Genomic DNA, 57,671 nt, shown 5'->3' with positions numbered 1-57,671 from the left:
CTAACGTTTGTCCCCGCCCCTTCGGTGTTTTGCAACACTATCATCACTTGAAATAAAGGGTTATGGCTGAGGCTGCGTTCTGGTTGTAACTGTTCTACCAAATACTCAAAGGGAATATCTTGATGGGAGTATGCATCTAAGCAAGTTTGGCGTGTTTGCTGGAGTAACTCGTTAAATCCTTGCTCTGGCTTGATTTTGCTCCGTAACACTAAGGTATTGACAAAAAAGCCAATTAATGATTCTGTATAACTATGGGTGCGGTTAGCGATCGCAGAACCAACACATAAATCTTCTTGACGGCTGTAACGCGATAGCAAGATATTAAAAGCCGTCAACAAGGTCATAAACAAACTAACCCCGTATTTTTGACTCAATATTTTGAGTTTCTGAGTCAGTTCATGACTCAAACGATATTCCTCACGTCCACCTTGGTAACTTTGTTGGGCTGGACGAGGATAATCGGTAGGTAAATCCAGCAATTGGGGAGCATCGTCTAGTTGTTGTTTCCAGTAATTTTCCTGACTTTCTAAAATCTCCCCTTGCAACCAACTGCGCTGCCAAGCAGCATAATCACTATATTGAATCGGCAATGGTGACAAATTCGGAGTTTCCCCCGCAGTAAAAGCCGAATAAGCCTGTTCCCATTCGCGTTTAAATACCCCCATTGACCAGCCATCACTGATAATATGGTGCATATTCAGCAGCAAGACATTTTTCTGTTCGCTTAATTGCAGTAGTTTTGCTTTGAAAAGAGGGCCAGTATTTAAATCAAAGGGTTCTTGAGCGTGGTTATCTGATAAGCTTTGTACGGTTTCTGCTTGAGTCTGAGGATCGAGTGACTGTAAATCTGCGATCGTCAGCACTTCAATATCTTCTAGATTTTGGACAACTACTTGCGCCTCTCCCTCCAAGGCTGGAAAATAAGTACGGAGAATGGCATGGCGATCGAGGAGATAATTAAAACTTGCTTGCAACGCCTCTATATTTAACTTGCCATCAAGCTGCAAAGCCGTTGACATATTATAAGTAGTCGAGGTTCCAGTGCCTTCAAGTTGGGCTAAAAACCAGAGTCTTGATTGAGCAAAAGAAAGAGTTTTGGGAGCATTTTCCGGCTGTGGTGTAATGGGAGGTAAAGCGATTCCTGAAGATGCTTTATCAATTTCTGTTGCCAACTCAGACAAAATACTTTGCTCAAATACCTTGCGTACAGGTATTTCCACACCAAAACTTTCACGAATGCGGGTAACTAATTGAGTCGCCAATAGGGAATGTCCACCCAGTTCAAAAAAGTTGTCTCGACGACCAACAAACTTAGTTTTTAAAAGACTCTGCCATAAAATAGCCAGAAGTTCTTCTGTTGGCGTAACAAGGATTTCAAAGTCATTGGAAGCGGTTAAATCTGGTGCTGGTAGTGCTTTTCGATCTAGTTTACTGTTAGGTGTAAGTAGCAGCTTATGTAATACCATAATCTGGCTAGGAACCATATAATTTGGCAGGCGAGTTTTCAGATAATCTTTGAGTTGATGAGCTAAATTGCTAGATTTATCTGCTGCCGTGATATATGCTACCAATCTGGGATTACTATCAGTTTCATATAAAATAACAACTGCTTCTTTCACTGAAGTGTGTTGTAATAATAGCGATTCAATTTCACCAAGTTCAATCCGAAAGCCGCGTAATTTAATCTGCTCGTCAATGCGACCAAGATACTCAAGATTACCATCAGAATTCCATTTCGCTAAATCGCCAGTTTTGTAAATTCGCTCAGTTTTACCGAATAAATTAACTTGAATAAAATTTTCGGCGGTTAAATCAGGGCGATTCAAATAGCCTCGTGCTAAACCTACTCCTGCAATGCACAATTCCCCCGGTATTCCTGGGGCTAATGGTTGATTGTGAGCATCTAAAATGTAGATGCGGATATTAGATAATGGTTGCCCGATGGAAGGTTTTTTACCATTCGGTTCACAATTAGCAATAGTGGCGATAACCGTCGATTCAGTCGGCCCGTAGCAATTGAAAAAACATCTTCCTCTGCTCCATTGTGTCACCAATTCGGCTGGGCAAGCTTCACCACCAACAATTATGGCTTGTAAATCAGGTAATATAGCTTGCGGTAATACAGATAAAGCAGAAGGAGGTAATGCAAAATGGGAAATTTTATAATCAGCCAACAAGTCAATTAAAGCTTGACTAGGTAACAAAGTTTCTTTCTGGGCTAAATACAAACAAGCACCTGCTCCCAAAGCAGTAGCAATTTCACCAATAGATAAATCAAAACTAAAAGAACCAAACTGAAGCCAACGACTTTGGGGTTGAACTTGAAAAGTTTTTGTCCAAGCTAAAGCGAGATTGACAATTGCTTGATGCTCAATCATCACCCCTTTGGGTCGTCCCGTAGAACCAGAAGTATAGATTATATAAGCTAAATTATCAGCCGTAATTTTCCGATTGGGATTATCTGTTGATGCCGAACTAAAAGTATCTTCATCTAAACAAATTACCTGGTGTTCTAGTTCAACCAGATGTAATTGTTTTTGAAGAAAACTTTGGGTGAGCAATACCGATGTTCCACAATCTTGTAACATAAACCCAATACGCTCTTGTGGATAATTGGGGTCAATCGGCATATAAGCAGCACCCGCTTTCAGGATACCGAGTACGCCAATAATCATTTCCAAAGACCGTTCAACGCAGATACCAATTAAGGTGTCTGGTTGAATTTGAGAATTTTCAATTAGATAATGAGCGAGTTGGTTAGCTTTTTGATTAAGTTGTTGATAAGTTAGGCTTTGGGATTCAAATACTAAAGCAAGATTATTAGGATTTTTCGCAACTTGAGCCTCAAACAGATCAACCAGCGTTTGATTGAGAGGATAATTGGTTTCCGTTTGATTCCAATGTTGTAGTTGTTGACGTTCAACTTGTGTGAGTAACGGTAGAGTATTAATTGGTTGTTGAGGATTATCAACAATTCCTTGAATCAAGACTGCAAAATTTCCTACCATCCGTTGAATAGTTGTAGCTGTAAACAAATCGGTGGCATATTCCCATTCTCCTGTTAATCCTTGGTCAGTTTCTCGAACCATTAGGGACAAATCAAACAGTGTTGTTGTGTTTTCCCATTTAAAGGGATTTAGGGTTAATCCAGGGGTTTCTAGTGTCTCTTGCGTTTCATTTTGCAAGCTAAAAGCTACTTGAAATAGGGGATGATAGGAGAGCGATCGCTCTAAACCCAATTCATCAACTAGTTTTTCAAAGGGTAAATCCTGATGGTCGTAGGCATCTAGGGTTACTTGCCTCACTCGTTCAAGTAATTCTAAGAAGGTTGGATTGCCTTGTAAGTTGGTACGCAAAGCCAATGTATTGACAAAAAAGCCAATTAATGATTCTGTTTCTCGACGGTTACGATTAGCGATCGCAGAACCAACAACAATATCCTCCTGTCCACTGTAGCGCGAAATTAACAGCACAAATGCTGTCAGTAAGGTCATAAACAGAGTTGTTCCTGACTCCTGACTCAAACGCTTTAACTTCTGAGTTAAATCCTGATTGAGTGTGCCAAACTCGCTACGCCCCCGATAGGTTTGAGTTGACGGGCGGGGTTGATTTGTGGGTAATTCTAAAAGTGGCGGGATTCCGGCTAATTGTTTTTGCCAGTAATTGAGTTGCTTTTGGAGTACCTCTCCCTGTAAGTATTGTCTTTGCCAGTGAGCAAAATCGGCATATTGCAGCGATAATTCTGGTAAAGGAGAAGGTTTCCCAGCACAGAAGGCGGTATAAAGTGCGAATAATTCCCGGCGGAATATCTGCATTGACCAGCCATCACAAACGATATGATGAATAACTAGCAACAGCAGATAAGATTGCTTACTCAATTGCAACAACTTTACCCGCAGCAAAGGTGGGTTTGATAAATTAAAGGGTTGTTGTAATTCTTCTATTGCTAACTGCTGCGCTTTCTCTAATTGCTCTGCTTCCGCCAGTTGTCGCCAGTCTATCAGTTGCATCATTAACTTATGATTGGCATGAATTACCTGTATCGGCGAACCATCGACAACACAAAAACTAGAACGTAATACTTCATGACGTTGAACAATTGCTGTAATAGCTTGTTCTAATGCTGCTATCTGAAGACATCCGCTAATTTGCAAGAAAAATGGCACATTGTATACACAATTTTCGCCTTCTAGTTGGTCGATAAACCATAATCTTTGTTGAGCAAAAGAGAGGGGAAGCGGTTGTTGGCGCGAAACAGAAATTAAGTTGTTGTTATTTTGTATAGATTGTTTTTTCAGCTTTTGTAAGATTAATTCTCGCTTTTCAGGTGAAAGGGTTTCAAGACGTTTTAGGATATCGCTCATAATACTTGTTGTTAAAAATTATTTAAATCGAACCACAGAGACAAGGCAGCGCGGTCTTGGGGGTTTCCCCCATGACCGACTGTCGCGCAGAGAACACAGAGAGATAAGAAGTACAATATTTCATTAATCTCTCGTCAATTCTCTATATAAATACTCTACGTACCTTTGCGTTTAAAAATACTCATAATAATTGCCGCCTCACTTCTACCTCTGATAATTTTTCCACTTCGGCTAAAATCTCTGCTATAGCATCATCTTCTGCTTGTTCAAGTTGTTGAGCAATTACTTTTTGAGATAGTTCAGCAATAGTTGGATTTTCAAACAAATAACGCAGAGGAAAATCTATAGAAAAGGCTTCTCTTAATCGGGAAATTACTTGAGTCGCCAGTAAAGAATGTCCTCCCAACTCGAAGAAGTTATCGTGAATCCCAATTTGTTTTAATCGCAGAATTTCAGCCCAAATCGTGGCTAATTCTTGTTCTGTTGGTGTGCAAGGAGCAACAAAATCAACTTCTACACTTCTTTGGGAAGTATCTGGAATAGGTAAAGCACGGCGATTTATCTTAGCATTAGGCGTTAAAGGTAATGCTTCCATAAATACGAATGCGATGGGAATCATGTAATCGGGCAGCTTTGTCTTGAGGAAGTTTCGCAGGGTAGTAGGCGTTGGTTGATTGTCTTTAGTAACTAGATAAGCTACTAAATACTTTTTACCAGGTTCATCTTCCCGCATCATGACAACGGTTTGTTTAATATCAGAATGTTGATTCAAAACTGCTTCAATCTCTGATAATTCAATGCGAAAACCGCGAATTTTTACCTGTGTATCAATTCTTCCCAGAAATTCCAGATTCCCATCAGGGAGACGGCGGACTAAATCTCCAGTTTTGTAAAGTGTATCTCCCTCAATAAAAGGATTAGCGATAAAATTTTCACTGGTTAATATTGGTTGATTTAAGTAACCTCTAGCAACACTCGCCCCACCTACATAAAGTTCTCCATGAACCCCAATCGGAACCCGGTGTAAATCTCTATCTAGTAAGTAAACTTTTCTATCGCCGACGGGTTTACCAATGGGAATTGAATGGACATTTTGAGCAAGTTGTTGAGGAATCGGATAACAAGAGGTAAATACTGTACATTCTGAAGGGCCATAAGCATGAATAAGTTGCGTTTCTGATAATAATTCTAAGGCGCGACGAACATGAGGTACAGAAATAGACTCTCCCCCAAACAGCAGTTGTTTAACTCCTAACAATCCTTCTGGGATGGTGTCAATCATCAGATTGAAAAGGGCGGTAGTTAGAAACAGGATGTTAACCTTCTGTTCTTGGATAATTTTGCTTAATTTCTCAGGTGTGGGGATTTTGTCTGGGTAAAGCACACAACGCCCACCATAAAGCAAAGGCGGCCAAAGTTCTAGAGTTGATGCATCCCATGAAATTGATGAATGTTGCAGCCAAATTTGCTTTGCATCAAGATGAATGTAATCAACCCCAAACATAAAACCAATGAAGCTACGATGGGGAACTTCTGTTCCTTTTGGTGTACCCGTTGAGCCAGAGGTATAAATTATATAAGCTAAGTTTTCTGGATTAACTTGACTTGACAAATTATCTTTTTTGTATGTAGCAATTGTTGGCCAATCTAAGTCTAGATTAACCACAATTTGGTTATGGATAGGAAGGCGATCGCACAAATGAGTTTGTGTTAGTAAGATGGGAATCTGCACATCTTCCATCATGAATGCCAGTCTTTCTGAAGGATAGGCAGGATCTAGCGGTACATAAGCCCCACCCGCCTTAAGGATAGCCAGTATCCCTATCACCATTAAAAGCGATCGCTCGACACAAATTCCCACTCGTACTTCTGGTTTAACTCCCAGCGTTTGTAAATAATGGGCTAATTGATTGGCGCGGTTATTCAACTCCCGATAAGTTAAATGTTCTTTTTCATATACAACTGCGACTGCATCAGGATTTTTTTCTACCTGTTCTTCAAATAAAATATGAAGACATTTATATTCAATAGAATCTATATTTTGATGATTTTCTTGCAGCACTAATTCTTGATCTTCTGCTGCACTGAGCAAGGATATTTGAGAAATGTTTTGTTGTAAATTAACTGCCATCCCTGCTAACAGTGTTTGAAAATGTCCAATCATCCGGGCAATTGTCTGTTGCTCAAAATGCTTGGTATCATAAACAATCCTTCCAGACAATTGTGATTGAGGATTCACAACCACCGTTAGAGGGTAATTCGTCCGTTCAAAACAGCAGATATCACTAATTTCTAAAGCTTTTTTCGTTTTTTCTTCAGCAGAATCTAGCGGATAATTTTCAAAGACTAGAATACTTTCAAATAATGGCATTCCGGCAGGAACATCACTTATTTTTTGAATTTCTGCTAGGGAAAAATAAGCATACTGTTCCTGTTCAAATTGTTGAGTTTGTAACTGCTTCAGCCAGGACAATAATTCTGTTTTTCCATCGACTTGTAAGCGGATGGGGAGAGTGTTGATAAATAACCCCACCATCGAGTCTACATTTTCAAAAGTCGGTGGACGGCCGGATACAGTTGCACCAAAAACCACATCACTTTCTCCACTGTAGCGGGAAAGCAATAATGCCCAAGCACCTTGCACCAAATTATTCAAAGTTAAATGGTGTATTCGAGCAGTATATTGCAACTTTTCAGTTACCGTTTGAGATAACTGGAAACGTTCCTCATTATATGTTTGCTGTCCCCTATTCTCTATTCCCTGTTCCCTATTTCCAATTAAGATAGGAACCTCAAACCCCTGAAGAGTTTGTTGCCAAAAGTTTTTTGCTTGAGCAATATCCTGTTCTTGCAACCAATGAATATAATCTCGATAAGGACGAGAAGGTTTAAGGCGTAAAGATTCACCTCGACGATCAGCCTCATAAAAAGCTAAAACTTCTTTCAAGATAATCTGCATCGACCAACCATCAAAAAGGATATGATGATGACTCCAAATAAATTGATAAGTCTGCTTCCCTAGATAAATCAGAGTGAAGCGCATTAAGGGAGATTCAGCAAGATCCAATCCTTTTTTGCGATCGCATTTCAGAAAATCCGCTAGATGTTGTTGTTGTTCATCGGCTGGGAAATTGCGCCAATCCAGTACTTCCCACGGGAGATCCACCTGCTTACTCACCATTTGCAAGGGCTTTTCTATCTCTTCCCAATAAAAAGAAGTTCGTAAAACTGGATGTCTTGCCACAACCTGCTTCCAAGCTTGCTGGAACGCAGAAAAATTTAACTCTCCAGAGAGAGTACAAACCAACTGCTCAAAATAAACTTCCGATTCTGGCGCATAAAGGGTATGAAACAGCATCCCCTGCTGCATAGGCGAAAGTTCATAAAGATCATCGATATTGTTCATGGGGATTGGGGATTGGGATTGGGGAATGGGGAATGGGGACTGGGAAGAAATAATCAATGACTAATGACTATTTCGTTTTATTCTTATTCTTATTGACTTTAGCTAAGAATTTATCAAGCTGTTTCTGATTGAGTTTAGCAGCCGAAAAGTCTGAAGGTGTATAGTCTTGAGACTCTTTTAATCGACAATGAACAATCAGATTTTTTAATGCTTCAATAAACCCAAAAGCCAAACGTTCAATCGTGGCTTTTTGATGAACTCGATCGCTATAAGCCCAAGTCATATCTAGCTTACCGGCGCGAATGAATCCGCTTATTCCTAATAGATGGCTGCGCTTACCAATTGCACTTTGTTGCGCTTTCATTTCTTTAACTAAACCCAATGCCTCGGAAGCTTCAAGCACCCGATCAAACTGCCCAAGGTAGTTAAAACTAACTTGTGCTCTCTTGGAAAGTTGCTCCTCTTGGGTAGAACCCAAGACCGCACTTTCCGCTTGAGGTAGCGTTTGTAATTTCACATCATCCTGCCGCAAATAACGCAACACGCCATAACCAATACCTCGATTGGGAATGCGCCGCAGTTGTTCTTTGACTAACTTTAAAGTCTCTCCAGGATTGTCAATTTCTTCTAGCTGTAACCGAACTGGGAATAAAGTGGTAAACCAGCCAACGGTACGCGATAAATCCACATCTTCAAATAAATCTTCCCTTCCATGACCTTCCAAGTCAATCAGTAGTGAATTTTCCCCCGTCCATTGGGCAAAGCTTTGCAATAAAGCTGTCAGCAACACATCATTAATTTGAGTGTTGTAGGCAGAGGGGACATCCTGCAAAAGGACGCGGGTTTCTTCTTCAGTTAAAGCAAGGGATACAGAAGCGGCTGAAGCGATTGTGTTGTCGTCAGAAGCGGGATAGTCTTCTGGTAGTGGAGTAACTTGAAAATTAGACTCACTCAGCCAGTAATCTAACTCCGCAGCGATCGCATCTGATTGGGCATATTCTACCAAGCGATCGCTCCAATATTGAAACGAAGTTGTCTTCCCTGGTAATCTAATCGCTTCACCACGGCTAATTTGTTGGTAAGCCGTAGCAAAATCTTCTAGCAAAATCCGCCACGAAATACCATCTACCGCTAAATGATGGATGATAAATAGTAAGCAATCAGGTCGATCGTTGCCTAATTGAAATAGCGTTACTTGTGCGATCGCTCCAGTAGATAAATTCAGACTAGCTTGGAGTTCAGCATCGGCAGCTTTCATTGCTGTTTGCTGTTCTGCTGCTGAGAGGTGTGACAAATTGATCACGCTAAATGGCACACTTTCCTGGGGGGCGATGTTAAACTGCTGCCAATTTTTCCTTTTTTGCACAAACCTCGATTCTCCCAGGGGGAGACGTGCAAAGCGCGATTCTCCCAAAGGGAGACGTGCAAAGCACGAACGCAAAGCATCATGATGCAGTAACAATTGTTGCACAACTTTCTGTAATAACCCTGGTTGCAAGTTTGGCGACACTTCCAGCAACACTGACTGGTTAAAGTAATGAGGTTCCGGCAATTTCTGCTCGAAAAACCAATGTTGGATCGGTGTCAGCGCCACTTTGCCAGTAACTAATCCTTGTTCAGCTTTAACTTGGCGAGTCATACCCGCCACAGCAGCTAACTCAGCAATAGTTTGGTATTTAAATAGCTGTTTGGGAGCAATTTGAATTCCCGCTTGCTGCGCACGAGAAATTACCTGAATGCTGAGAATCGAATCTCCACCCAGTTCAAAGAAGTTATCATGGATGCCAACTTCCTCTAGTCGCAAAATTTCTGACCAAATCGCCGCTAATCTATTTTCTATCAAGGTTTGGGGAGCAACAAAGTTATCTTTATCTTCTGCATTTCGAGAAAGATCGGGGACTGGTAGGGCGCGGTAGTCTACTTTGCGGTTGGGTGTCATCGGCAGCGCCTCTAGCAGCACAAAAGCCGAGGGAACCATATAATTCGGCAGTTTCTCCTTAAGGAAATGGCGCAGTTCATCGTTAGTTGCTGGCGGCTGGTGGGGTACAATATAAGCCACAAGGCGCTTTTGTCCAGGGATATCTTCACGGGCAATCACGACAGTCTGAAACACCTGTGGATGTTGGCGTAACACTGTCTCAATCTCTCCTAACTCGATGCGGAAACCGCGAATCTTTACCTGATCGTCAACTCGACCGAGATATTCTAGGTTGCCATCTGCGCGAAATCGTGCTAAGTCGCCAGTTTTATATAATTTTGGATTTTGGATTTTGGATTTTGGATTGTAAAATGGATTCTCAATAAATTTCTCAGATGTGAGTTCTGGGCGTTGCCAATATCCTCTAGCTAAACCTGCTCCGCCAATGTGCAGTTCTCCAGGAACTCCGATCGGCAATGGTTGCAGATATTGATCTAAAACATAAACCTGAGCATTGCTGATCGGTCGTCCGATCGCAACCCAGTCAGAATCTGAGGAGTTTAAGCGGTGTAAAGTGGTTACAACTGTTGCTTCCGTTGGCCCGTAACTATTAAATAATTGCGGTGGCTGAGAAGAATGAGCAATACTACTGTGCCAATGCTTCACTTTTTCTAGTTGAGCTTCTTCTCCCCCAATAATCACAACCCTGAGACTTTCAGGAATTCGGGAGTCTTCACAGGTAAGTTCCGCTACTAATTGATGCCAGTACGCTGTGGGAAGATCCAAAACAGTCAACTGCCATTCTCGGCAACATCGCCAAAACTCATTGCTGGAGTGCAATATCTCTTCGGTACGTAGTACTAATGTTGCACCGATCAAAAGACAAGGAAAGATTTCTTCGATAGATGTATCAAAGCAAATAGACGCAAATTGGAGAATATTATCGCCTGCATTAATTCCATATTCATGAGTGGCGGTGATGACGAAATTTATTAGCGATCGCTGTTCAACCATCACGCCCTTGGGTTTTCCCGTAGAACCAGAGGTATAAATAATGTAGACGAGGTTGTTAAGTTGAACCTCACAAATTGGATTGCTTGTATTTTGTTGAGCAATTATTGCCCAGTCGTTATCTAAACAGATCGTTTTTCCGCCATAATCTGCTAATTTATCCTGAAATCTTTCTTGAGTCAGCAAAATACCTAATTGCGTATCTTCAAGAATGTCAGCTAATCGCTCTTTGGGATAGGCAGGATCGAGGGGAACGTAAGCACCCCCGGCTTTGAGAATAGCAAGTAAGCCCACAATCCTCTCTAGGAAACAATCAACGCAGATACCTACCAGCGTTTCTGCTTTGACTCCCAAACTTTGGAGATAGTGGGCTAATTGATTGGCGCGATCGCTCAATTGGCGGTAAGTTAATTGTTGACCTGCTTGCTGAATCGCTACAGCATCGGGAGTTAACTCCACTTGGGCTGCAAATAACTCATGCACACATTTAGCTGCGGAATACTCTCGGTGAGTTTGATTCCATTCCACCAATAATTGCTGCTGAGTCTGCGTTAGTAATGGTAATTCGGAAATTCGCTGCTCTGGATTCGCAACAATTCCTTTTAGTAATATTTGATACTGCTCTAGCATTTGTTGGATTGTGGCAGCATCAAAAAGATCGCTATTGTATTCTAAGACTAGGGTGATTCCTTTTGCTCCCGTTCTAGAACCGTTCTGTACGCTTTGTTCAAAACGCGGTATGACGAGGAAATCTAGATCGAACTTTGCAGATTTATTACTGAGTGGTTCATGCAAGCTGATGTCCAAACCTGGGAGACTCAAATCTGGCATGGCGGAATCATGGAAGCTGAACATCACTTGAAACAGGGGGTTGTAACTCAAGTTGCGTATTGGCTTGAGAACATCTACCACTTTATCAAAGGGTAAGTCCTCATTCGCGTAAGCTTCGAGTGTCACTTGCCGCACCCGATCGAGTAATTCCCGAAATGTGGGATTACCTGACAAATTGGTGCGTAACACCAAGTTATTGACAATCATGCCAATTAACTTTTCAATCTCCTGCATTCGGCGATTGGCAACCGCAGTGCCGATGCTAATATCATCTTGTTGGGTGTATCTGTGCAAGATAACTAGAAAAGCTCCCAGCATCGTCATAAATAAAGTTGCACCGACTTGACGGCTGAGAACTCTCAGGGATTCGCACAAATCGCTGGGAAGTTCCATTCTGACTTGATCACCATTGTAAGTTTGCTCTGTCGGTCGTGGGCGATCATAAGGTAATTCCAACAGAGGCGAACTACCTGATAATTTTTGTTGCCAATAGGTTAATTGGGCTTTGGCTTCTGCGGTATTCACCCATTCACGCTGCCAATGGGCAAAGTCTGCAAATTGCAAGTATGGTTCAGTTAGTGGGGAAGGTTTACCCGCACAGAAGGCTGGATAAAGTTCTAGCAACTCACCCAAAAACACATTGAATGACCAACCATCATGAGCTATATGATGCTCAATATGGATCAATTGATGTTCTTGATCGCTCAACTTTAATAAAACCCACCTCACCAAGGGTAGTTGATTCATATCGAAGGGCTGTTGCAATTCTGCCTCACATAGCTTCTGAGCCTCGGTTTCTTGCTCAGATTCCGGGAATGCCTGGAGGTCAATTACTTTAAAACTAATTGGTTGGTGTGGGTTAATGACCTGAAATAGTCTACCATTTACCGCCGGATAAGTCGTGCGGAAGATTTCATGACGCTGCACAATTTCATCCAGACACTGATGTAAAACTGTGACATCAAGCCGACCTTGAAATCGGATCTTTGCCTGGAATTGGTAAGCACTATTTTCCGGCGCTAATTGCTGGATGAAGTACACTCGCTCTTGAGCAAAGGAAACTGGCAATAATCCTTCATGGGGAATTCGTTCTATGGCTAGACGTTGCCTCTGTTGTTCTGTGTTACCTTGGGTGAGCAATTGAGCTAAACTTGCGATCGTGGGGTTTTCAAAGATTTGCCCAAAGGATAACTCGACGGGGAAAACTTCGCGCACACGAGAAATCATCTGAGTTGCAATTAGCGAATGACCACCCAGGTAGAAAAAATTATCATTGACTCCAATAAGATCGAGCCTTAGTAATTCAGCCCAAATCGCAGCTAACTTTTCTTCAATTGGGTTACGGGGTGCGACAAAGCTTTCTTCGAGATTGGGGCGGGTGCGATCGCAAGCTGGAAGATTCCGCCGATCCACTTTACCATTGGGAGTAAGGGGCAAGGAGTCGAGAATCACAAAGACTGCTGGCATCATGTAGTGGGGCAGTTTTTCTTGAAGAAAGCCTTTGAGGGTAGTGACGCTCAAATCGACTTTTTGGTTAGGAACAATATAGGCAACAAGGCGCTTATCGCCAGGGATGTCTTCACGGGCAATTACCACAGCCTGCTGTACATCCGAATGTTGACTCAAAAGCGCCTCAATTTCTCCTAATTCAATGCGGAAGCCGCGAATCTTCACCTGATTATCAATTCGCCCAATAAACTCAATATTGCCATCTGGTAAGAACCGGGCTAAATCGCCAGTCTTGTATAACCTGCTGCCCCCTTCCCCCTGCATCCCATCCTCTACCTCCTCAAACGGATTAGAGATAAATTTTTCCTCGGTTAATTCTGGACGGTTTAGGTAGCCTCGTGCCAAACCGTCACCACCAATATACAATTCACCAGCATTACCAACTGGAACTGGTTGAAGTTTAGAGTCTAGTATATAGATTTGTGTATTGGAAATTGGGCGACCAATCGGTACATTTGTAGCTCCTTCTGGAATATCTTGCACTAAATAACAACAAGCAAATGTTGTACTCTCAGTAGGGCCATAAGCATTTAACAATCGCTGTGGCGGCCCATTTCTAAGAACTGCTTTAACAGACTTAGGATCGAGAGTATCGCCTCCAATAAGTAAGTGATCCAGGTCTTTAAATGCTTCAGGGACAATGCTAGCTAACTGATTAAATAAAGCTGGGGTCAAAAATAATATACTAATCTTTTGTTCACAAATGTATGTTGCAAAGTTCTGCGGCGAAAGCACAACATCTTGAGGAATTATCACCAGCCTAGCCCCGTGCAGGAGAGATCCCCAGATTTCAAATGTAGCTGCGTCAAATGAAGTATTTGAGGCTTGAGCAACGCTAATACCGCCGTAGGCATCGCAATTCCTAAACTGCACGTAGTTGGTGTTGCATACTAGCCGATTGACAGCCCGATGCGGTACAGCTACTCCTTTTGGTGTTCCTGTAGAGCCAGAGGTGTAGATGACATAAGCTAGATTTTCAGCCGTGGCGTTGTTAGTAAGATTTTCTTGACTTTGGCAGTTAATTAATTCCCAGTCACTATCTAGACGAACTAACTTTACCCCGCTTGTAGCCAACCCTTCAACGAATTTGTCTTGGGTTAACAACACCTGCACTTGCGAATCTGCAAGCATGAACGATAGCCGCTCTTTGGGATATGTTGGATCTAGGGGTACATAAGCTCCACCTGCCTTGAGGATGCCCAATAATCCTACAATCATTTCTAGCGATCGCTCAACGCAAATCCCAACCAGTACCTCTGGTCTTACACCCAAACTTTGGAGATAATGTGCTATTTTATTGGCTCGGTGGTTCAATTCTTGATAAGTTAGTTGTTGCTCTTTGAAAACAACAGCAATATTCTCTGGAGTTTTTTCTACCTCTGCTTCAAATAATTCATGTATGCACAGATGTTTGGAGTAATCTATTCTAGTATCATTCCATTCAACTAATATTTTGTGTAGTTCCTGCTCAGTTAAACCAGAGTTATTATTAATAGATTGAGTAGAGTTGATGATAATCTTTTCCATAAAATTATTATATAGGTTACGATATTTAACTAATAATATATTTAAATTATTTTGGATATGTCATTTTAGCGTTTAATCCGTTTTAATTGAACTCCAAGAGGATGTTTGAAAAGTCTACGATTGTATTCAGATCCCCCCTTAAAAAAGGGGAAATAACCTTTTCAAAGTCCTCCTTTTTAAGGAGGATTTAGGATGATCTCAAGTTTTAGATACTTCAGTAACCACTTTTCAAACAACCTCTAAGACCATCTAATACAGTTCGGTTACAATCGCCCCGTCTATGGAAAACCACTTTAAAAGTGGGTAAAACAGGTTTGCAAGCCCCATTGTTCAGGGAGGCTAGAGGAGATATTCTAAAATCTTAACCGAACCGTATTGAGAGGTCATATTCTTTAATTCACACGAATTAAGTGTTAGAGGATGTTTGAAAAGTCCTCTTGTCGGTATCAAAAGTTTTAGATCCCCCTAAATCCACGCCACGTGCTTCAAGTCCGCAGAGCCGCCCAACGCAGTGGCTCCCCTTAAAAAGGGGGACTTTAACTCCGGTTCCCCCCTTTTGAAGGGGGGTTAGGGGGGATCTAAAGTGCCTAAAGTCACAGCGAAACACTTGTTCATTCAACCTCTTAGGATTTACGCAAAACTACATGCGGTAGGGGCAGTTCATGAATTCCCCTACCGGAAACTCAAGGTTTGGGCTATTTTTGGCGTAAGTCCTGAGTGTTTAGCAAATCTGTCGTCATTGGGAAATAATCCCTGAAATTAGTGCCATTCAATCAGGCATTTTACCGAATGTAACAGTGAAATTATTCATCAACAATTTCAACTGTTTTTGGTTGGTTATACTCTTCGGTGTCAATAATGACCTCTGGGCTAAGTTGATTTTTCAATTTCAGTTTTAGCTCCTCTGAAATGGGTAAATCTTTAATTTCTTTGAGGAGGTATCTCACTGATTCGGTTTTGCTCCGTTCTGTATAAATGGCCTTAAGAATAGCTTCAATTCCATATCCCGCTACAGTATCTCCTATAACGGTTATTAAACCAAGCAATCCTATACCTCCGACGATGCCAAAAGGCCCTCCCAAGGCTGTGATGGCAGCTGCAACAGCCGCAGAACTACCTCCTGATGCGACTGTTAGAACCACGAGAATTACACCAGGAAGACCCAGACCGGCCAACTTTTTAACGATTTCGTCCATTGTAATTACCTAAAATCCTTATACTGTTGGTTAATACATGACTAAGGGTACAAGATAGAGTCTTTGTAAATAAAGAAACCTATCTCAGAATCTAGACTAAGCTAGATAAGAGTCATTGGCGATCGCATTGGGTTAATATTTTTTGAATTTACCCCGATCTCAAAGTTCAGTCTTTAATTCAAGCGATCGCTAATTTTTCCATTAACAGCAGAGATAGCAACTGTTCTAGGTGAGGCTAAATAATTTTTGCCCGTTGGATCGCCACTGCGTCCTTTAAAATTGCGATTGGTTGCATAAATACCTGTTTCTTCTTTTGCCAAAACTCCCAATCCAGAATTGATACAAGCCCCACAACCTGTCTTAAGAATCTGCGCCCCTGCTTGTTCAAAAATATCGAGATAGCCCAACTCTTGGGCTTGTTCTCGAATTTCAAGGGTTGCAGGTACAATAAACAAGCTTACACCGTCTGCCAGTTGGCGACCGTTCAAAACTTCCGCAGCCTGAGCCAAATCATAGAGTTTTCCACCGGTACAAGAGCCAATAAAGGCTTTGGTAATGGGAATATCCTCTAATTGACTAATACCCACTACCCGATCGGGTTTTGGGGGACGTGCAACTTGCGGTTCTAAATCGCTGAGGTCAAATTCATAAATCCTTTCATACTCAGCATCAGCATCCCCACTAATTTCTTCAAATTCTTGGGAACTACGATTTTTTACATATTCACGTGTCACCTCATCAGGAACGATTAAACCACATATTGCCCCACACTCAACTGCCATATTAGCGAGAGTCAACCGTTCATCAAATGGTAGTTGAGTGAGGATTGAACCTCTAAATTCCATTACCTTACTGGTAGCGCCAGCACAGCCGATTTGTCCTAAGATAAATAAAATAATATCCTTGGCACTGATTTGAGAAGGTAAGGTTCCAGACAACTCAAATACTAAGGTTTGGGGAACGCGAATCCACATATCTCCTGTGGCATAAATATTCGCCATATCTGTCGTACCTACACCCGTAGAGAAGGCCCCTAATGCCCCGTAGGTGCAGGTATGAGAATCTGTACCAGCAATCACCATTCCCGGCCGGACAAATCCTTTTTCTGGGAGTAAAACGTGGCAAATACCTGCTGCTTCACCTGGGGAAACCATATCAAATAAGTGGCATCCTTGGTCTTGAGCAAACTTAATCATCTGTTCGTACATCAGATGAGCTTTGTTATCAGGGCGGATGTCGTTAACTTGGATAAAGTGATCTGCTACTAAAACCACCCGTTGGGAGTCCCATAACTTTGCCTCTTCTCCAAAGTGTTTATAAAATGTTTTAGCTACAGGGCCGGCTACAGCATCATGGGATAAAGCTAAATCGATTTGGGCAAAAACCACCTCTCCCGGCTTGATGTAGGAATTACCGGAGGCTTTTGCTAAGAGTTTTTCTACTAAAGTCATCGGTCTAGTAGATGTCAGGCTGCGAGGAATGGTAATCTGACCATGACGACGCATTTGATTAAAAGCCATCAACCCGCCTGCTGCTGCGATCGCATCAACTACTGGATTCTGCTCTTTTTCCCCAAAAATCTCAAGGGAAAGTCCAATATTTATACTATTCCTATAAAAAATCTCTGCAAAGGATCGCGCCCGAATTTTCTTAACTCCCGCAGCTTGGATGGCAATGGGGGCAACTTCTCGACTGGAACCACACCCAAAATTTTCTCCAGCTTCAATTACATCGTATTTTTGCAGTTCACCTTCACCAATCAGGTGTTCTAAAGCATACTGTTTTAAATATTCAGGGTCATCTGTTGTGGCACGATTGGCGGGAATAATATCATCAGTATTAATATCATCTCCCAAGTGCAAAACTTTATTTGCGTTACTCATGCATAGATAGCTCCTAATTCCGAATATTGCCCAACCGAAATTTCTTCTAGTAAAAGGTTAACCAAGGTTTCAGTATTGACCACAATTTCTTCTCCTTGAGGAGACAAATCGGCTGTGCGGTATCCTTTGGCTAAAATTCGGTCTTGTGCTTGAATAATCCGTTGGGCAGCCTGCACTTCGCCCCATTGCTGAAGCATTAAAACACAGGCTCCGAGAGTTCCCAAAGGATTAGCAATTCCTAAACCTGCAATGTCTGGGGCTGTACCATGAATGGCTTCGTATAGACCAAATCCGTCAGCATTCAGACTGGCCGATGCTAATAAGCCGATGGAGCCAACTAATGCACCACCAATATCACTGAGGATATCTCCAAAGAGATTTCCCGCCAAAATCACATCAAACCGTTGCGGATTGAAAACCATTTGCATGGCTAAGTTATCCACCAGCATTGGTTCAATCACAACATCGGGAAACTGTGCGGCTTCTTCTTGTACTAAACGAGTCCAGGGCAAATGGGGCAAGGCATTTTCTTTGTGGGCTACGGTGAGTAATCCTCGGCGGTTTTGGGCTTGCTGTAATGCTTTACGAGCGATCCGACGAATTTCTTCATCGTAATAGCGCATCGTATGATACCCGTAAGTTCCCTGGTCATCTGAAGCTCGTCCAGATGGGCCAAAATAGATGCCACTAACTAGTTCTCGAACGATCAAGATATCAAGTCCTTGAACTTTTTCTGGTCGGAGGCTAGATTTATGCAGGAGACTTTTAACGCTACGGATGGGGCGAAGATTGCAAAAAAAGTCGAAGTGTTTTCGTAGTTCTAGTAATCCCCCTTGACTAACAGCACCAAATACAATCCCATCGGCTCCATCGCATAGTTGAGCGGTGACTTGGGGGAAGTAACTACCAAACTGCTCTAAGGCAGTTGCACCAAGCCAACCATAATCTAGCTGTAAGGTAAATCCTTCAATTTGAGCGACACGTTGGAGAATTTTTAAGGAAGCTTCCACAACTTCTGGCCCAATCCCTTCCCCAGGAATACCAACAATCCGATAGGATGGCTTACTTAAAGACCCCATTTTCCCATAACTCCAATACTTCATTGGCTGTAAAATAGCGTTCTTGCTCAACAGCAAGAGATTTGATTACTGAGCGCATTTTCTCGTATTGCGTTCTGGGTTGAGGATTTTGCATTTGCTTTTCAAACAGATATTGGAAATTACTAACTCCACTCCATTTACCAAATACAACGTCTATACTGCCGTAAGGAAAAATTGCAAAGCTGTTGGGGTCTGAAAATAAACAATTGACATGAGTCCCAGTTTCATGCCATTGAGAAGTTTGAGAGTAAGGGGGGGCTGGGCGAACTCCTAATTTTTCAATGTAATCAGTCACAGGAGCGATCGCTTCATAGTTGATACCTTGAGCTTCAATTCCAAAGCGGACTCGTAACCCATTCAATACCTGCTCGATGGGAATATTTCCCGCACGTTCCCCAATGCCGCAAAACGTACCCGATACTAAAGTCGCTCCAGCCATGAGAGATTGGAGGGTATTTTCGAGAGCCATGCCCATATCATTGTGGTAGTGTACCCCGAAAGCTACCCCTGTGGTGGATTGGAGCAGGTCGCTAACCCAGATATAGCTCTTTTCTGGACTGAGAATCCCCACCGTATCACAGAGAATAAAGTTTTCAATATAAGGACTGCATGAGCGGATACATTGCACTAAAAAGTCAAAATCGGCTCTAGAAGCATCCTCTGCGGCGAAGTCTACTCTCAATCCGGCGATCGCAGTTGCATAATGCAAATTTTCGACAATTAAATCGATCGCATTTTGACGAATTTGCTCGATTACATAAGCGGGAATCTCGTCATCAATGGTTTTGCCTTTAAACTCTTTCACCTGCCGGATTTGAGGATCTCGTAAAAATAGTAGGCGATCGGAAACTGCATGAAAAAGGATGATCCGCTTAACTCCGCAGTCTTTGGCTAAGTCAATAAACTGCTTGTTCATTAAGGTAGCCGACAAAATCTGACTGTCCAATCCTTCTGATACTAATGTTTTAACTAGTTCAGCTTCCTGTTCACAGACACAGGGCATAGTGTCAATTCCATGAACTCCCGTTTGAGAAATTAAATGGGCAAGTTTTTGTTTGTTTGGGTAAGAGAAAAATAGACCTGCTTGTTGTTCTCCATCTCGCAATGTGTCGTCGTAAATCTTGATGGGGAGGGTTTCCATTTTTTTACTTTCTCATATTAAGATTTATTTTGATAAAATCTCACATAACTCATCGATTTCTTGATTTTTTTCTTGAATCAGGATGTTACCTAAAAGTTGTAACTGCCGCAGATTTTCTAGCTTGGCATTATCTATTGCTTCGAGTTCACTTTTTAAGAATGTTTGGAACCGATAATAAGAAGATTTATTACCTTTGTTGCTAGACTCAAACAATCTTTCTAATTCTCCTGCGACTACTTCACTTCCACCATCAAGCACAATATTTAGGAGTGGGTTTGCCCATTGTAATAGTCCCCATTTTTTCACTTCGTCATAGGGGTAAACACTTGTTAGAGAACCAGCACCCAATGATACTAATAAGATATCCTCTATATTCAAAACTTGTTTGCTTTCTTGTCTACTAATTTGCGCTTCTAAAATAGCCAAATTAGCTGGATTGTTAGCGATTATTCCGCCATCGACTAAAGTATAGAAGCCGTTGGGATTATGAGAACTAGAAACACGATAGGGAGCAAAATAAGTCGGAGTTGCAGTAGTTGCTAATGCCGCATCTGTGAGCGTAAAACCTGCACATAACTTGCGAAACTTTTTCGATTCTGTCTGTTGTTTTTCTAGCTTGTTGGTAAAGAATATCGGAATTCGCTGCTCGATATCGTAGCTAGTTACAAAAACTTCTTTGAGATTATTTTCTAGAGAAGTATCACCAAAATATTGCCTAATAATTTCTTCTCTCCCCTCTGAAGAATATTTTGGTTGAACGAATATATCTTCTATCTGACCGAGTACTTTTTCCCAGAATGGCTCGTAAAAGATTTCAGCCCCATACTCAAGATATATTTGTAGGAGATCCTCAGCACTATATTGGGCGGTGGGTGGGCTATCAGGTACGTCTAAATTTAATTTTGGTTTAGTTAATCCAAGTGCCAGAATTCCGCCGCTAGAAGTGCCAGAGATTAAATCGAACAAACTAAAAATTGGCTTTTGTGTCCGCCTTTCAATTTCTGCCAGGATCATTGTGGGGATAATGCCGCGAATACCGCCTCCATCAATGGCAAGTATTTTGTATTTGGGATTGGCTTTAGTATTCATAGTTTTTTGCGATCGCTCCTGAGTTGATGTTTGTGGTTGTTGTTGCTGTTGAATATTGACTGCAACTTCGCTTTCCCCAGTTTGGTCTGTTTCAGCTTTTTTCTGTGCTATTGCAGGGACTATTGGGGATGAAATGTTGGTAGATTTTTCGCTTTGTCTCTTTGTACCTTTTTTTGCTTTTCTTTCTTCTGCCGGAGACACTGCGCTAGCTTCTACAGCAGGAAGCTCAAGGGATGCTGAATTAGCAATTGCTTCAACAGAAATAACCTCTGTGACTGGTAGACTAGTTGTTTCTACTTCAACAGGAACAAACTCTGTGACTGGCAGACTAGTTGTTTCTACTTCAACGGGAACAACTTCTGTAACCGACTGAGTTGTTGCTTCTAAACTACTAGTTTCACTATTGGATAATTGTGGAGTTCCCAATGGAATTTCTACTAAATCCCAGCGAGGATTGCCACGCAAGGTTCCATTATGGGCATTTACTGTCTGGTCTTGTATAGTCGGCCCTTGTCTTTCATTTAATCTCCAATAAGCTACTAATCCTGGTTCATTCCCAACTAGAGGCTGATAGCTATGCGTCTGGATTTCCACTGGGGGACAGGGGTAATTCCAGACGCTAATGTTAGCTAATTGACCTGTGAAATATATGTGATTGTGTAAAGTCGCGCCCAGAGTTACAGAACTAGTTGCTTTATTTAGAGAATCACCTGTAAGATAGCCAAAATACTCATGCTCATCAAGATATACGCTCAATTGACCTTTGTTAAAAACAATGGCAAAAAAGTGCCATTGTCCAACAGTTAATTCTCCATTGCCAAAGGTTTTGATAACATTGTCAATCTTCTCATCAATGTATATATCTAGATTTCCTAACTCACTAATACCGAATTCAAAATTATCACTATATCTATCTGAAGAACGCGCAAGAAAAACATTCCGTGTTCCATAAGTAGTAGCTTTATTTGTTAGCTGATGAGGATTTACCCATCCCGAAATCGTAAAAGCTGAACTTCCCTCAGCAAAAACACCACCAAAATCATTTTTACCAAAATCTATGTAATCATCTTTACCGTCAAATGTAATCACTGATTGACTATATACATCATTTGCCACGATATTTTAATCTCCACAAATTAATTAAATCTAATCTCGGATAAATACTAATAAGACAATCAATCTTAGATTTTACTATTTTAGAGTGTAAGCTTTTTAAGCTTGTAAACTAATGATTTTAATTTTTGAAACTTCCAGGATGTAAAATTAATTAGCTCTTTTTACTTAAGGTATATAAGCTAGCCTTACAAATAGTCTCAGATTTATCAAAAAAATGCAATAGCAGCTAAAAGTAGATAATTCAATAATTAAGTAGACAGTTAAGACAGTTAAGACAGTTAAGACGGTTAAGATAGTTAAAAGTTAAGACAGTTAAGACAGTTAAGACAGTTAAGTGGGTTATTAAAATATTTAAAAAAGTTAAGAAATAATAATGAGAATCTGTAAATTTTTTGCAGCTAAGTTCGGTAATTCTTTTTATGACTGGAGTTTGCACTACTTGCCGGTTTAAAACTCCAAACCTGTACAGCAGAGCTATTTCATTTTAAACGTAGACATCTGAATCGTGTAATGCAGCATTCTATTCTGGTCAACGCATCAACTCTCCTATGTCAAATCGCAATTATACAAGCCAATTGACTTGCATAGACAAGAGTATATATAGGATTCCTATTTTATTTTTGAAAAAATCCAGCTTCAAACCGATTCTTGCGATTCTCGATCTTCCATCTTGACTCGTCCTTGGTACTTTCAGCCCTTTGTGTACGCCTTAGCCGATGAAGGCAGAGGAATGGAAGTGAGGTTTTCCAAATTCAGCGAGCGGGAAATTTATTTTCCTCTGTGCATAAGATTACAGCTATTTTCACGTAACAGATCAGTAATGTTTTTGATCTGTACTTGAGTGAATAGCTTTGTTCAAATCCCGGAGCAAGTCTTCTTCGGCATCGCGTTCTTGCTTGAGTTCTCTAATCATTTCCTGACTAGAACCAATCAGCAAACCAGTAACTGCACCCACAAGGGCGTATTTTTGCTCCAAATTTTGATACATTTGACTCGTGTAGGGGCAAGGAAATAAACCAGCAGCAATAAAACCTATTCCTGCACCCACAAATGCTGTCACAAAGCCAGAGAAAGCGATCAGTCTAGCATTCATTTGCTTTGCTCCAATGCTTATAACTTTGGTGAATTATAGGAATCCGGTTTGATTTCTGAAAAGATTCGTAGGGGAGCCACTCGTGTGGGCGGGTTTCCCGACTTGAGCGTTAGCGACGCAGGAGCTTCACTAGCGTTGTTTTACCACGGACAGTACAGCACCAAAACCTTGATAATGGTGCGTTACGAATTTCGTTCTAACACAATGCCAGTTGCGACAACGGAGGGAACCTCCGTTCGGGTTCACCAGTCGCCTACGGCGGGAAACCCACCTACAGTAATGGCTCCCCTACAATACCTAATTTTGTTCAAAAATCAAATACGAGTCCTATATGTATATTCTCTCAGTGGTTCCCAAAGTTGCAACTTAATCTTTACCTCTTGTAATAGTATGCACAATTGCATAGAGTAGTACCCTACTCATTCCAATGAACATCGCTAGATGCTGCAACTTGTTTTTCGGCTGGCTGCAAATCTGCGATCGCAGTTTGTAAATTATTTCTAGCAAGGTGTAACTCTTGTCTAGCTAAAGCTCCTTCTCTAACTAATTGGTAGATATCAAAGGTTTTTGAGGCTGATATAGCCAGGAAAAACGACGAACGCGAGTGCGTTTACTAGAGAAATAATCTCAACTAGCGATACGCCTCTTTGATTCCGCTTACCCTGATGGGGAAGCAAGGTACGCGATCGCTAACGGTGATTTTGAATTGCTGGCTATAATTTTATTTTGGGAATCGACCCTTCAATTCCCTCAACATACCAATCCATCGCCAGTTGTCCGCGATCGTCCAACACCTTACCCTGTGGTACTCGCACTACCCCTTTTTGGTCTTTTACTGGGCCATCAAAAGGATGTGCAGTACCCTGAATAAATTCATCGCGCTTTGCATTCACCAGTTGTTGCACATCCGCAGGAATCGCTTGATTCATCGAGGAAATATCCACCATCCCTTCAGCAATCCCATCCCAAACACTTTGAGATTTCCAACTATTATTCATTACAGCCAAGGCTTTATCTGTATAAAATTTGCCCCATTTGTTAATCACTGATGTCAAGTGGGTTATTTGACCAAACTTACTCATATCACTGTTATAGCCAAAAGCATAAATGCCTTTTTCCTCAGCTAATTGGACAACAGCACCAGAGTCGGTATGCTGCGTTAGTACATCTGCACCTGAATTAATTAAAGCTTGAGCCGCTTCTCTTTCTTTAGCTAGATGGTGCCAACTTTGTACCCAAAGTACCTTAACTTTTGCTTGGGGATTTGTTGAGCGCATTCCTTGAGTAAATGCATTGATTCCCCGAATTACTTCTGGAATTGGGTATGCACCAATAAAACCAACTACATTTGATTTTGTCATCTTGCCAGCAATCATGCCGGTTAAGTAACGTGGTTCTTCAAAGCGTCCTAGATAATTGCCAACATTAGCAGCAAGTTTGTATCCTGCACAGGTTTCAAAAATAACATCACCAAAGTCTTTAGCAACTTTAATTGTTGGATTCATGTACTCAAAGGAAGTTGTAAAAATCAACTTGTTACCATCTAATGCCAGTTGACGAATAACCCTTTCAGCGTCAACACCTTCGTTGACATTTTCAACAAAGGTAGTTTTTACCTTATCGTTAAGATTGGCTTCCATATCTCTGCGTCCTAAATCATGGGCATAAGTCCAACCAAAATCACCCACAGTATCCAGATAAACAAATCCCACTTTAAGAGGTTCATTTACTGTCACAGGTGACGCTGAGGGAAGCATCTCACCCTGTAATTTGGAATTTTTGCCTTGAGCGCAACTCGTTAAGGCAAAACTAGATCCTGCTAAAGTGACATACTTTAGAAAATTCCGACGATCCATATTTTATTGATGGGGTTTAGTTGCTGAAAAATATTTTTCTAATTTCTACTAGTGACAGACACACTATTGACTTAATTTTAGCTCTTGTTCTTTACCGTCAACTGACTAACAAAAGAAAGCAAATAATGGTTGATATTATACAAAAGCAGAATAGTTTTTTTATAAAGAAGGAATTGGGAATGGGGAATGCCTAATTTTACTAATCTGGAGGTTTTGAATGAATTTATTTGAGCTTTTAGCAGGGGAAGACAATCATTTGGCCCTCGTTACACCTGGGGGGCGATCGCTAACCTATAAACAATTGCGCGATAATGTTGTTGGCTTAGTATCCCAACTCAACAGCTTTGGATTGAAACGGGGCGAACGCATTGCCATTGCTATGACTAATGGTTCACCAATGGCTATCACCTTTTTGGCTGCCGCCTTGTGTGGCACTGCTGCACCCTTAAATCCCAAATACAAGCAAGAAGAATTTGCTTTCTACTACGAAGATACCCAAGCAAATGCACTGATTACCTTGTCTGGGGAACCAGAACCAGCTATTGCGGCGATCGCACCCAATATGACGCTGATTAATGCCAAGGTAAACACTGATGGCACTTTAAGCTTTGAATTAGTCAAAGAGAAACTTCCCCCCTGCCCCCTGCCCCCTGCTCCCTTGCCTCAGTCTGACGATCTAGCGATGATTCTCCACACTAGCGGCACTACCAGCCGTCCAAAACGTGTACCGATTCGTCATCGCAATTTAATCGCCTCAGCCAACAACATTATTGGTGCTTACTCACTCACAGCAGCTGACACTACACTTTGCTTAATGCCCCTGTTCCACATTCACGGATTGGTGGGCTGTTTGCTGGCAACTCTCGCATCGGGCGGCACATTAATTTGTCCCAATGGTTTTAATGCCCTGGAGTTTTGGAAACTGGTAGATACCTACAAACCTAGCTGGTACTCCGCAGCGCCAACCATGCATCAGACAATTTTGGCTCGCGCTAGCCGCAACACAGAAATTGTCAAAGCTAATCGCTTTCGTTTCATTCGCTCTAGTAGTGCTTCCTTGCCTCCAATTATTATTGAACAGCTAGAGGCAACTCTTAATGCTCCTGTGGTGGAATCTTACAGCATGACTGAAGCATCCCACTTAATGACTACCAACCCCCTACCACCAAAAGTCAGAAAACCAGGTAGTGTAGGTTATGGCTTTGGTGTGGAAGTTGGCATTATGGACTCCGAAGACAAGCTATTATCTCAGGGAAGTTTGGGCGAGGTGGTGGTAAAAGCACCCAATGTCATTGATGGTTACGAAAACAACCCAGAAGCTAACGCCACAGCTTTTGTAAATGGTTGGTTCCGCACAGGAGATCAGGGTACTCTGGATGCAGACGGCTATCTCCATTTGACTGGACGGATTAAAGAATTGATTAACCGAGGTGGAGAAAAAATTTCTCCTTTAGAAGTGGATGATGTTTTGCTGCGTCATCCCGCCGTCGCTGAAGCTTTAGCTTTTGCTGTTCCCCACAAATCTTTAGGTGAAGATATCCACGCTGCTGTTGTCCTCAAGGGAGAAGCTAGCGAAAAAGAACTTTTAGCTCACTGTTCAACTATGTTGGCAGACTTCAAAGTTCCAAAGCAAATTTATATTTTAGAGCAATTACCTCGTGGTGCTACCGGGAAACTGCAACGGTTAGCGATCGCGAAATTGCTTAACATCGGCTAAATCAACGATACACTAAGGAAAATTCCTTGAGGAAGCATCAATGGCACGGCCAAACGGGGTTCAAACTGAAATATCTGCACAGGAATTGCCTACAATATCAGATGAAGAGACAGTGACAATTGAAGATTTGCCGGAACAAGTAGAGGATGTGCAAGATATTGACGACATCTTGAACTCACTCAAAACCTTGCTGAGTAGCCTAGAAAAGCTCCAAAAAGTCCGGCAGGAAGTGGGGGATATCAAACCGTTAATTGGGCGGATGCTGGATGGGGAACTGGTTGCTGGTGAAGAACTTGAGCAACTAAAGACAGGTGTGAGCAGTCTTTCTCGCCTTGTTCGGGCTTATAATGACCATCAAATAGCGTTGGCTAAAGCCCAACCTGCGAGAAATTTGCTAGATCAAGTCCTCAAAGAGCGGAAAGCTAATTGAGATAAGAAGCAAGCGATGTCTACGACGGGCTACACCTACGCATTTTTTAATTTCAGGAAATGCGATCGCACCCCTAATTACCCAAATGTCTAAACCCACATCGGTTTGTCACTATAGATAGCTGTAAACTGAAGGTGTAACTCAAACTTGAGTCCATCCAATGAAGTCTTTACAAGACTACACTACTGTTATGCGTCCTGATAACAATGGTACATTTGTCGCTTATGTACCAGCGATTTCCGGTTGTCATGCTTGGGGAAAAACGCCAGATGAAGCCCAGACTGAACTTGTCTATGTTTTTGAAATGATTCAGGAAGAATACGAAGAACAAGGGCGTTCTCTACCCCAAGACGTTGAACTGATAATTGCAAATGCCAGCTAAAGCCAGTGAATTAGAACGAGTGGCGCGGAAAGTTGGTTTTGAAAAAGTGCGACAGAAAGGCAGTCATGCTCGTTGGCAACATCCAGATGGACGAGCAGCCACAATTCCAATACATGGTAATGCTGAAATTGGTAAGTGGTTATTTTATGAAATTTTAAAGCAGTTGGGTATTACAGAGGAAGATTTTAACCTGCTAAAGTAATTAGCGCGTAGGCGTTCGCGTAGCGTCTCGTAGGCATAGCCCGTCGTAGACATCGCACCCCTAATTCCCTCAAAAATGCGTAGGCATAGCCCGTCGTAGACATCGCCTTTACGTATGCCTACACGATCGTTATAGTAACTTCGCTATTTTACTCTACTTACTACTGATATTTTTCTCAACAATTGGCGAATAACCTAAAATAGGTTAAAATCACAAAAGTCTAGTATTACTTGCAAGGTAGGTATCGTAATGGAGATTAATAGAGAGAATCTACCCTTAGATCGGATTCTCCTAGAGGATAGCTTACAACTGCTCAGGAATCTGCCAGATCAATGCGTTGACTTAGTTGTATCCTCCCCACCTTATAATCTAGGCAAAGAATACGAATCAAGGCAGGCTCTTGAGATTTATTTGAAAGAACAAACAGCCGTTCTGCTTGAATGTAGCCGGATTCTTAAAAATACAGGTTCGTTATTTTGGCAAGTTGGTGCTTTTTCTGACCGAGGAATGCTGATTCCTCTGGATATTCGCTTTTTTCCGATTTTGGAGTCATGCAGATTAATTCCTCGCAACCGAATTATATGGTCTAGGCAACATGGTCTTCATGCTCAGAAAAAGTTTTCTTGTAGACATGAAACTATTCTTTGGTTTACTAAATCGGATAACTATAAATTTAATCTAGATCCTATTAGAGTTCCCCAAAAGTATCAAAATAAAAAACATTATCGAGGAAATCGTAAAGGGGAACTTTCATGCAATCCAGAAGGGAAAAATCCTGGTGATATTTGGCTATTTCGGAATGTTAAACACAACCATGAAGAACAAACTATACATCCCTGCCAATTTCCAGAAGATTTGGTAGCTAGAATTATCTTAGCTACAACTCACAAAAATGATATTGTTTTAGATCCATTTATGGGATCTGGTACTGCGGCAGTGGTTGCCAGAGATCATGAACGCCATTTTATCGGGTCAGAAATTGAACCAAAATATCATCAAGTTGCCTTGCGTCGTCTCAGTGGCAATCCAGATAAAAATGGTTGTTTTCCCAATTTAAAAACATTGCGCGATTATGTTGAAAAAACTGGTCAATCTATTGATAAATTTAAGTTTGACGTGCAAGTAGGAAATAAAGCTTCAGAACGCAGCAAAGCAAAAATTTATCCAGAAGAGTATCACTTGCAAGAAATGGAAGATAGATTAATCTATGAAGAATCTGCTTTTGCAGCTAATTTAAGAGGTGAAGAGATTCCAGTAGATCCAAAGCTTAATGGTAATGGTAATGGTAAAAAGACCTCTTTGCAAAATCCAATAGTAAAAAAAGTAGAAGAAGTAGAACAAACTGAACTGAGATTATGGAGTTAATAGATAAATTTTTACAATAAGCGAAGCAGACACGACTACGGGCTGAACGTCCAGCAATTATTTCGCATTGGCGACTAACTCTAGTATTCACAGTTCTAGAATATCTTTTAAATAAATACTCAGTCCAGATGATGGGTACTATTGTATTTTGTTGTTCAAATAATCCAACTAGTCTGATTGGTACATCAAAAACTTGGTTTTTAGCCAAAGCTGTTAACTGATTAATAGCTTGCTCATAATAAAGAGTGCTATTAGAAGCAGGAAACATTAGAGCCTTTGTCACTATAATTACCAAATTAGTCGGGTATCCAACAAATTCAGTTTTAGCTTTGAAGAACAATTCCGAGCGTAAAGTGTTATTGAGTAAAAAGGGATAGTTAGAAAATTGAATTTCAATGATGATGCCAGCTTTTGCAAAATCAACGTCTGTACCTAAAAATCTATAAGGTGCTGGTATAGGTATATTTGATTGCCAAGCATCATGAATAAAGGCTCCTTTAATATATTCGTTCGTACCTACTGGATCGAATATTGCATTACCTTGAATTCCAGCTTGATCTGAAGCCTTAATGTGCAAAGGCATTCTAGTGAGAATAGTACTAATCTCATGCCATTCGTCCTTATATTGGGTATTAATGATTGTATCTGCTGCGTTAAAGTCAACATATTGAATAATGATTGTTATATCTCCTTTTGATATTTAAGTAGTTCTTCGATAAAAGCAAGCGGATCTATTTCTAGGACTTGGGCAACTTGTAAAAATTCAATCACGTCAAGGCGACGTTCTCCACGTTCATACTTTGATACATAAGATTGTGGAAGCTCTAGCTTTGCCGACAACTCTGCTTGAGTGAGCTTCGCAGCTTTGCGGGCTTCGATAAGTAGCTGGCGAAACCGATTGTACTCTTCGCTGAAAACTGATTTAGGCACTTTCGCTTGCCTTTTTCTGGCGATGATTTATTCGATCTCAAAGAGAGTTAGTACATAATTCCTAAACTCTGTTAAATTCTAAAACCTAATATGGGATAAACCCAAAATAGGTTTTAGAACTCTAATGTGAATACAGCCCGCGCACTCTGAATTACCCAACCTTGTAAACGGGAAGTCTGTTTATGACTAAATCTGTGGTTTCATTTTAAGGATATCGACTTTTTTAAGATATTTATATAAAAGAAGTTTTATGATGATGAACGTTGCACCCGCCATTGTAGTACTAGGTCAAAATAGCGTGACAGTAGCACGCAAAATAATCACTGTCCTACCAGGGGCGACATTATACGGTTTAGAGGGTCGCACATCGGGAGTTGATGTCAGCTTTACTAATTTTGGTGAGACGCTGCGCGAGTTATTTGCCCAAGGAACGCCGCTAATTGGCATTTGTGCCGCCGGCATTTTAATTAGGACACTAGCTCCCTTACTCTCGGATAAACAACAGGAACCACCGGTGTTAGCTGTGGCTGAAGATGGTAGTGCTGTTGTTCCCCTTTTGGGCGGACTTGGTGGAGTAAACGATTTGGCCCGTCGCATTGCTGAAGCCCTTGATGTCAAGCCTGCAATTACGACCACAGGCGATTTACGTTTGGGTACAACGTTGCTGTCTCCTCCCCCCGGATACCATTTAGCAAACCCAGACGATGCTAAGAAATTTATCTCAGATGTGCTAGCTGGGACGCAAATCAAACTCGAAGGAATAGCACCTTGGTTGAGCGATAGTAAACTGCCCATAGATCCTAAGGGAGATTTGACCATTCAAGTTACCGAACGTTTGGTGACTCCTACAGCCAACTGTCTTGTATATCACCCAGCAACGATCGCGATCGCAATTAATGACACCATTGATGATGCAATCCCTTTAGTACAGCAGCTACTAGCTGATGCCAAACTAGAAAAAACATCAGTCGCCGGGATATTTGCACCCATGACCGCCGCCGCCAATCCCGCAATCCACGCCGTAGCTAGCGCCTTGGGAGTACCTGCCCGCTTTTTTACCCCAAATCAGCTAGAAAGTCTGTTATCACAAGGCTATAGCCCCGCTCAAGCAGCAGCGATCGCAGCTACAGGTACATCTCCCTTATCTTCCTCATCTGCTGACGTGGCGATCGCCATTGCTCCTCAACCAATTGACCCCAACACCATCGGTCAGCCACGCGGACGATTAGCGATTATTGGCACTGGCCCCGGTGGATCGCAATGGATGTCTCCCGAAGTGAAGGAGATACTCAAGTCCGCAACTGACCTAGTGGGTTATAAAACTTACTTAGATTTAATCGGTTCTCTGGCTGATGGTAAGCAACGCCATGAGTCTGACAACCGCGAAGAAGAAGCACGAGCAAAAATGGCTCTTGATTTGGCAGCATCTGGGCGATATGTAGCTGTAGTTTCATCTGGCGACCCTGGTATCTATGCAATGGCAACAGCAGTTTTTGAAGTGTGCGATCGCTATGCCAAACCTGAATGGGATAGTATCGATATTCATGTAGCACCAGGCATTTCGGCTATGCAAGCAGCAGCAGCAGCCATTGGTGCGCCCCTTGGACATGACTTCTGTGCTATTTCCCTGTCTGATATCTTGAAGCCTTGGTCTGCGATCGCCCAACGAATTGCGGCTGCTGCCGAGGCTGATTTCGTAATCGCCTTTTACAATCCTGTTTCTAAAGAGCGTACCTGGCAACTAGCAGAAGCGAGAAATATTTTGCTGAGACATAGAACACCGGATACGCCAGTAGTATTGGCGCGGAATCTCGGTAGACCAGGACAAACGGTGAAAGCGATCGCACTTGACCAATTATCACCCGCAAGCGCTGATATGCGGACAATTATTCTCATTGGTTCCACAAAAACCCGAACCATCAAGCACCGTGATGGTAATATCTGGGTTTATACGCCGCGCCGCTATACCGAACAGTAAGTACGACATTAAAGCCATCCTAGCTGCTTTAGCAAGGACAGCTTTCTCATGGATATATCGCTTCCTATCTGCTAGCAGGTAATGTACTTGTGACTATTAGACCTCTAGGTGCGATCGCAGATCATCCAGTGGAGATTTCGAGTTAGTAGGAATCACTGGTTTTGTTGATGTTGGCTTGTCAGGAATAAACTCAAAGCGAATTCGGATTTTACCTTTTTGCCAGCCGCCACCCTGAGCTAGTAAAAGCTTACAGTTTACGCCATTGGCAGCCCAGGCTGAAGCCTTATCTTCTTGTAAGGAAGTGTTCCTATATACCAAAGACTCCAGACATTCCATTAATTCTTCACCTGTCGATGTTGAAGCCTCCACAAAATTAGCATCCTGAGCCATAGAAACAACATCCTCATCAGACAGAAAAATTTGATTGCTCATTTAGATTTTCTTTTTCGTTAACACAACATGACAGATCAAGCGCCAACTCGATCCGCCTTCCCTAAGTTTTCCCATTGGCTACCAATTACTAAGAAATAAAAACGGCGATCGTGACTATTACATTAATTTCACTCCTGCTATCTAAGAAAGTGCGATCGCGGCTTATTATTAATAAGTGTAAAGTTATGTTACACTTGATTGCGAGTCAGGAATCGATCGCAACTGACATCTGACACCAAGCTAATTTATCAAACATTCCCACAGAACTTACAAAATGACTCTATCGATTCGTCCCGATCTAATTTCTGCCGATCAGGTACTGTCATCTTTAGCTACTGGCCAAAAGCAAACTGTCACAGAAGCCCAAATGATGGAGGCTGTGCGTACTTTGTTGATTGGCTTAGGAGAAGATCCAGATCGAGAAGGACTAAAAGATACTCCGAAAAGGGTGATGAAAGCTTTACAGTTTCTTACCAAAGGATATGATGAATCTTTGGATGAACTGCTAAATGGAGCAGTATTTACAGAAGAAGCCAATGAAATGGTATTAGTACGGGATATCGATATTTTCAGTTCCTGCGAACATCATATTTTGCCAATTATTGGTCGCGCTCATGTTGCTTACATTCCTAATGGCAAAGTAATCGGATTATCTAAGATTGCTCGTATTTGCGATATGTATGCACGACGTTTACAAGTTCAAGAACGTTTGACGGTGCAAATTGCTGATGCTTTACAAAGATTACTCAAACCCCAAGGCGTTGCAGTGGTAATAGAAGCGACTCACATGTGTATGGTAATGCGTGGTGTGCAGAAACCCGGTTCTTGGACTGTGACTAGTGCAATGCGCGGTGTTTTTGCAGAAAATGTGTGGACTCGTGAGGAATTTATGAATTTGATCCGGCACAATTCTAATTTTCGTTAAATAGCTTTATTTAAAGTAAATTTAGAGATTTGACTATCACTAGTTTTTGAACTGGGATTTTAACTAGCGTTTGCCCCTCAAAACTGTTTAGCTTTTGAGGAGCAAATTTTTGGCTTTTCAGGCTAAAATTTGATGATTTCTCAGCCTGCTGTAGTTTGAGTTCTACTCATTGACCTACTTACCGAATAGGAAGATAAACCATCAATAGATAGAGAGAAGATGGTGGTGTTAAGCGCAGTGATGTTACCCCAGTCCAGGCGAAGGCAATTTTTGAGGAAATTGACGCTATGCCCATGCGTCAGCAAGAAATAAATACAAGAGCGAGGCAGAAACTAAAACGGGAAGTCGCCAGTGATTACCGATGGTACGTTGACCTTGGTCGAATCCGGTGCGATCGCTGACAGCACACCGCATATACTATATTCAAAATAATGATGCTGATTTTTCCACTCGCAAACCAAAGTAGCGTAGCATCACTTTTTTATTGATTTCGGGATTGGGAGAAACAGACTCTTTTGGCAAGTCTTTCAGAGAATTGGTAATCATTCGGGTCTTAAATCGTTAGATAATTCTACAATACCCCTAGATCCATCAATTCTTACCCGTTGACCATCTTGCAAAAGCCATGTAGCGCCACGAACATCCATCACAGCAGGAATACCATATTCACGAGCCACGATCGCACCGTGAGAAAGCCGTCCACCGGCTTCGGCAATTAGCCCTCCAGCCCTTAATAGTAAAGGGGCCCAGCCGGAATCTGTATAAGGCACTACCAGAATTGTATCTCGGTCAATCTCCGGCACATCTTGTAAATTTCGCAACACCTTTACTCGTCCTTCAGCTTGCCCGTGACTGGCTCCAATACCTTGTAAGATATGGTCAGAGTACAGCGCAGAGGGAGCTAAGGGGTGAGGAGGTGTATTGCCGTAGACTAAAAGTGGTATTTGAATGAACTCGCTATCTTGGACGAATTGCGATCGCCTCGATTTTACTAACTTATCTAACTCCTCAATTAACTTAGAATCGTCACTGACAATTAAACGCTGCACTTCCTCAAATTTGAGAAAAAAGATATCTCCAGTTTTCTGGAGTAAGCCGGATTTTAACCATATCTTCTCTAAAGCGACAAAACTCCAACGCAATTCACCCAAAAGCCGTGAATAAACTTCGGTAACTCTCCCCTTGATATCCACCCGCCGTTGCACAAATCCCCGTTTGCGCTTACCAGCAAAGATGCTATTAATCGCGTCTTTAGCGCCTGATTGGGGTTCGTTCCCCTGCATTAACTGCACAAACATCTGCTTAATCATCTGAGGATTTTCCCGCCAAGTGGGAACGGAGATATCAGTCCCCACTTCACTTAAATAGCCATAATCCTGAAGCAATTCATCAAATGCTTGGAGGATTTTTTCACCCTCTGGGGTTTGCTTTAACTGCTCAAATACCTGCTGTGGTTCAAACTCAACTAATATCTGCTTGGCATCTGTAGCTATTGCACTGAGCGATCGCAATGCCGCTATCTCTGGAGTAACGCTATTATCAATTTGGCCATCCTTCACCCGAAAAATCGCCTGCCGCAGAGCAGCACTTAAGGGAGCTAAAATGCTGTAATATGTTCCATGGCGTAGCAAATCCAGAATAAACTCAATTCTGATTAGCAGCTTGGCTGGTTCCAAACTATCTGCATTTTCTTGTGCTAACTGCGATAACCCAGGAATAAACCGTTGGTGATAATCTCGCTTGAAGTCTTTTTCTAAATTTAATTCCCGCTTCAGCAACTTCCCTAGTCCTGGCAAATTCTCCCAGGTTGACTGTAAGGAAGGTTTACTTAATTTTGCTCCTCTGGTTAAAAATTCCAGACTTTCCGGCGGCAATCCCATGCGAAGAAAGATATTTCCTAAGAGGGATGCGTTAAAATAAGCTCTGGAATAATGCAGAGTTGCCGTTTCATTAAAATCTAACCCCAAAGCGCGTTCGCCCAAAACTATAGTAAAAAATTCTCCCCAAACTCCACAAGTTAAAGGACGATTAATTGACCATGTTAATGGGTGAATTACTCCAGGAATTACTTCGGCGGCGATTTTGCGCGTCCAAATTGGTAGTAGAGTGGTGATCGGTCGAGATTGTAACACCCAAAGCGTTTGCCCGTCGTAACTCCATTCGATATCTTGAGGAGTGCCATGATAACGTTTTTCGAGCCGATAAGCTAAGTATGCAACTTGCTTGATTAATGCTGGTGGAACTCGTCCAGTCCCCTCTAATTGCACAGAGGGAGATTTTTCTGTTTCAACGACAAAAGCGCGATATTGCTCTGGGGTGACTTTTCCTGAAACGATTTGTGTCGGGCTACCTGGAAGGGCTTCAATGATGATTGCATCACCTTGTTGAGTAATGGGATCGCGGCTGAAAGCAACGCCAGAATATACACTTTGGACTTGTTGTTGAATTAACACAGCCATTGCTGTATCATTTGAACCGCGATCGCGTCGATATTGCACAGCAGAAGGATGATTGTAAGAAGCTTGAACTTGAGCGATCGCTTGCTGTAATGCCTCTGGGCTAGTAACATTTAAAACTGTTTCATACTGCCCAGCCGCAGAAGCCTGTTCTGAGTCTTCGCCAATGGCGGAGGAACGCACCACCAAGGGAGATAATTCGGATGGCTGGAGAAATTCCGTCAACACTTCAGGATCGTCAACTGGAGCTAGTACCCACCCCTTTGGGACTGGATAACCCCAGCGCTTAATTTGGGATAATGTAGCCGCTTTTTCTCCGACAATGGCAGCATCCAACTCTTCATCTAAAGAAACCATAGCGCGTTGGCGTAGCCCGTCGTAGACATCGCCCCGGAAAAATTCCAACATCGCTTGCGATTCTGTTTGCGCCTGTTGAACTGGTAAATTCATATCATCAGGAATTTTTGTATAAATCCATGCCATTAAACCAGCTAAGGCGGCAGCAGCAAGCATTCTGGGGATATCGTTAATGTGCAAAATTGCTACAAACAACGGAAAGAGAAGTAAAACCCCAAATTGGACTATCTTTTTTGATTGCAGAATTGTAAAACTAATACCTGCCAAGAAACAGACAAATATTGCCACAAGTGGATCGTGTACGATAAATCCCCAAACAACATTTGTCGTACCTGCGCCTTTGCCTATCCAATATCTCCCAATTACCAAAGCGATGAGGGCTATCAATTCCCAAAACGATCCCTCTGGAAAGAAAATGCGGGTTAGGAAAACTGCCGCAATTCCTTTCAAAGCTTCTGATAAGACTGCCAGAATTCCGACAAACTTACCGCCGTGGTAAAAAGCAGCTGATACACTAATGTTACGTGTACCAATTTGTGATAATTGCTTACCCGTGAGCGCGTAAGTAATCCAGGCAATCAGGGGTAATCCGCCCAAGAGGGGGCAGATAATTAAAATAGCTAAGACACCCCAAGGTTCAAACATTCTGAATTTTGGATTTTAGATTTAAATTTTCCATCTAAAACCTCAAATCTAAAATCTAAAGTTTTGCTGAAATTTTTAATGGTAATTAGGGCGCTTTTATTTATTAGTTGCAGAATGGACACTTGGCTACCACGGAAACCGTTTAAGACAAGTGTCCTTCTAGACTACTAATGGTTTTAGTTTAGCGCATAAGCAGCTTGCAGCGCCCAGATAATCAGAGCAGCGATCGATCCCAGAAGCAGCACGGTAGAGATAGTGACTACTTTTGGTGAATCTGCACCCTCAAATTTCATAATTCCTCGGTTTAAATCGGACATAGCTTTGTAATCCTCTCTTTATTGGAGCATGAAACATTTGTCCGTTTTGATTGTAGTCCCTCTATTTACGGATGATGTTAAATTCCTAATATTATTTTGTTTAAGCCTCGCAATTTTTCCAACCCCACAAATACTTATTTCTTCAGAGGTAGCAGTCTTAATTTATAAATGGCAAGGAGGGAGTTAGGAGAGACGCGAAAAATCTTTGTCTGTACAAGAATTAGGATTATAAGAATTCTTTCCCCAATGCCCAATTCCCAATTCCCAATATCGAGCAATATGTACTAAAATCAATGACTTGAGTCATAAAGAGAGCAATCATGGCATCCATCCGCGAGTTGCACCAACAGCTAGTTAAAAAAGAACGTTCCGCCGTTGAAATTACCCAAGAAGCTTTAGAGCGCATTCAAGCCTTAGAGCCGAAATTGCACAGCTTCTTATGTGTGACAGCAGAAAAGGCATTAGAGCAGGCGGCGGCTGTGGATGCAAAAATTGCTGCCGGAGAAGAAATTGGGCTGCTAGCAGGCATTCCTGTTGGGATTAAGGACAATTTATGTACCAAGGGAATCCCTACCACTTGCGCCTCCCGAATTTTGGAAAATTTCGTGCCGCCTTATGAATCAACGGCGACGCAAAAACTAGCAGATGCTGGGGCGGTAATGGTAGGCAAAACCAATTTAGATGAGTTTGCAATGGGTAGTTCCACAGAAAACTCTGCCTATCAAGTGACGGCTAATCCGTGGGATTTGTCACGAGTTCCAGGTGGTTCTTCGGGGGGTTCTGCGGCGGCGGTGTCGTCTGAAGAATGTGTAGTTGCTCTTGGTTCTGATACTGGTGGTTCGATTCGCCAACCTGCATCTTTTTGCGGTGTTGTGGGGATGAAACCAACTTATGGTTTGGTTTCGCGTTATGGTTTGGTGGCTTACGCTTCGTCTTTGGATCAAATTGGGCCATTTGCAAACACGGTAGAAGATGCGGCAATATTATTAAGTGCGATCGCAGGTCACGATCCTAAAGACTCTACCAGCCTGAAAGTTGCCATTCCCAACTACGCCGGCAGCTTCAAACCAGACTTCAAACCCAGAGGTCAACTAAGAATTGGTATTATTAAAGAAACTTTTGGTGAAGGTTTAGATTCTGTAGTGGAACAAGCTGTTACCAAAGCACTAGATGTATTACAAAGTTTGGGAGCGGAGATTCATATAGTTTCTTGTCCACGCTTTCGTTATGGCTTACCCACCTACTACATCATCGCCCCATGCGAAGCATCAGCAAACCTGGCTCGTTACGATGGCGTTAAATATGGCTACCGCGCTCCTGATGCCGATAATCTGCTATCTATGTACACTCGGACACGTGCAACTGGTTTTGGTACAGAAGTTAAACGCCGAATTATGATCGGCACTTATGCACTTTCGGCTGGTTATTACGATGCTTATTACCTGAAAGCGCAAAAAGTTCGCACCCTAATTAAGCAAGACTTTGAAAAGGCTTTTGGCGTGGTTGATGTGTTAGTTTGTCCTACATCTCCCACAACAGCATTTAAAGCAGGGGAAAAAACTACTGACCCCTTGAGTATGTATTTAACTGACTTGATGACTATTCCTGTGAATCTTGCTGGTTTACCTAGTTTAAGTTTGCCATGCGGTTTTGACGATCGCGGTTTACCAATAGGGTTACAGCTAATTGGCAATGTGCTGCGAGAAGACCAATTGTTTCAGGTAGCTTACGCTTATGAGCAATCTACTACTTGGCATTTACGGAAACCGCAAATATCTTGAAAATGGGCATTGGGCATTGGGCATTGGGCATTGAGTAATAATTAATAGTTCTTCTCTCCCTGCTCCCTGCTCCCTGCTCCCTGCCTCCTGCCTTATCCTGATTATAAATATTCACACCGACTTACTTATTAGTGACTATTGACTGTTGACCAATGACTTGTGGAGTCGGGGATTCAGATGTCATTTGTGGCGGATTCAGTATATGTAAAAGACCAGCACATGCAGCTACTAATAAGAGAATGTAGGTGAGAACAAGAGGAATATATGTATTTGGTTTGTTATCTGAATTCTTGTAATCATTCTTGGAGTCTTGGCGGACTACATTGTTGATAAGATTATGTGATAAAGCATTTCCATCCAGCCCTAAAGCATCTCCATAGCGACGGATGAATCCTTGAAGAAAAATAGGCTCAGGCAATTCTTCAAATCGTTCTTCTTCTAAAGCATGCAAAACACCTGCTCGAATAAGGGTTTGAGCAGCTATTTCTTCTATGCGTATGGATTTTTCTTGTCTTACTTGTCGCAAGTGTGTGCTTATTTCCTTTAGCTGCTCTACTTGAGCTTGATTTAAGAGCGTCACAGTCTTATCCTGTATGGGCTAATTCTACTATTAGTGAGAAGACTTAAAATTGCATACGTATTTTCACTGAATAATTTATTTTAGTCCATTTTTTAATCTATAGCTAAAGTCTAGATTTTAATGCTATTCATACGTGTATTTATTGTTAAAATAAATACTTTATGTGTAATAGATTTTGCATAGAATTTAAAATGCTACAATTTATAATATAAGTATTTTCCGAACTGCTAATCTAGGCTGGGATCGTTAGAGCGATCGCTATAACCACACTCAAAATTCTTCATTCCTATAGCTGTGCGCAACTCTATGCTAAATATTTGTTTTTTTTAACCTCTCCCTAGCTGTTTCTTAACATTACTAAGATAGTTTTAGTTTAGTAAGTATGGATTAATACTATTAGTTTATGTAACCTTTTTTACTAGAATAATCCATTTTTTTATGGTGATATTGCGATCGCTCTAGCTGTGAAGTGCATCTTTGCAGTTCACTTATTGTAATGCTTAGTAAAAATACGATGGCGCGAAGCGATCGCTAATTGTTTAACTTTATAGCCACCATAATTTGCTGATTTATCACTAATTTAGATGGATATTAAATAATCGCACCTGTATAAAAATTATCAAAAAAATGCGGTTTTACTACGGTTGTAAATTATTCATGAATACTAGATTTTTAGGCAATTTTCAAACAATATAAAACTCTTTAGTAGTACTTCCACTACTAGGGGTTTCAAGTTAGATAAAACTCAAAATAAATTGAAGGAGACGTTATTAATGGCTTTGACACAAGGCGATATTGCTTTTATCTCTTTCAATGCCGATGAAGATGGCTGGTCTATTGTCACCTTTGTAGACATAGATCCGAATACCATAATTTACTTTACTGATAATGAAGCTACTAGCCTTACAGCCTTTAACACTGGTGAATCTTATTTTCAGTGGAACTCAGGAGCTAATAAAATTACTGCTGGCACTGTAATTCGCTTCAGTGCAATTGACAATGCTACTAATTTAGCAGCGTCAATCGGTGCATTTAATCGGGTTAGCGTTTCTGGTAGTAGTAATTATGGTCTGAGCGCGACTAATGAGACTATTTATGCTTATCTCGGTTCGAGTGCTGATAGTCCTAGTGTATTCTTGTCAGGTATATCAAATGATACTAATGCACAAGGAACTACTGATTTAACTACTGCGGGTTTAACTATTGGCACTAATTCAATTTTGCTCAATAGTAGTGCTGATTACGGTGTATATAATGGCGCACGCAGTGGAGAGTCGAGTTTTGCAAACTATAAACTTTCTGTTAACAACGTCAGCAATTGGACGGTGGATACCGTTAATGGTGACTATACTAATACAGTTCCTAATACTACAAACTTTGCGATCGCTAGTGGAAATCCCACAGTCAACTTATCCGTCAACACTAATTCAGCAACTGAAGCAGATACAACCAAAATTACAGTTACCGCTAATGCTTCTGGTATTGTTTCTGGTAATCAAACAGTTAACTTAGGTGTAACCGGAACTAACATCACCGTCGGAGATTACAACCTCAGCAACACTGTAATTACAATTCTCAACGGACAAACAACAGGTTCTGTCACTTTTACCATTGTCGATGATGCTCTGATTGAAGGAACAGAAACCGCTACTTTAACTATCAGCAACCCTAGCACTGGTATTACATTAGGCAATACTACTACTCAAAATATCACCATTACTGATAATGATGTAGTCGTAGGACAAGCGCCAACTATTCAACTAAATACAGCTAGTACCACAGACCTTTTAGATGCTAATGGTGCTTTATCGACTATTGGGACGGGGGCAATTAGCGGCGTAATTGGCAACGTTAATGACCCAGCAAAGACATTAGGTGTCAACTTTGCGATCGCTGATTCTGATACTCCTGTAGCAAATTTAACTGTAGCAGTCACAAGCAGTAATTCAGCAGTGGTTCCTAACGGCAACTTAACGCTAACTGGCACTGGCAGCAACCGTAATCTGAAAATTAATCCTGTAGGTGTTGGTACTGCCAATATTACAGTTACAGTCAGTGATGGTGGTAGTAGTGCCAATTATGCGATCGCATACTCAGCATCGGCCAATGATGGCACTGCCACAACTCAATTTTTAACGGGTACAAGCGATGCTTCTACAGCCATTCCTGTGGGTGGGACATTCTTCTTAGAAGCTGATGATGAAAATCAAGTTTTGCGTCTTTACGATTACAGCAAGTCGGGACTCCCTGTAACTGGCTTTGACTTTACAAGTTCTCTAGGACTGACTGACAGTTCTTCTGGCGTGTTACGAGAAGTGGATCTCGAAGCTTCAACCAAGATAGGTAATCGCATTTTCTGGTTAGGATCGCAAAGTAATAGCGATGATGGTAAGAATCGCCCTAATCGCGATCGCATTTTTGCCACCGATATTACTGGTACAGGAGCATCTACCACACTTAGCTATGTAGGGCGCTACAACTTTTTAAAAGAAGACATCATCAACTGGGATGTCAATAACCGTCACGGCAAGGGAGCCAATTACTACGGCTTGGCTGCTAGTGCTGCAACTAATGTCGGGTCAAAGCAATCAAATGGATACAATATCGAAGGCTTGGAAATTGCCCCCGATAACACCACAGCTTATATCGCTTTTCGCGCCCCCCAAATTCCCCTCTCTGGACGAGCTAATGCACTCATCGTTCAAGTTACTAACTTCACCAACCTGATATCAGCTAGCGGTGGTACACAAGGTTCAGCACAATTTGGCGCTCCCATCGAATTAAATTTAGGCGGGCGGGGTATTCGGGAAATTCGCAAGAATGCTAATAACCAGTACGTAATTATTGCTGGCCCAGCCGGAGATGCAGGAGCAGCCCCCAACGATTTCCGCCTTTACACTTGGGATGGTAATCCCAATAGCCAACCGCAATTACGCGCGGCAACATTCCCTGCTAACTTCAATCCCGAAGGAATTATCACCATCCCTGATAATTTAACAAATACTTCTCAAATTCAATTTGCCAGTGATGATGGCAACAGCATTCTCTACAACGATGGGACATCTGCTAAAGATTTATCAGAGAACAATTTCAAAAAGTTCCGCACCGATAGCATTACACTTGGCGCTGTAGTTCTCACTCCTCGGATTCATGACATCCAGGGTGCATCTCACATCTCTCCGTTAAATGGACAACAAGTAGGTGATGTAGGGGGAATTGTTACAGTCATTAAATCTAATGGCTTCTATTTGCAAGATCCTAACCCAGACAGCAGCGATCGCACTTCCGAAGCTATTTTTGTCTTTACCTCATCAGCGCCAACCGTATCCGTTGGAGATTCCGTATTAGTCAATGGAACAGTCACAGAGTTTCGTCCAGCTAACAATGCCAATAACCTGACGACTACAGAAATTACTAGCCCCACAATTGTTAAACTCTCCAGTGGCAATGCTTTGCCAACTGCGACAATTTTGGGTAATGGCGGCAGAACTATTCCAACGTCGGTAATTGATAACGACACTACGGGTAATATCGAAACTGGAACAACTACCTTTGATCCAGCCCAAGATGGCATTGATTTCTACGAAAGCTTAGAAGGAATGCTAGTACAGGTAAATAATCCTGTAGCAGTTAGCCCGACAAATTCCTTTGGGGAAATTTGGGTATTAGCAGACAATGGCGCTAATGCCACCGGACGTACAGCCCGTGGTGGTATCGTTGTTAGCTCTAACGATTTTAATCCAGAGCGTATCCAAATTGATGATACGTTGTTTACCTCTGGTAGCTCACCCAAGGTTAACGTTGGTGCAACTCTTGGCACAATTACGGGTGTGGTTGATTATAACTTCAGCAACTATGAAGTTCTGCCTACCTCGCTGACAGTGACTTCCAACACCCTAACCAAAGAAGTCACTAATTTAGCTCCCACCACCGACCAACTGACAATTGCGACATTCAACGTCGAAAACCTTGACCCTAGCGATGGCGCAACCAAGTTTAATAATCTTGCCAGCCGCATTGTCAATAATCTGAAATCCCCAGATATCATTTCTCTAGAAGAAATTCAGGACAATAACGGGGCAACCAATGATAGCGTAGTTGATGCTAGCACCACCTTCCAAACATTAATTGATGCAATTATTGCTGCTGGTGGCCCGACATATCAATATCGCCAAATTAACCCAGTGGATGATACCAACGGCGGTGAACCTGGGGGAAATATCCGCGTCGGCTTCTTATTTAATCCCGATCGCGTCAGCTTTGTAGATCGCCCTGGTGGTACTTCCACCTCCAGCACCACAGTTACAGACCTTGGAGGTGTTTCTGCTAGTCCAGGTTTGATTGACCCCACCAACTCAGCTTTTAATACTAGTCGTAAGCCGTTAGTTGGTGAATTTAATTTCAAGGGTGAAACTGTTTATGTAATTGGCAACCACTTTAATTCCAAAGGTGGCGACCAACCATTATTTGGCCCGAATCAACCGCCAACCCTCAGTAGTGAAGTACAGCGTCAGCAACAAGCTACCTTGGTGAAAAACTTTGTCCAAAGTATTTTAGCGATCGCTCCCAATGCAAATATAGTAGTCGCGGGTGATTTGAATGACTTTGAATTTTCCAACCCTGTTAGCACCCTAGAAAGCGCTGGACTGACTTCCTTAATTGAAACTCTGCCTCCAAATGAGCGTTACACCTACAACTTTGAAGGCAATGCCCAAACCCTTGACCAAATTTTAGTCAGTAGCAACTTGCTTGGCAAGCTGGATGGGTATGATGTAGTTCACATCAACTCAGAGTTTTCCGATCAGGATAGCGATCACGATCCTAGCCTAGCTCGGTTTAATCTACCTGCAAACCAAGCACCTACAGCCGTAGCTGATATAGTTAATGTTGCCGAAGACACAACCACATCTAATCTCTATCTCAGCTTACTCAGTAACGACACCGACCCCAATCAGGGAGATAGTAAAAACATCATTGCTGTTGATACTACAGGTACAAAAGGGCAAGTTTCTTTTAACAAAAATACGCAAAACCTGAGTTACACAGCCTCTAACTTTGACTATTTATCCCTTGGGCAAACAGCCAGCGATAGTTTTAGTTATGCGATCGCAGATAGTAAAGGTTTAGAATCTACTGCGATCGTTAACGTCACCGTTACAGGTGTTAACGATGCCCCCACCGTCGTGCAACCGATTGATGACCAAATCATCTCTACCAACAAGTCGTTTTCTTTCAATGTCAGTAATAAATTTGCTGATATCGATCAAGCTGACACCCTCAGCTACAGTGCTACGGGTTTACCCACAGGCTCTAGTATTATTGCCAATACAGGTGTGATATCCGGCACTGTCTCCCAAGTTGGCATTTTTGCCGTTACAGTTACCGCGAATGATGGCAAAGGTGGCAATGTTAGCGATATCTTTGACCTGACCGTTGCCAATAATAAAGCGACAACTGGCGATGATATTATCTTTGTCAGCGAACTTACAGGTTTAAACCAATACATAGTCAATGCCCTAGCTGGGAGCGATCGCGTCATCGGCACTAATACCAGTGAGTTAATCAACGGTGGAACAGGCAATGATTACCTTGACGGTAAAGACGGTATCGACATCCTCCTTGGGGACGATGGCAACGACACAATCTTTGGTGGACTTGGGAGTGACATCATTTCTGGCGGGAATGGTAGCGATCGGCTAACTGGTTGGGGAGGCGGCACAAATGAAATCGACCTCCTCAACGGCGATCAAGGTGCAGATACTTACGTCTTAGGTGATGCAACTTCAGTTTTCTATGCCAATTCCGGCAAAAGTGATTATGCCGATATAGTCAACTTCCAAACAAGCGATCGCATTCAAATTAAGGGAATTGCGACCAATTACTCATTAGGGTCAGCATCAGCCGTGTCTGCCGATAAATCTGCTGTGGGCATCTTCACCAACAATGGTGCGGAATTGATCGCTGTTGTAGAAAACGGATTAAATCGCAACACCAATTTAGCAACAGATACTCGTTTCGTCTTTATTTAACACATAGTTTTCTCACCCAGAGGCACAGAGAAAGAGCTTGACAAAAAAATCTCTCTCAAACTCTCATTTCTCTGCGCCCTCTGCGCCTCTGCGGTAGCCTGCGGCAAGCCGTTCGCGTAGCGTCTCGTAGAGAAAGCGTCTCGTAGAGAAGCGTCTACGTTATTCCTAACTCCTCCATAAATCCAATTTCCAAAACACTCTCATATCTTGAACAACTTATGGTTACAACAAACACAATTCGCTTTTCTCAGTTCAATGCTTCCTTAAATCGCAACACAGAAGGAGAGTTAGTAACCGATCTCTCCACCCCCGATAATTCTCAAGCGAAAGCAGTTGCAGAAATTATCCAGCGCAATAACCCAGACGTACTGCTAATTAATGAGTTTGATTACTCCCCAGAAGCAGTTCAACTAATCAAACAAAATTACCTTGCAGTTAGCCAGAATGGTGCAAGTCCCGTTGACTATCCTTACTTTTACATCGCCCCTTCCAACACAGGTATTGCCTCTGGTTTTGACTTAAACAACAACGGCACAGCAGTTACAACCCCAGGCGCAGCCGGATATGGTGATGATGCCTTGGGATTCGGTAATTTTCCTGGTCAATATGGGCTGTTGTTGCTATCCAAATATCCCATTGACACTGCCAACGTCCGCACTTTCCAAAACTTCCTCTGGAAGGATATGCCCAATGCTTTGCTTCCCGACGATTCGACAACATCAAAACCAAATGATTGGTATTCTGAAGATGAATTGGCAGTTTTACGCCTTTCCTCCAAAAGTCACTGGGATGTACCCATCCAAGTAAACGGCGAGACAATTCACGCCCTCGTCAGTCACCCTACACCACCAACCTTTGATGGAGAAGAAGACCGCAACGGTAAACGCAACCATGATGAAATCCGCTTTTGGGCAGATTACATAACCCCTGGTAAAGGGGATTACATCTATGATGATGCAGGTAAAACGGGCGGGATTATTGCTGGTTCAGACTTTGTGATTATGGGCGATCAAAACGCTGACCCCGTAGATGGTGATAGTTATGACAACGCTATCCGGCAACTGTTGCAAAATCCTAATATCAATACTAATGTTATCCCTACCAGTCTTGGCAGCCCCCAGCAAGCAGACTTACAAGGTGGTGCAAACGCTAACCAAAAAGGTAATCCTAGCTTTGATACCGCAGACTTTGCCGATACGACTCCGGGAAACCTGCGAACAGATTACGTGCTACCCTTTGCTGACCTCAAAATTGTCAATTCAGGAGTATTTTGGCCACTGAATACTGACTCGACATTCTCCCCAGTCGGCACTTATCCCTTCCCCAGTTCTGACCATCGTTTGGTATTCGCAGATGTGCAAACAAGGCCAACTGAAGCGGGTGAAACTATTCCTGATGTCAAATTTGTGGAACAGACTACCTTCGCTACTGGTTTTATTCCTAGTGGCGTTGCGGGAACTGTAAATGGTGTACAAACTCCATTGGGTGGATTGTCTGGCGTTAGCTACGACGCAGTTAACAACAGTTATTACGCCATTTCAGACGATCGCTCTCAAGTTGCTCCAGCCCGTTTTTATACCTTCACTGCTACCGATTCCGGGGTTACTTTTACTAATGTCACCACCCTAAAGGATACCAACGGTAACTTTTTTGCACTAAACAGCCTCGATACAGAAGGTATTGCTTTAACCAATAAGGGGACGGTCTTTATCTCTTCGGAAGGTGAAGTTAATCTTGGTGCAGGTCGTGTTAGCAATCCCTTTATTAAGGAATTTTCTCTTACAACAGGGGAAGAAATGCGTAGGCCTAGCCCGCCGCAGGCATCGCTGCTTATCCCCAGCAAATTCCTACCAGTAGTTGCAGATACCAATTACGATGGGATTGTAAATACAGGAGATACACAGACATCAGGTGTATATAATAACCTGGCATTTGAAAGCCTCACCATCACACCCGACCAGAAAACCTTATTTACTGCCACCGAAAACGCCCTATCCCAAGATGGCTTAAAAGCTTCGCTCACCAGTGGTAGCCCTTCCCGGATTCTGCAATACAATCTAGTCACTGGACAACCAGAAAAAGAATACCTCTACATCACCGATGCGATTCCCGAAGCACCCAACCCCAGTACAGGTTCTGCTGACAATGGTTTGGCAGATTTATTGGCAATAGATAATCGTGGTACTTTCCTGGCGTTAGAACGTTCCTTTGCCCAAGGTGTAGGCAACACCATCAAAATCTACGAAGTTTCTTTGCAAGGTGCAACAGACATTAGCTTCTATGATTCTCTGAATAATTTGAGTGCTGAACAACTAGCAGCGATTAAACCTGCCCAAAAGCGTTTACTGTTGAATTTAAACGATCTGAATCTGCCCACTGATCCAAATCATCCGATTACAGGTGTGGATAATATAGAAGGTCTTGCTTTCGGCCCCAAACTAGCAGATGGTCGTCAGTCGATTGTGCTGGTGAGTGACAACAACTTTAGTACCAGCCAATATACCCAAATTCTTACCTTGGATGCAGACTTAGTTCCCACTGCTGCACCTACAGTAGAAACCCGTCCTGATTTAGTTGATGATCCGGCACTCCCCACGTCTCAACGTGGCGATGCTGATGATCCTGCCATCTATGTTAATGCCACGAATGCTGCTGATAGTCTAGTTTTAACTTCAGTCAAAAATGCCGGATTGCGGGTTTATGATTTGTCTGGTAATTTGTTGCAAACAGTTAATCCTGGTGGTATTCGTTACAACAATATTGATTTGCAATACGGTTTCAAATTAGGCAATCAATCTATTGATATTGCCGTAGCTAGCGATCGCGGTAATGATAAACTAGCAATCTTCAAAATTAATCCAAGCCCTGGCACTGACGGCAATTACCTGGAAGATATCACCGACAGCAATATTGGCACTATCTTCCAAACTTCGCCTTTTGAACCTCCTTATTCCGCATCAACTCGCAGTTCTTACGGACTTACCTTATACCGAAGCCCTGTAACTGACGATTACTATGTCTTCACCAGTCGCCGCCAAACTGGAGATATAGCTCAATTCAAACTAATTGACAAAGGTAACGGCAAAATTGGAGCGGAACTGGTGCGGGAATTCACCATCCCCTCACCCGCAGCAGCAGACCGTTCTCCCCAAACAGAGGGTATGGTAGTTGACCAAGAAACCGGCTTTCTCTACATCGCCCAAGAAGATGTAGGCATTTGGAAATTCAATGCAGAACCGAATGGTAGCACAACAGGTAAGCTGATCGATCGCGTTCGTTTTGAAGGCGGTTCTCACCTCACCGATGATGCAGAGGGGTTGACCATATACTACGGCAAAAACGGCACAGGTTACTTGCTAGCATCCAGCCAAGGTGATAGCACCTTTGTTGCCTACACCCGTGAAGGTAACAACGAATACGTGGATAACTTTGCCATTGGTAACAATGGGTCAATTGACAGCGTACAAGAGTCAGACGGCGCAGATGTCATTAACGTGTCACTGGGTTCTAACTTCCCATTTGGTTTATTTGTTACTCAAGATGGTTCCAATGAACCTGCTAAAACAATCGATGGTGAAAACGTCAGTTCTAACTTCAAACTCGTACCTTGGGAGAATATAGCCAACGCCTTCCCCACTTCTTTAAATATTGACACCACTAGTTACGATCCACGAAATCCCGTTGCTCAACCCAAGCTGACAATCTATGAATTTGAAAATCTACCCAAATTAGGTACAACCTCAGAAAATCAAGATATTTTCTTAGGTGGTTTTTCTGGGTTGTATTTCCAAGGGTTTGCCGCAAATGGCAACCTGAAATTTGTTACCAACACAGATAGAGGCCCAAATGGAGAACCTGATGGTGTCAAAAGACCATTTTTATTACCCGACTTTCAGCCAGAAATAGTTAGCTTTGAACTCAACCGCACCACAGGCGAAATCAGCATTACTAAGAGAACTGGACTATTGGGCGAAGATGGGACAACTCCATTAACGGGATTGCCTAATTTGCAAGCTGGGGCAAATGGTACTGCTTATACTGATGAAATTGCCGTTGACTTAGACAAGAATATCCTAGCTAACGATCCTTTGGGTGCTGATTTAGAAGGGATTGTAATTGCCGAAAATGGAGACTACTGGATGGTAGATGAATATCGTCCGGCAATTTACCACTTTGATGTTAATGGTAAACTGCTTGATCGCTTTATCCCTCAAGGAACTGCCACTGCACCTAACCCAGACGAACCCGCCGGAACTTTTGGCACTGAGGTATTACCAGCAGTTTATGCCCAACGCCGCAATAACCGGGGATTTGAAGCTGTAGCTTTAGAAGGTAATAAATTATATGCCTTTATCCAAAGTCCAATTGATAATCCCGATGTTGCCAATGATGCAACTTCCAAAGCTTCTCTCAACCTGCGAATTCTGGAGTTTGATATTGTCAACAAGCAAGTAACAGGAGAGTATTTATATCGTTTAGAAGGTTTACCGGCAACCGATAAGCTTGGCGATGCAGTCTCCTTGGGTAACGGCAAATTTGCAGTAGTTGAGCGAGATGATAACGGTACATCTGCTAGTAATAAACTAATTTACCAAATTGATTTAGCTGGGGCGACCAACATTAACAACCCTGCTAACTTCACCTTGCCAACTGGTAAGACCATTGAACAATTAACCACTGCTGAGTTAGCTGCTGCCAATATTACTCCCGTCACTAAGAGCCTAATCGCTAATGCTGCTCAGTTAGGTTACACCGGGGTAGAAAAATTAGAAGGTTTGGCACTGGTAGCACCGAACACTCTAGCTTTAATTAACGATAACGACTTCAACGTTACAGGTAATACGCCTACTGAGAAACTCGGCATTCTAGAACTACCCAATAACCTAACAGTTGTAGAGCCTACTTTCCCCAACGATTTTGGTTCTAGCAACAGCGAAACTGTCAATCTTGAGCCAGGACAATTTTTTAGTGCAGGTGACGGAGCAGACTTTATCGAAGGTAGTGAAGGTAACACAATTGAGGCTGGTAACGGTGATGACACTGTGCTTGTAGGGAGTGAATCTTCAGCATCAGGGAATGACGGTAACGATCAAATATTTATTGGTCAAAATGGCCCGGCTCAAAATACCAGTGCTGATGGTGGCAATGGTGATGATGTTATTACCGTAGTGGAAGCCAGTGGTAGTAATAATTTATTTGGGGGGGAAGGTGATGATACTCTCACAGTAATTGAAGGTTCACGTCAATCATTATTCGGTGGCTCAGGTAACGATACCCTTCGTAGTAGCGGTAGCAATAACCGCCTCTACGGTGGTTCTGGAGATGATAAACTCTTCTCTAACGTTAATGATTCCCTATTTGGTGGCGATGGTGATGATGTGCTATTTGCTGGTCAGCAGGGCAGTAATCGCCTCAGTGGTGGTACTGGTGCAGACCAATTCTGGATTGCTAACGCCAGTCTGCCAGCTAGCAAGAACATTATTACTGACTTTACCATCGGAATTGATAAAATTGGGCTAGGCGGTATTGGCGTAACTCAGTTTAGCGCTTTAACACTATTGCAACAAGGCAATGACACTCTAGTTAAAACCGGAAATACAGAGTTGGTTTCATTACTAGGAATTACCTCAACTAGCCTGACTGCAAATGACTTTGTTTTCTCCCCTAGCATTGTGGCTTAATTATGTTCTAGGACTTATACCAATTTTCTATGAAGCTGCATATAATTCGATCCCCCCTAGCCCCCCATAAGGGGGAAACCGGAAAAACATCTATTAAAGTCCCCCTTTTTAAGGGGGATTTAGGGGGATCAAGATATGTGCAATTTCACATTAAATTGGTATTACGCCAAACTACACGTAATAGGGGCAATTCATGAATTACCCCTACCGAGAAAAAAAGTAGGACTTACGCACTGTCCAATTTGGCTATTATGTGCATAACGATTGGTTCAGAATACAAGTCCGTTGGTTCAGAATACAAGTCCGTTGATTCAGAACACAAGTCCGTTGGTTCAGAATACAAGTTCGTTGGTTCAGAATACAAGTTTGTTGGTTCAGAATACAAGTTTGTTGGTTAAGAATACAAGTTTGTTGGTTCAGAACACAAATCTGTTGGTTCAGAACACAAGTTTGTTGAGCCTGAAATAACCTATTCTCGTATATTCACACCATGATTAATTTGTACTTTTAGATCCCCCCTAACCCCCCTTAAAAAAGGGGGAACCGGAGTCAAAGTCCCCCTTTGTAAGGGGGATTTAGGGGGATCTAAAACCTTTGATACAGACAAGAGGACTTTTCAAACATCCTCTTAGCTTGAACCCAAGCGTATTGACTTATATCCATCCCTCTTCTTCAGATGTAAGCTAAAAGCACAGAAGAAATGAGTTAACATCCTATGCAGCAGTCCACAAAAAGCAATTACCGGGATTTTTGGCGACAGCTTGCTACTTTGGTTGCAATCTTTGGAGCTTTCATTATCAACGTAGTATCAAACATTTTCCCGCTCAATGGACTAAACATAGGGGAAATTTCTAATACTTTGTTTAAAAATGTCCTGATTATCCCTGCCAATTACGCCTTTGCCATTTGGGGACTGATTTATCTTGGTTTGTTTGCTTTTGGGGTATACCAAGCTCTACCTAACCAAGGACATGAGCCTGATTTACGTAAGACAGGTTATCTGTTAGCGATTGCCTGTGTTGCTCAAAGTGTCTGGGTGTATCTGTTCTTGTCTAGGCTTTTTGCTCTTTCTGTAATTGCAATGCTCTTGATTCTATTGCCCCTGATTGGTATTTATGTGCAGTTAGAAATTGGCAAAAAGCGTGTAACCCGGCTGATGAAATGGTGTATTCACTTTCCAATCGGCATTTATCTAGGCTGGATTAGCGTGGCAACCATTGTTAACATAGCGTGTACCTTGTATTTTCAGGGATGGAACGGTTGGGGGATTTCTCCTGCGATCTGGACTCTGATCATGTTATCGATCGCAACAGCAATTGCAGCAATTATTCTTATTCAGCGTCGAGACATAGCTTATACAGGAGTAATCCTTTGGGCATTGGTAGCGATCGCACTCAAGCACTGGAATAACCCTATACTCAGAAATGCGGCGTTGATTTTAGCAATTGTCCTAGTTTTAACCGCTACAATTAACAGCTTACGCACCCAACAAGAACATATTTAAGCCCATCTCATATTTCCTTGCTTGGATGGTGATGGTTCACCCACAGAAGCAATTACTAAAATAGAAACCACGATATAGCGGTAATCTTCAGAAAGTGTCACCAAAGGCAAAGTAATAAATAAAATAGCAGATTTTATCGTAAATAAAAGGGTTTAAATCCCTGTCTTAAATTGTCTAAAATGCTTGATTTTTGAATTATTGATTGTTTTTATAAACTTTCATAAATATTACAAATATTACTTTTTTCCTCAGAAGAATTTTAATCGTTTCTTCGGTTTAGCTTATTCTTATCTTAATCTTTTAATGAAAATATCTTTAGTGCTGGCTGAAGTTTTGTAATTCTGACTTTTCCCCGTAATTCTGATTTCTAGCATGAGAACATAAATTATTTTTCCCGCAAGTAAGTAATGGGATAAGAGAACTTGAATAGCTTGTGATGCAGTTAAATACCCAATATCCAATACCCAAAAAACATTCTAAATTATGGCAATTGAGTTAGTCGGCTTTGCTTCTTTACCTGCTGATACCTATGATGATGGGTCAGTTTCTGGTAAGGAAATTTCAGCTAATGGCAGAACTGGGCCTTTCCCAGGACAGCCAATACAGGGATTTAGTGGTGTCCAGTTTGGTGACAATAACTCTTTGTATTTCTTGTCAGATAACGGTTACGGGAGCAAAGATAATAGTGAAGACTTTCTATTGCGTATCCATCGACTAGACCCAAATTTTAAGGGAACAGAAAATGGAGATGGCACTGTTAAAGTTTTAGACTACATTCAACTATCCGATCCCAATAACAAGATTCCTTTCCAAATAGTTAATGAAGGAACTAGCGATAGATTTCTCACTGGTGCAGACTTGGATGTAGAGTCATTCGTTTTTGATAAAGACGGGACAATCTGGGTTGGAGACGAGTTTGGCCCTTACCTACTGCATTTTGATGCCACAGGTAACTTATTAGAAGCTCCCATCGCTACACCTGACCGATTCAAAACTTTAGATGGAGAAGCACCTAAAGTCATTGGTCACAGAGGTGCAAGTGGCTATCGTCCAGAACACACCTTAGAGTCTTATAAACAAGCTATTGAGCGAGGCGCTGACTTTATTGAGCCTGACTTAGTAGTTACAAAAGATGGTGTGCTAATTGCTCGCCATGAGCCTGCTTTAGCAGTTTTGAATGCTGATGGTACTGTCAATTTCAGTAACACAACTACAGATGTTTACAAACATCCCGAGTTTGCCGATCGCAAGAAAACAGTAAGCTTAGATGGAAACACAATTACAGGTTGGTTTGCAGAAGACTTCACCTTAGCTGAAATCAAGACTTTACGCGCCGAAGAACGTCTACCTTTCCGAGATCATTCCTTTGACGATCAATTTGAGATTCCTACCCTCACAGAAATCATCGATTTAGTTAAGCAAGTAGAAGCCGATACAGGTAAAAAAATTGGCATCTACCCTGAAACTAAGCATCCAACCTATTCAGTCAGTGAAGCCACTTATGTAGGCACCACCGAAAAAATAAACAGAAATACCAGTCAGTTATTAATTGATACGCTCAAAGCAAATAACTTCACTGACCCAAGTCGTATTTTCATCCAATCCTTTGAAGTGAGCAACCTCAAAGAACTGCATGATACCATCATGCCTGCGGCAGGGGTTGATATTCCACTAATCCAACTTCTAGATGCCAGTGACATTGACATCAACGGCAAGATTATCGAAAGTCAGCCTTATGATTTGAAAGTCAGTGGTGACAGTCGCACCTACGGCGATTTGCGGACTTCCGAAGGCTTGGCTGAAGTTGCCACTTATGCTGATGGCATTGGCCCTTGGAAGCGGATGATTGTTAGCGTCAAAGGTACTGATGCCAATGGCGATGGCAAAGCTGATGATGTGAATGGGGATGGAGCCGTCAATGATGCTGATAAGACAACATTACCTCCTTCAACCTTAATTCAAGATGCTCACAACGCTGGTTTACAGGTTCACCCCTATACCTTCCGTGCGGAAGATCAGTATTTAGCAGCAGATTACAAAGGCAAGCTAGAGCTTGAGATCCAGCAGTTCTATCAATTAGGTGTAGACGCACTCTTCTCAGATTTCCCAGATATTGCGGATAAAGTACGCGATCAACTTAGAGACGATCCTCAGTATAATGTGGTGCGATCGCCACAAAATCCTGATGTCCTCTCAGGAGATGCTTTTGCTAACTTGGGTAGCTCAAAAGGTTTTGAAGGCGGAGCAATCAACGCCAGCAAAACCAAACTTTACATGCTGCTAGAGGGTACAGTTCAAGGCGATGCAGCTGGTGCTTTGCGGATTAATGAATTTGACCTTACTAGCCACGATTACACCGATAGAAAACTTTACTACAAGCTGGACAATCCTTCAAATTCGATCGGCGATCTAGCAGTTATTAATGATAATGAATATCTGGTGATTGAGCGGGATAATGGTCAAGGAGCTTCCGCTAAATTCAAGAAGATTTTCAAAATAGACCTGTCGAAAACTGATGCTAATGGCTATGTAGTCAAAGAACAGGTTGCAGACTTATTAAATATCCAAGACCCTAACGACCTCAATGGGGATGGCAAAACCACTTTTGACTTCCCATTCCAAACCATTGAAAACGTTTTAGTTGTTGATAAAAACACCATTTTGGTAGCTAATGACAACAATTATCCCTTCTCAACCGGTCGTCCTGGGAATGATCCTCAAAATCCACTTATCGACAACAACGAAATCATTCTCCTGAAGTTGGACAAGTCCCTCAACCTTGCTCCTGGTTTAGGTCAACCCCAAGCTGAAGAAATTAAGTTTGGCTCCACTACCAGCGATGACATTATAGTTCAACCAAATCAAACCTTATTCACTGGTGATGGAGCAGACTTTGTAGAAGGTAGTACAGGTAACACAATTCAAACTGGCAACGGTGATGATACGGTGCTTGTGGGTAGTGACTCATCAGTATCCACAGGAGACGGTAACGATCAAATCTTAATTGGCGTAAATGGCCCTGCTAACAACACTACTGCTGATGGTGGTGCTGGTAATGACGAAGTTACTGTGGTTGAAGCCAGTGGTAGCAATAATTTGTTCGGAGGCGCAGGTGCTGATACTCTGACAGTAGTTGAAGGTTCGCGTCAATTATCCTTCGGTGGTTCAGGTAACGATACCCTCAAGAGTAATGGCAGCAATAACCGTCTCTATGGTGGTTCTGGAGATGACAAACTCTTCTCTAGTGTCAATGATTCCCTATTTGGTGGCGATGGTGATGATGTGCTATTTGCTGGTCAAGAGGGTGGTAATCGCCTGAGTGGTGGTGCTGGTGCTGACCAATTCTGGATTGCCAATGCTAGCCTGCCGACTAGCAAGAATATTGTTACCGACTTCACGGTTGGCATTGATAAAATCGGGCTTGGTGGTATTGGCGTGACTAAATTTAGTGCTTTAACACTATTGCAACAAGGTAGTGATACTTTGGTGAAAACTGGAAATACTGAGTTGGTTTCATTATTGGGAATTACATCAACTAGTCTTACAGCAAATGATTTTGTTTTCTCTGCTAGTCTGGTTTAGCCCAAAGTTCAAAATTAGTTAACTAACTAATGCGGGGGAGTGATACTCCCTCGTTTTTAGTAACAGAAATAGCAAGAAAAAAGAGAATTTTTTAGAAGTGATATTACCTACTTAAGTAAAAACAGCACTAATTTTTATACATAAATAGGTAGGTAGAATTCAAAATTCAAAATTCAAAATGACGCTCGCGGACTCGCTCTAAGCGAAGCCATGCCGTAGGCTTTACGCTGCGCTAACAAAATTAAAGACAATTTCAGACGTTCGCGTAGCGTCTTCCCTTCTCCCAAAGGGAGAGGCTAGCGCCAAGGGAGAAGAGGAGCAACTCCGGGGGATTTAAACCCCGACTGAAACTGGGGCTACCTTTATGGTTGGGGTCTTAAACCCTTTTATTTACGCTTACCTTTGGTTTTGAGGATCTACCAAATCGTATTAATATATGTTATTAGTATGTTGTCAAACACGTAAAATCAGCGCCAGTAACGTCTAATATCAGGTGCAGGTAATTACTTAGTAAAATATAGTATATTATCCTATCCCGGTTGCAGGATGAGGTTATTTTATGAATAACGATGAAATAAACTCTATATTAATTAAAGCAGTGAATTTACTGAAGGCAGTTATTGTCTTTACTTTATAAATTTAATAGTTGATTCCTCTAGGCTGACAAAAAATCTTCGCCTTTACTTTTCAAGTTAATTTTTATTAAATTAAGCTAGCAAAAAAGTAATAGGGAATTTTTTCATAAATAGGGCATGGTGTTGTTTAGCAAGGAAAGCTCACTGTCTTTCGCCATAACTGATATTGTCAATCCCTGTATTTAAGAATTTGTAAAAAATAATTCAGAAAACTTTAGTTTTCTTTATTAGATAATTCTTGAACTAGGGTACTTACTTAGAAAAGCATCTTTGATATTTTCATGTTGATTATCATAAATCAAAATATGCGAGGCTAAATTTAATCACCACCTATATATCTTGCATATTTGTAATATTAAATATTGATTTTAAGTTTGTATCAATTATGTAGCTTTAACCAAGTGATATTTTGTACTCGATCTATTGAATCTATGAATTATTTTGAAAAGCGCATAAAATCTTAACCGTGTGATCAAAAAACAGGTTTACAATTAGACGAACTTTTTCTCTGTGATTTTACAGATATTTAGACACTTTAATTTAAGATAAGCCTTGCCACTACTGCCATAAAACCAAACACTGCCACTGGTAGCAGAAGAGATACTCCCTAATATTTTCGATTTAATTCCTTACTTTTACTTGGTTCGTATGACTTATATTAAGAACACTTTTCTCGAATTTATCACTACCCTACAAGGGTTCG

General features: G+C 41.9%; 32 protein-coding genes (2 of these 32 cut by a window edge). 15 read left to right on the top strand and 17 right to left on the bottom strand.

From position 1 onward, the window contains the following. The 9 genes from V7K38_RS24195 to V7K38_RS24155 form a co-directional block, all read right to left on the bottom strand. Positions 1–4,364: the 5' portion of an amino acid adenylation domain-containing protein gene (locus V7K38_RS24195; protein WP_334861433.1), read on the bottom strand. It extends 3,361 nt beyond the left edge of the window; 4,364 of the gene's 7,725 nt are visible here — the first part of the coding sequence; the start codon lies at positions 4,362–4,364; its stop codon lies off the left edge, out of view. A gap of 181 nt (positions 4,365–4,545) precedes the next feature. Next, a complete protein-coding gene (locus V7K38_RS24190; RefSeq protein WP_334861431.1) occupies positions 4,546–7,770 on the bottom strand; it encodes a non-ribosomal peptide synthetase in 3,225 nt (1,074 codons plus the stop codon). A gap of 67 nt (positions 7,771–7,837) precedes the next feature. Further along, positions 7,838–14,566 carry an amino acid adenylation domain-containing protein gene (locus tag V7K38_RS24185; protein WP_334861428.1) on the bottom strand — a complete coding sequence of 2,243 codons (6,729 nt, stop codon included), beginning with the start codon at positions 14,564–14,566 and terminating at the stop codon, positions 7,838–7,840. An 803-nt stretch (positions 14,567–15,369) separates the two neighbouring features. Further along, on the bottom strand, positions 15,370–15,762 hold the full coding sequence (locus V7K38_RS24180) for a hypothetical protein (RefSeq protein WP_334861426.1): 393 nt from the start codon (positions 15,760–15,762) through the stop codon (positions 15,370–15,372). A 173-nt stretch (positions 15,763–15,935) separates the two neighbouring features. After that, positions 15,936–17,645, bottom strand: coding sequence for an aconitase/3-isopropylmalate dehydratase large subunit family protein (locus V7K38_RS24175; RefSeq protein ID WP_334861422.1), 1,710 nt, complete (start codon positions 17,643–17,645; stop codon positions 15,936–15,938). Beyond that, positions 17,642–18,724: a 3-isopropylmalate dehydrogenase gene (leuB, locus tag V7K38_RS24170; RefSeq protein WP_334861420.1), complete on the bottom strand. Its 1,083-nt coding sequence runs from the start codon at positions 18,722–18,724 to the stop codon at positions 17,642–17,644. The genes V7K38_RS24175 and leuB overlap by 4 nt, the downstream gene beginning before the upstream one ends. Further along, entirely contained in the window at positions 18,708–19,886 is a 1,179-nt protein-coding gene (locus tag V7K38_RS24165) for a 2-isopropylmalate synthase (protein ID WP_334861418.1), read from the bottom strand. The genes leuB and V7K38_RS24165 overlap by 17 nt, the downstream gene beginning before the upstream one ends. A 24-nt stretch (positions 19,887–19,910) precedes the next feature. Next, on the bottom strand, positions 19,911–22,091 hold the full coding sequence (locus V7K38_RS24160) for a patatin-like phospholipase family protein (protein ID WP_334861416.1): 2,181 nt from the start codon (positions 22,089–22,091) through the stop codon (positions 19,911–19,913). 814 nt (positions 22,092–22,905) lie between these two features. Further along, on the bottom strand, positions 22,906–23,184 hold the full coding sequence (locus tag V7K38_RS24155) for a hypothetical protein (RefSeq protein WP_334861414.1): 279 nt from the start codon (positions 23,182–23,184) through the stop codon (positions 22,906–22,908). Between the two features lie 48 nt (positions 23,185–23,232). Here V7K38_RS24155 and V7K38_RS24150 point away from each other — a divergent pair, with 48 nt between their 5' ends. Beyond that, entirely contained in the window at positions 23,233–23,595 is a 363-nt protein-coding gene (locus V7K38_RS24150; RefSeq protein ID WP_334861412.1) for a hypothetical protein, read from the top strand. A 302-nt stretch (positions 23,596–23,897) separates the two neighbouring features. Here the strand turns inward: V7K38_RS24150 and V7K38_RS24145 are convergent, their stop codons facing one another. Beyond that, on the bottom strand, positions 23,898–25,040 hold the full coding sequence (locus tag V7K38_RS24145) for a BMP family ABC transporter substrate-binding protein (protein ID WP_334861410.1): 1,143 nt from the start codon (positions 25,038–25,040) through the stop codon (positions 23,898–23,900). Positions 25,041–25,257: 217 nt separating this feature from the next. Here V7K38_RS24145 and V7K38_RS24140 point away from each other — a divergent pair, with 217 nt between their 5' ends. From V7K38_RS24140 to V7K38_RS24120, 5 genes are all read left to right on the top strand, one after another. Further along, on the top strand, positions 25,258–26,757 hold the full coding sequence (locus V7K38_RS24140) for an acyl--CoA ligase (RefSeq protein WP_334861408.1): 1,500 nt from the start codon (positions 25,258–25,260) through the stop codon (positions 26,755–26,757). A 40-nt stretch (positions 26,758–26,797) separates the two neighbouring features. Then, positions 26,798–27,187 (top strand): hypothetical protein, encoded by a 390-nt coding sequence (locus V7K38_RS24135; RefSeq protein ID WP_334861406.1) that lies wholly within the window; start codon positions 26,798–26,800, stop codon positions 27,185–27,187. A gap of 160 nt (positions 27,188–27,347) precedes the next feature. After that, entirely contained in the window at positions 27,348–27,569 is a 222-nt protein-coding gene (locus V7K38_RS24130) for a type II toxin-antitoxin system HicB family antitoxin (protein WP_334861404.1), read from the top strand. Further along, positions 27,559–27,771, top strand: coding sequence for a type II toxin-antitoxin system HicA family toxin (locus V7K38_RS24125; RefSeq protein WP_334861402.1), 213 nt, complete (start codon positions 27,559–27,561; stop codon positions 27,769–27,771). The genes V7K38_RS24130 and V7K38_RS24125 overlap by 11 nt, the downstream gene beginning before the upstream one ends. Positions 27,772–28,020: 249 nt before the next feature. Beyond that, positions 28,021–29,136: a DNA-methyltransferase gene (locus tag V7K38_RS24120; RefSeq protein ID WP_334861400.1), complete on the top strand. Its 1,116-nt coding sequence runs from the start codon at positions 28,021–28,023 to the stop codon at positions 29,134–29,136. Here the strand turns inward: V7K38_RS24120 and V7K38_RS24115 are convergent. Both V7K38_RS24115 and V7K38_RS24110 read right to left on the bottom strand, forming a co-directional pair. Beyond that, a complete protein-coding gene (locus V7K38_RS24115) occupies positions 29,039–29,731 on the bottom strand; it encodes a restriction endonuclease (RefSeq protein ID WP_442940801.1) in 693 nt (230 codons plus the stop codon). The genes V7K38_RS24120 and V7K38_RS24115 overlap by 98 nt on opposite strands. An 86-nt stretch (positions 29,732–29,817) precedes the next feature. After that, complete coding sequence (locus tag V7K38_RS24110) at positions 29,818–30,066, bottom strand: helix-turn-helix domain-containing protein (RefSeq protein WP_334861398.1); 249 nt, start codon at positions 30,064–30,066, stop codon at positions 29,818–29,820. 253 nt (positions 30,067–30,319) lie between these two features. Between V7K38_RS24110 and cobJ the strand changes: the two genes are divergently transcribed. Beyond that, the gene (gene cobJ / locus V7K38_RS24105) at positions 30,320–32,044 is read left to right on the top strand and encodes a precorrin-3B C(17)-methyltransferase (protein ID WP_442940800.1); all 1,725 of its coding nucleotides are present in this window, start codon (positions 30,320–30,322) and stop codon (positions 32,042–32,044) included. Positions 32,045–32,140: 96 nt separating this feature from the next. Here the strand turns inward: cobJ and V7K38_RS24100 are convergent, their stop codons facing one another. Further along, complete coding sequence (locus V7K38_RS24100; protein WP_334861394.1) at positions 32,141–32,476, bottom strand: KGK domain-containing protein; 336 nt, start codon at positions 32,474–32,476, stop codon at positions 32,141–32,143. 274 nt (positions 32,477–32,750) lie between these two features. Between V7K38_RS24100 and folE the strand changes: the two genes are divergently transcribed. Then, a complete protein-coding gene (gene folE, locus V7K38_RS24095; protein ID WP_334861392.1) occupies positions 32,751–33,401 on the top strand; it encodes a GTP cyclohydrolase I FolE in 651 nt (216 codons plus the stop codon). Between the two features lie 285 nt (positions 33,402–33,686). On the opposite strand, the gene V7K38_RS24090 is transcribed toward folE, so the two are convergent. The 3 genes from V7K38_RS24090 to V7K38_RS24080 all read right to left on the bottom strand — a co-directional run bounded on the left by V7K38_RS24090 (position 33,687) and on the right by V7K38_RS24080 (position 37,176). Next, positions 33,687–33,815 carry a hypothetical protein gene (locus V7K38_RS24090; protein WP_334861390.1) on the bottom strand — a complete coding sequence of 43 codons (129 nt, stop codon included), beginning with the start codon at positions 33,813–33,815 and terminating at the stop codon, positions 33,687–33,689. Positions 33,816–33,943: 128 nt separating this feature from the next. Further along, entirely contained in the window at positions 33,944–36,859 is a 2,916-nt protein-coding gene (locus V7K38_RS24085) for a glycerol-3-phosphate acyltransferase (RefSeq protein ID WP_334861388.1), read from the bottom strand. A gap of 176 nt (positions 36,860–37,035) precedes the next feature. Further along, complete coding sequence (locus V7K38_RS24080; RefSeq protein ID WP_041565237.1) at positions 37,036–37,176, bottom strand: hypothetical protein; 141 nt, start codon at positions 37,174–37,176, stop codon at positions 37,036–37,038. A 320-nt stretch (positions 37,177–37,496) separates the two neighbouring features. Here V7K38_RS24080 and gatA point away from each other — a divergent pair, with 320 nt between their 5' ends. Then, entirely contained in the window at positions 37,497–38,957 is a 1,461-nt protein-coding gene (gatA, locus tag V7K38_RS24075; RefSeq protein ID WP_334861386.1) for an Asp-tRNA(Asn)/Glu-tRNA(Gln) amidotransferase subunit GatA, read from the top strand. A 121-nt stretch (positions 38,958–39,078) separates the two neighbouring features. Here the strand turns inward: gatA and V7K38_RS24070 are convergent, their stop codons facing one another. Further along, the gene (locus V7K38_RS24070) at positions 39,079–39,537 is read right to left on the bottom strand and encodes a helix-turn-helix domain-containing protein (RefSeq protein ID WP_334861384.1); all 459 of its coding nucleotides are present in this window, start codon (positions 39,535–39,537) and stop codon (positions 39,079–39,081) included. Positions 39,538–40,310: 773 nt separating this feature from the next. On the opposite strand from V7K38_RS24070, the gene V7K38_RS24065 reads away from it, so the two are divergent. The 6 genes from V7K38_RS24065 to V7K38_RS24040 all read left to right on the top strand — a co-directional run. Beyond that, positions 40,311–45,566, top strand: coding sequence for a putative Ig domain-containing protein (locus tag V7K38_RS24065; RefSeq protein ID WP_334861382.1), 5,256 nt, complete (start codon positions 40,311–40,313; stop codon positions 45,564–45,566). A gap of 218 nt (positions 45,567–45,784) precedes the next feature. Beyond that, positions 45,785–51,247 (top strand): phytase, encoded by a 5,463-nt coding sequence (locus V7K38_RS24060; RefSeq protein WP_334861380.1) that lies wholly within the window; start codon positions 45,785–45,787, stop codon positions 51,245–51,247. 251 nt (positions 51,248–51,498) lie between these two features. Next, complete coding sequence (locus tag V7K38_RS24055) at positions 51,499–51,645, top strand: hypothetical protein (RefSeq protein WP_334861378.1); 147 nt, start codon at positions 51,499–51,501, stop codon at positions 51,643–51,645. Positions 51,646–51,962: 317 nt separating this feature from the next. Beyond that, positions 51,963–52,751: a tryptophan-rich sensory protein gene (locus V7K38_RS24050; protein WP_334861376.1), complete on the top strand. Its 789-nt coding sequence runs from the start codon at positions 51,963–51,965 to the stop codon at positions 52,749–52,751. A gap of 483 nt (positions 52,752–53,234) precedes the next feature. Next, positions 53,235–56,333 (top strand): esterase-like activity of phytase family protein, encoded by a 3,099-nt coding sequence (locus V7K38_RS24045; protein ID WP_442940797.1) that lies wholly within the window; start codon positions 53,235–53,237, stop codon positions 56,331–56,333. 1,283 nt (positions 56,334–57,616) lie between these two features. Then, positions 57,617–57,671: the 5' portion of a peptidase domain-containing ABC transporter gene (locus V7K38_RS24040; RefSeq protein ID WP_334861374.1), read on the top strand. Its footprint extends 2,954 nt past the window's final position; the window shows 55 of its 3,009 coding nt (coding positions 1–55); the start codon lies at positions 57,617–57,619; its stop codon lies off the right edge, out of view.

This window comes from Nostoc sp., from assembly GCF_036917465.1.
In the GTDB taxonomy this organism is placed as follows: Bacteria; Cyanobacteriota; Cyanobacteriia; order Cyanobacteriales; family Nostocaceae; genus Nostoc.
The sequence above is the reverse complement of the archived record's forward strand: the minus strand, read 5'-3'. Positions and strand labels throughout refer to the sequence as shown.

Excerpts from the sequence above, each read along its gene's own strand:
- cobJ (WP_442940800.1), top strand. The coding sequence starts at position 30,320 with ATGATGAACGTTGCACCCGCCATTGTAGTACTAGGTCAAAATAGCGTG.
- V7K38_RS24130 (WP_334861404.1), top strand. The coding sequence starts at position 27,348 with ATGAAGTCTTTACAAGACTACACTACTGTTATGCGTCCTGATAACAAT.
- V7K38_RS24050 (WP_334861376.1), top strand. The coding sequence starts at position 51,963 with ATGCAGCAGTCCACAAAAAGCAATTACCGGGATTTTTGGCGACAGCTT.
- V7K38_RS24090 (WP_334861390.1), bottom strand. The coding sequence starts at position 33,815 with ATGCGGTGTGCTGTCAGCGATCGCACCGGATTCGACCAAGGTCAACGT.
- V7K38_RS24045 (WP_442940797.1), top strand. The coding sequence starts at position 53,235 with ATGGCAATTGAGTTAGTCGGCTTTGCTTCTTTACCTGCTGATACCTAT.
- V7K38_RS24175 (WP_334861422.1), bottom strand. The coding sequence starts at position 17,645 with ATGAGTAACGCAAATAAAGTTTTGCACTTGGGAGATGATATTAATACT.
- leuB (WP_334861420.1), bottom strand. The coding sequence starts at position 18,724 with ATGGGGTCTTTAAGTAAGCCATCCTATCGGATTGTTGGTATTCCTGGG.
- V7K38_RS24165 (WP_334861418.1), bottom strand. The coding sequence starts at position 19,886 with ATGGAAACCCTCCCCATCAAGATTTACGACGACACATTGCGAGATGGA.
- V7K38_RS24100 (WP_334861394.1), bottom strand. The coding sequence starts at position 32,476 with ATGAGCAATCAAATTTTTCTGTCTGATGAGGATGTTGTTTCTATGGCT.
- V7K38_RS24135 (WP_334861406.1), top strand. The coding sequence starts at position 26,798 with ATGGCACGGCCAAACGGGGTTCAAACTGAAATATCTGCACAGGAATTG.
- V7K38_RS24185 (WP_334861428.1), bottom strand. The coding sequence starts at position 14,566 with ATGGAAAAGATTATCATCAACTCTACTCAATCTATTAATAATAACTCT.
- V7K38_RS24080 (WP_041565237.1), bottom strand. The coding sequence starts at position 37,176 with ATGTCCGATTTAAACCGAGGAATTATGAAATTTGAGGGTGCAGATTCA.
- V7K38_RS24055 (WP_334861378.1), top strand. The coding sequence starts at position 51,499 with ATGTGCATAACGATTGGTTCAGAATACAAGTCCGTTGGTTCAGAATAC.
- V7K38_RS24190 (WP_334861431.1), bottom strand. The coding sequence starts at position 7,770 with ATGAACAATATCGATGATCTTTATGAACTTTCGCCTATGCAGCAGGGG.
- gatA (WP_334861386.1), top strand. The coding sequence starts at position 37,497 with ATGGCATCCATCCGCGAGTTGCACCAACAGCTAGTTAAAAAAGAACGT.
- V7K38_RS24120 (WP_334861400.1), top strand. The coding sequence starts at position 28,021 with ATGGAGATTAATAGAGAGAATCTACCCTTAGATCGGATTCTCCTAGAG.
- V7K38_RS24060 (WP_334861380.1), top strand. The coding sequence starts at position 45,785 with ATGGTTACAACAAACACAATTCGCTTTTCTCAGTTCAATGCTTCCTTA.
- V7K38_RS24145 (WP_334861410.1), bottom strand. The coding sequence starts at position 25,040 with ATGGATCGTCGGAATTTTCTAAAGTATGTCACTTTAGCAGGATCTAGT.
- V7K38_RS24155 (WP_334861414.1), bottom strand. The coding sequence starts at position 23,184 with ATGAATGCTAGACTGATCGCTTTCTCTGGCTTTGTGACAGCATTTGTG.
- V7K38_RS24180 (WP_334861426.1), bottom strand. The coding sequence starts at position 15,762 with ATGGACGAAATCGTTAAAAAGTTGGCCGGTCTGGGTCTTCCTGGTGTA.
- V7K38_RS24140 (WP_334861408.1), top strand. The coding sequence starts at position 25,258 with ATGAATTTATTTGAGCTTTTAGCAGGGGAAGACAATCATTTGGCCCTC.
- V7K38_RS24125 (WP_334861402.1), top strand. The coding sequence starts at position 27,559 with ATGCCAGCTAAAGCCAGTGAATTAGAACGAGTGGCGCGGAAAGTTGGT.
- folE (WP_334861392.1), top strand. The coding sequence starts at position 32,751 with ATGACTCTATCGATTCGTCCCGATCTAATTTCTGCCGATCAGGTACTG.
- V7K38_RS24085 (WP_334861388.1), bottom strand. The coding sequence starts at position 36,859 with ATGTTTGAACCTTGGGGTGTCTTAGCTATTTTAATTATCTGCCCCCTC.
- V7K38_RS24065 (WP_334861382.1), top strand. The coding sequence starts at position 40,311 with ATGGCTTTGACACAAGGCGATATTGCTTTTATCTCTTTCAATGCCGAT.